A 43,072-nucleotide genomic window follows, 5' to 3' on the forward strand; every position below is an offset into this window, starting at 1 on the left:
GGGTCTCCCGGTTGCCCTCCGCAGCGAGCGACGAACACCAGTGGACGCGGTACGTCGACGTGGCCGGGCCGGTCGGCCAATTCGTGATCAAGAAGACGAACCCGGCGCCGTTGAACACGATGCTCAGGTTCGGGAAGACGTGGTAGGAGAACGTGCCCTGGAATGGCAGATCACCGAGGCCGGGAAATACGCACGGGAACGGTGAGAGCGATTCGCCGTCGATGCCGTCGCGATACGAGACGAGCATCCGGGAATGGCCGTTGCGCAGCAGCTGTATGCCGGTCGCCGACTGCTGAAGTGCGCGCGCGGCCGTGGCGCGGTGCACGTAGTTGACATGGTAGGTCTCGAGATTGGCGTCGACGGGCAGCTTCCAGTTGACCGGGACGTCGCGCACCGTGCGATCCACCAGGTGCAGCCGCCCGTCGAGCTCGGCGAAGTCGCTCAGCTCCTCGCCGACCGGCCCGGCCACGTCGACGTACCGCGTCCACTGGTGTTCGTCGCTCGCTGCGGAGGGCAACCGGGAGACCCACGACGCCTTCATCGCGGTCTTGTCCCAGGTGCTCTTCGAGGACCTCGGCGTCCTGCCCGGCGCCCAGCGGTCGCTGAACGCAGGAGCCCTCGAGTCGCTGCGGCTCGGCTACCACGAGCGGCGGATCTATTATCTGCACGAAGCCATCGACCGGGCCATCGGCATCGAGCGCGTCCCCGAATCTCTTTGTGTATCACAGCTTCTCGGCCCGGACGAGTGAGGTGCATCCCTTCGTCGCGCTGATGCGCCGCTACTGCATCGACTATACGAACTCGCACGACCAATCGGTCTGCGCGGAGATCATGGAGCCCGACTACGTCGTGCACATCAACGGCCTGGCGCTCGTCCGGTCGACCACCTATGCCGACGCCGTTCGCCAAATCTTCGACGCCGCACCGGGTCTGGGCATCGTCGTGCACGAGTTCGTGCTCAACGGCGATCGCCTGTGCATGCACTTCAGTGAGCACGCGGCCATGCCGGCGGGACAGAAGCGCGCTCTCACCTGCTGGCGCGGCGTCGGACTGTACAAGTGGAACGGCACTCGTTTGACGGAAAACTACGTTGAGCAGGACTACTTCGCGATGCGGGCCCAAATCGCCGGCGGCCAAACGCATCCGCTGATCCCGCCGCACATCGATCCATGGATGTCGACCGAGGCGGTGCCCGCCGACCCCGACGCCGAAGCAATCGTGCGCGCGTGGCTGGAAAGGGGAGATCTCGCCGACGCCGACGTCCACGAGATCGACGACGAACGCATCGGCGCCACCCACCAAGCGGTGCTCGATCCGCGCGGCGTCGTGGTCAACGACTTGTTCTCCGCGGGCGACGACGTTCCGTTCCATGTCACGATCCACGGCGCCTACCGGGGTGGCCTGGGTGCCGGCTCCGAACCATTCGTCGGAAAGCCGGCCTCGTTGCACGCCGCCGGGATCGCCCGCGTCGCCGATGGCGCCGTCGCCTCCGTGAAAGCCGTGACCGGACGCGCTCAGACGTTCGCTGAGCTCAGACGTGACGCGCGTTAGGCCGGCGCGAGGAAACCCACCGGGCCCGACGCGACGCACAACGCCAGCGCGGTGGTGTTGGCGCGCACGGTGATCGCATCCCCGGCGCCCGGCAGGCGGGCGAAGACGCGGTTGAGGCCCGGGTGCACGGGCACCTTGGCTTCCGGTCCCTGCGTCAGCGCCAGCGTCATGGTTCCCTCGCTGTTGGCCAGGTAGTTGAGCTCGACGCTCCAGTCGGCCGGCAACAGCGGTCCGTCGAGAACCAGGCGCGCGGGCTTGTCCGGCTGCGCGAAATACCCGCACTGCGGCATGGGTCCCGGAACGATCGTCCGCACCCAGGTCACCCGCGCCTTGACCAGTCGGCCCGAGCTGTCCAGCATCCGCAATTGCGTTGTCGCCGAAGCGAATTCGGGCCTATCCCGGAGCAGGGCGAACAGGTGGCTGGCCAGGTTCTCCGGTGCCGCCACCCGCTGCAGCACCAGCGGATCGACCTCCTGGTCGAGCAGCGGGGCGGTCGAGGCGGCGTGTGCCGCGGCCAGGTCGGCCCGAGCGTTCCGCAGATAGGGCTGGGCCGGGTTGTCGCGCCAGCTGGTCAAAAACGTCGCCGTCGAATACAGGCTGCTGGCCACGAACAACACCGCCAGGCCCAGCGTCACCGCCGCGCGCCTGGGCGAGGCATCGAGCCAGCGCGGCGCGGCGGGCCGGTTCGGCGCGCACAACGCGACGGCGGCCAGCAGCGCGAGCACAAACACGAGATCCGGGAAATACCGCAGGGTTTGGGCGAGTTCGAGTGCGGTCTGCTTCGACGAGCGCATCAGGTAGATCGGCACCTGGCAGGCGACCGCGTAGCCGGCGGCGGTCACCCACACCGGCCCGATGCGCTGCTTGCGCAGCAATGACACCGCGAGGGTGCCCGCCAGCACCAGCCAGCCGAGCGCCATCACCAACGGCGGGGGCGTCGCCCACGGCGAGGCGGGTGCCCAGCGGTCCCAATGCCAGGGCCCGCCGGCCAGCCCCGGCACGATGCCGTGGGTGATCGATCGCGCCAGCAGCTCGGAGGTCATCGCCAGGTCCGAACTCCAGCGCCGCTGGTTCACCACAGCCAGGTACAGCGCGATCCAGCCCGCGGTCAAAGACAGCGTCGGGATCCACAACCGCAGCCCGGCCCGCCACACCGTGAGCAGCGCCGCCCGATCCCCCTGCACGTGGCGCAGCAGCGCGGTCACCGCGAACGCGACGAACGGGATCACCGCGGCCTTCTCGAAGAACAGCAGCCCGCCGAAGTACACCAGCGTCCCGGTCACCGCGTAGCGCCCGTTGCCGGTGCGGACCAGCAGCACGGCGTCGCCGCACACCCAGGCCAGCGCGGCCAGCATCGGCAGCGAGTTCAGCGCCGCCGCCCACCAGGCGAACCCCGGCACCGCCAGCGGGGTGAACAGCGCGAACGTCAGCGGGATCAGCAGCACCGGCCGCCAGCCCAGGATGACGTGCAGGGCCCGCAGCAGCGCCAGCGAGGCCAGCAGCTGCAGCACCAGCAGGCTGATCGCCGGCCCCGTCCAGTTCAGGGGGGCCAGCCGGATGATCGCGCCGCCGACCAGGAAGGCGCCGGGCATGACGTGGCCGTCGTGGTCGTCGAACAGGTATGCCGGCGACAGCAGGTTGTGGGTGCCGGCCTTGCCGATGAGGATCAGGTCGTCCCAGTAGAAGTAGCCCCCGAACGCCAGCGCCGCGCGTATGCCCAGCGCAGCGGCGATCAGCGCGATGGCCACGGCCGCTATGTATGGTGGGCCGGTGCGCGCACTGGTCACCGGAGCAGCCGGATTCATCGGGTCGACGCTAGTCGACCGCCTCCTGGCCGACGGCCACGCGGTCGTGGGGCTGGACAACTTCGCCACCGGCCGTGCGACCAACCTCGAGCACCTGGCCGACAACCCGTCGCACGTCTTCGTCGAGGCCGACATCGTCACCGCCGATCTGCGGGCGATCCTCGACGAGCACCGGCCCGAGGTGGTGTTCCACCTCGCTGCCCAGATCGACGTGCGGCACTCGGTCGCCGACCCACAGTTCGACGCTTCGGTCAACGTCGTCGGGACGGTGCGCCTGGCCGAGGCGGCGCGGCAGACGGGGGTGCGCAAGGTCGTGCACACCTCGTCGGGCGGGTCCATCTACGGCACGCCGCCGGTGTATCCGACCCCCGAATCGGTGCAGCCCGACCCTGCCTCGCCGTACGCCGCGGGCAAGGTGGCCGGCGAGATCTACCTGAACACCTTCCGCCACCTCTACGGCTTGGACTGCTCGCACATCGCGCCGGCCAACGTCTACGGCCCCCGCCAGGACCCGCACGGGGAGGCGGGCGTGGTGGCGATATTCGCCCAGGGGCTGCTGTCGGGCAAGCCCACCAAGGTGTTCGGCGACGGCGGCAACACCCGCGACTATGTGTTCGTCGACGACGTGGTCGACGCCTTCGTCAAGGCCGCCGGCGAGGCGGGCGGCGGTCAGCGCTTCAACGTGGGCACCGGCGTGGAAACCTCGGACCGGCAACTGCACTCGGCGGTGGCCGCCGCCGTCGGCGCGCCCGACGACCCGGAGTTTCACCCGCCGCGGCTGGGCGACCTGAGGCGGTCGTGCCTCGACATCGGTTTGGCCGAGCGGGTTTTGGGGTGGCGGCCGCGGGTGGGGCTCGACGACGGCGTGCGCCGCACGGTCGAGTACTTCCGCAAGACGCGCGCTCTTTGACGTTGCGCCGAGCGTGGGTACAGCTCGGGTGTGCGTTCGCGGCTCGAGTGCACGCGGGCCTGGGGGCTAGACGTTCGACGCGGATTGAGGAGCGTCGGGCTCCTCGGCGCCCTCGAGCGCGACCGCCCGGGCGAGGCGCGCGTAGCGCAGCTCGAGGTCCTTGAACCGCATGTAGGTGCTGAGCGTGGTGAAGCAGAACGCCATGACGAGCGCGTAGAGCATCAGGTCCGTGCCGCGGCGCACCCCGAACCAGTTCGCGACGACCGTGGTGTCGTCGGGCCGCAGCACGGCATAGACGCCGGCCAGCACGAAGACGACGTAGCCGACCTTGACCCAGGCCCGGGACCGCGCGTTCCTGCGGGACCGTAGCAGGTAGACCAGCAGCGCGATGATCGTCCCGATCAGCAGCACCTGGATCCAGTTCATCGTGAAGTCCTCCCTCGCAGGAACCCGTCGAAGATGATGTTCACCCCGTTGAGGAGCGGCTGGCCCTTCGACTTCGAGTAATCGGTGTAGAGCACCTCTACCGGTTGTTCGACCACGCGCCAATGGTTTTCGGCGATCAGCATGATGAACTCGTTGGCGTGGCTCATCCCGCTCATGGTGATGTCGAGCCCGTCGGCGACCTTCTTGTTGAAGACGCGCAGCCCATTGTTGGTGTCGGTCAGGCCAAGTCGGCGACCGCGCCGGCTCAGCCGCGCGGCGGTCTGCAGCACCAGCCGCTTCAGGAACGGCGGCCGGGCGCCGACACGGGCGCCGAACCGCGTCCCGATGACGACGTCGACGTCCTCCGCGCAGAGCCGGTCGACCATCGCGGCCAGATCCTTGACCCGGTGTTGCCCGTCACCGTCGAACGTGGCGAAAACCTGCGCCCCAGGCTGTTTGCGCGCGTACTCGACGCCGGTCTGGATGGCCGCGCCCTGCCCCAGGTTGATCGGGTGGCGCACCAGGTGAGCACCGGCGCGCCTGGCGATGTCGCCCGTGTCGTCGGTGCTGCCGTCGTCCACGCACACGACGTTGTCGAAGACGGAACGCACATCGGCGACCACCTCGCCGATGACGGCGGCTTCGTTGAAGGCCGGGATGACGATCCAGGCGCCCGAGTATTTGGCTTCAGTAACCATCTAGCCCACCAGGTTAGCCAGGATCAGCCGGCTAAGCGGTCGGCGCGCGCCAGCGCCACCAGATGAACGCCGATTCCGACCAGTGGGCCGCACAACAGGCCGACCACGGTGCGCGTCTGCAGCGCCAGCGGCAGGAGCAGCAACAGGCCCGACGCGACCGTCGCGCCCACCCAGCCCAGCGCGTATGCCCGGTGCAGCGCGGCCGCGACGGCGCCCGCACCGGTGAGCGTCAGCATCGCGATCGCCACCGCGGCCGCCGTCAGCCAGGCCAGGAGCGCCCCGCCGGCGTGGTACTGCGGCCCGAACGCGACCCGCAGCAGCCAGGGGCCCACCACCCCGGCGGCCAGCACCCCGACCGCGCCGATGCCCCCGATGATGCCGGCCGGGGCGATCAGGGCGCGGATGCGGTCGCTGCGCGCGTCGACGAAATGCGCGATCAGGTTGCCCTGCATGGCCGTCAGCGGCACCAGCAGCGGCGCCCGCGTCAGCGTCACGGCGAGGATGATCACCCCGCCCTCGGCGCCGAGCTCGTTGCTGGTCAGCTTCAACAACACCGGAAACCCCATCACCAGGATCGCGCTGGCGCCCGCGGCGGTGATCGAATGGGCGGCCCCGCGGAGGAAGGTCTGGGCCCCGCCGGGTGTCAACAACCGGGAGGCCGCCCGGGCCGAGGGCGACGCGACCAGCATGATCAGCCACGCGACCGCGCCCGCGACCGTGGCCCACAGGAAGCCGACCAGGCGCCAGCCGAGCAGGACGGTCGCGGCGGCGACGGCGACCCGGATGACGGCGTCGGTGACCATCAGGGCTCCGTAGCCGGTCCATCGATCGGTGCCGGCCAGCATGCCCAGCAGGGTGGCGTGCACGCAGAACCCGGCCAGCCCGACGCTGAGCAGCCCGACCGACAGCCAGCGTTCCTCGACGAAGACCCGCCCGCTCCACAGCGGCGAGGTGCCGGCGATCACCACGGCCGCGCCCACCCCGACCAGCATGGCGACCCGCAGCGGGTGGGTCCGCGGTTCGTCGGCAACGCGCAGGACATCCGGGAGGTGCCGGGTCGAGCGGACCTCCCGGGTGGTCTCTTGGAGCAGACCGTTCGCGGCGCCGGTGACCAGACCGAAGGCCCCCCAAAACACCCCGAACACCGAGAAGCCGCCCGGCGCCAGGTCGCGGGCGGCGAGGTAGATGACCGCGTACCCGCACAGGGCGGTCAGCGCCGTCGCGGTGGCGACCCGGGCCACGCTGCCGCGCGTGATCGGACCGGCGCCGGTGGACGCTGGGGTACCGCCGACTTCGGGCATCGCCACAATCTGAAAATAGTAAGTCCCGTGGACACGGGTCTGCGGCGGCGACCGCTGTTCGCTATCGTGGGCGGCTGTCGGAAAGGACCTTGGCCGCCTTGCGCATCTTCGGGATCTCGCTGTTGGTCACCGTGGCGGCCCTCGCGGTCGGATATGCCCACGGCGGCCTGAAGGACCTCTTCCTGCTGCTGGTGCTCGCCACCCTCGAGATCTCGCTGTCGTTCGACAACGCCATCATCAACGCCGCGATCCTCAAGCAGATGAGCCCGTTCTGGCGGCAGATGTTCCTGACCGTCGGGATTCTGATCGCGGTGTTCGGGATGCGGCTGCTCTTCCCGCTGTTGATCGTGTGGGCGACCGCGGGCCTCGATCCGGTTCGTGCGATGGAGTTGGCGCTGCATCCGCCGCCGCACGGCGCGCTGGAATTCCCCGACGGCTCACCGAGCTACGAAAAGCTGATCGCCGCCGCGCATCCGCAGATCGCGGCGTTCGGCGGGACCTTCCTGCTGATGCTGTTCCTGGATTTCGTCTTCCACGACCGAGACATCAAGTGGCTCAAGTGGATCGAGATCCCGTTCGCCCGCATCGGGCGGCTGGGCCAGGTGCCGGTGGCGGTGGCCGCTGTCGCGCTGGTCCTGGTGGGAACGGGATTGGCGCATTCCGGTGCGGAGCGGGCGACGGTGCTGACGGCCGGGTTGCTCGGGCTGGTGACGTACCTGGTCGTCAACGGTCTGAGCCGGGCGTTTCGGCCGCCGGACATCGAGGCGGCCTCGGCGGGAAAAGCGGCCGGCAAGGCCGGCCTGACCATGTTTCTCTATCTCGAGGTGCTCGACGCCGCGTTCTCGTTCGACGGGGTCACCGGCGCCTTCGCGATCACCTCGGACCCCGTCGTCATCGCGCTGGGCCTCGGGCTGATCGGGTCGATGTTCGTCCGGTCCATCACCATTTTCCTGGTCAAGCAGGAAGCGCTGGACCGCTACGTCTACCTGGAACACGGCGCGCACTGGGCGATCGGCGTGCTGGCGGTGATCATGCTGCTGTCGATCAACCCGCACTTCGAGGTTCCCGACGCCCTCACCGCTTCCGTGGGCGTGGTGTTCATCGGGGCCGCGCTCGGCTGGAGCGTGTTGCGCAATCGGCGCCAGGCCAGGGCGGCCGCGTCGCCGGCGGCCTAGGCCTCGATCTGGCCCGCGATGCGCCGTTCGATGCTGACCCTCGCGGGGGCGGGCAGCGCGATCAGGCCGTCCAGTTCCTTGCTCGCCCGCACGTAGGCATGCTGTCGCTCCTCGCGGGTGGCGGCGTCGTCCTGCGCGAGGTGCAGCAGGCTCTGGGCCCGCGCCATCCGTTGTTGCTCGTCCGCCGAGAAGTCGCTGCGGCGCCGGCGAATCGCCTCCGCCTCGGCGATCTCGAACGCACTGATGTACTCGTGGACGGCGTCGCGGTATTCGGCCAACGCGTCGCGGTCGCCAAGCAGACCTTCGGGCGGTTCCGGCCGCAGTAGGTCCGCATGCCGCTTCGCCTTGTGAAACGCGACGGTCAGGGGAGCCCGCATATCGGTCATCATCGGGAAGTCCAGCAACCGCGCGATATCGACCTCGTAGTCGAGCCACCGCGCGTCGGTCCGATCATGCGCCTCAACGAGTTTGGCGATCTCTCGTCGGTCGCTGTCCCGGTTCGTCCGCGCCCGCCCGGAGGCCTCGGCCACCGCGATCTTGGCTTGCTGCTTGAGCCGATACCGTTCGAGCCGTCGCTCGGCCCGCCGCTCGTTCGCGGCGGCGACGGCCCGAAGGCCTCCACCGATTGCGCCGCCCAGCGGGAAGACCAGCCACCAGAAGTTGGCCGCGAAATGCAACACCGGGGTCACATCGCCAGGATGCCACCGGAAATCGGTGTGCGGTTACGCCGTGAGCGTCACCGCACGCCGTAAGGCGTCAGTGCCCGTTCGACTTGAACCGCTCCACCGAGCGCTGCACCTCGGCCTCGGCGTCCGCGCGGCCGACCCAGTCGGCGGCCTTGACGAACTTGCCCGGCTCGTTGTCCTTGTAGTGCTCGAAGAAGTGCTTGATGTCGTCCAACTCGTACTGCGGGACGTCGCCGATGTCCTGTACGTGATCCCACCGGTGGTCGCCGGCCGGCACGCACAGCACCTTGTCGTCGCCGCCTTTCTCGTCGACCATGCGGAACATCGCCACCGGCCGCACCTCGATCAGCACACCCGGGAACACCGGCTGGGGCAGCAGCACCAGCGCGTCCAGCGGATCCCCGTCCTCGCCGAGGGTGTCCTCGATGAACCCGTAATCAGCGGGATAGGCCATCGGGGTGTGGAGATAGCGGTCCAAACGCACACGTCCGGTCTCGTGGTCGATCTCGTACTTGTTGCGCTGGCCCTTCGGAATCTCGATGGTCACGTCGAATTGCACTGGGCGCTCCTTAGATCTGGGCGTTTCGCGGTGGTCCGTTTGCGTCGGGGATCACCCTAGTCGAGGCCTGTGCGGCGGATTCGGCAGAATGGGCGGGAGACAGTCAGGAGAGCGATGGGTCCCACTCGCTGGCAAAAATCCACCCATGTGTTCGTCGGGTTGGCCGTGCTGGCGTTTGTCGCCGCGGTGGTCGCGGCGGCAACGTTTTTCACCTCGGCGGGGCACGGCGGCAACAATTCGCACGCCCCGATGCCGCCCCCACACGCGCCGACCGTCAAGCCGGGAATGGTCCCGGTCAGCGACACCGCCGAGACACCGAGCCCCGCCGGGGTGGCGGCCGTGCTGGGGGCCGTGGCCGCCGATCCCAACCTCGGCAGGTTGGGCGCCCGGGTCACCGACGCCCTGACCGGAAAAGAGCTCTGGCAGGTCGCCAACGACATGCCGCTGGTGCCGGCGTCGACGAACAAGGTGCTGACGGCGGCCGCGGCCCTGCTCACGCTGGACCATCAGGCTCGGATCAGCACGCGGGTGGTGGCCGGCAGCCAGAACGCCCAGGGCCCCGTCGTGCTGGTCGGTGCCGGTGACCCGGCGCTGTCGGCCGCGCCGCCCGGCGTCGACACCTGGTACCGCGGATCGGCCCGGATCAGCGACCTCGTCGAGCAGATCCGCCGCAGCGGCGTGACGCCAACCGCGGTGCAGGTGGACACCTCGGCGTTCAGCGGGCCGACGATGGCGCAGGGATGGGACGCGGCCGACGTCGACAACGGCGACATCGCGCCGATCGAGTCGGTGATGATCGACGCCGGGCGCATCCAACCGACCACCGTCAACTCCCGGCGCTCCCGCACCCCGGCGCTGGACGCCGGGCGGGAGCTGGCCAAGGCCCTTGGCCTGGACCCCGCGGCGGTGACGGTCGCGACGGCCCCGTCCGGCGCGCGGCAGCTGGCCGTCGTGCAGTCGGCGCCGTTGGTCCAGCGGCTGTCGGAGATGATGGACCACTCCGACAACGTGATGGCCGAATGCATCGCCCGCGAGGTGGCGGCAGCGATCAACCGGCCGCGCAGCTTCGCCGGCGCCGCCGATGCCGTGTCCAACCGGTTGAGCACCGCGCACGTCGACACCGGCGGCATCACGCTGATGGATTCCAGCGGGCTTTCCGTCGACGACCGGTTGACCGCCAAGACACTCGACGGCGTGCTGCAGGCGGCCGCAGGACCCGACCAGCCGGCGCTGCGGGCGCTGCTGGACCTCCTTCCGATCGCCGCGGGCAGCGGAACGCTGGGCGACCGTTTCACCGATGCGGGCTCCAATCAGGGGCCGGCCGGCTGGTTGCGCGCCAAGACCGGATCGCTGACCGCCGTCAACGCCCTGGCCGGCGTGCTCACCGACCGCAGCGGACGGGTGCTCACGTTCGCCTTCATCTCCAACGCCGCCGGACCCAACGGCCGCAACGCGATGGACGCCCTGGCCACCAAGCTGTGGTCCTGCGGGTGCTCATGAGCCCGCCCTCGGAGCTGACGCTCGGCACCGCGGTGGACTGGGGCTTCGCGGCCACCGTCGGCCAGCGGCTGGCCCGGCCGGGGCCGCCGTCCAGCGACTACACCCGGCGGCAGGTGATCGACGAGCTGACCAACTCGGCCGCAAAGGCCGAACCGCCGGTGCGCGAGGTCACCGGGTTGGTCACCCAGGGCGCCGTGCCTGCCGCCCGCATCGTCGACCGCCCGCAATGGATCGGCGCGGCCGCGGAGTCGATGCGGGTGATGATGAACGGCGCCGAGAAGCCGCGGGGCTTCTTCACCGGCCGCGTCACCGGCGCGCAGACCGGCGCCGTGCTGGCGTTCGTGTCGTCCGGGATCCTCGGCCAGTACGACCCGTTCGCGGCCGCGAAGCAGGGCTGCCTGCTGCTGGTGTATCCGAACGTGATTGCCGTCGAGCGGCAACTGCGGGTCGAGCCCTCCGACTTCCGGCTGTGGGTCTGCCTGCACGAGGTGACGCACCGGGTGCAGTTCACCGCCAACCCGTGGCTCTCCGAGCACATGTCGCAGGCGCTGGCGCTGTTGACCCGGGACGTTGGTGAAGACGTCGGGCAGGTAGCGAGCCGGCTCGCGGATTACGTGCGCAACCGCGGCAACGGGGCGCCGGACAGCCCGTCGGGAATCGTCGGCCTGGTGCGCGCCGTGCAGTCCGAGCCGCAGCGGCAGGCCCTCGACCGGCTGCTGGTTCTCGGCACGCTGCTGGAGGGCCACGCCGACCATGTGATGGACGCCGTCGGGCCAATGGTGGTGCCGTCGGTCACCACCATCCGCCGCCGGTTCGACGAACGCCGCAACCGCAAGCAACCGCCGCTGCAGCGCCTGCTCCGCGCTTTGCTGGGTCTCGACGCCAAGCTCAGCCAGTACACCCGCGGCAAGGCGTTCGTCGACCACGTGGTGGGCAAGGTCGGTATGGAGCGGTTCAACGTCATTTGGACCGGACCCGAGACGCTGCCCCTGCCCGCCGAGATCGAGGACCCCCAGCGATGGATCGACAGGGTGCTGTAGGGCAGCTGCGTGCGGCTGTCGAGGCGTTCGTCAAGGCTCACGTCGCCACCGTCGAGCAGTGGTGTGTGGCGCTGTCCGGCGGCCCCGATTCGCTCGCGCTGACCGCGGTGGCGGCCCAGTTGCGGCCCACCACCGCGGTGATCGTCGATCACGGCCTGCAGCCGGACTCGGCCGGCGTCGCCGAAACCGCCCGGGCGCAAGCCGTCGGTTTGGGATGCGTTGCGGCGCAAGTGGTTCGCGTGCGTGTGGGGAACGAAGGTGGCCCCGAAGCCGCGGCCCGCGCGGCCCGCTATGCCGCGCTGAGCGCGTACCACGACGGGCCGGTGCTGCTGGGACACACGCTCGATGACCAGGCGGAGACCGTGCTGCTGGGGTTGGGTCGCGGGTCGGGTGTGCGGTCGATCGCCGGGATGCGGCCGTACGACCCGCCGTGGGGCCGGCCGTTGTTGGGTGTTCGGCGCGCCGTGACCCACGCAGCGTGCCTCGAGCTGGGTGTGACGCCGTGGCAGGATCCGCACAACTCCGACCGCCGCTTCACGCGGACCCGGCTGCGCCTCGAGGTGCTGCCGCTGCTGGAGGACGTACTGGGCGGCGGGGTGGCCGAGGCGCTGGCCCGCACGGCGACGGCGCTGCGCGAGGACACCGAGCTGATTGACTCCCTCGCTGCCCGGGCGCTGCCCGAGGTGAAGGCCGAGGCTGGGCTGCAGGCGCAGGCCCTGGCCGCGCTTCCCGCCGCGGTGCGGCGCCGGGTGATCCGCGGCTGGCTTCTGGCGGGAGGGGCAACCGGCCTGACGGACAAGCAGATCCGCGGTGTCGACGCCCTCGTCACCGCCTGGCGCGGGCAGGGCGGGGTGGCTGTCGGGTCCGCGTTGCGTGACGAGCGTTTGATCGCGGGGCGGCGCGACGGGGTCCTGACCCTGTGGCGCGAACCCGTCCGGTAACCGCAATACCGGGGTCGCCGTTGGTTATTCGGCCGTTGGCGTGGCACTCTGTGGGCGTGGCCCAGATCTCCTCGGCGATCACCCCCGCGCAGCCCGTGGAGCTGTACCCGGGGGACATCAAGTCGGTCCTGCTCACCGCCGAGCAAATCCAGGCGCGAATCGGCGAACTCGGCGAGGAGATCGGCGGGCACTACCGCGACGTCATGGCCGAGACCGGCCAGGATCTGCTGCTGATCACCGTTCTCAAGGGCGCTGTGATCTTCGTCACCGACTTGGCGCGGGCGATTCCGGTGCCCACCCAGTTCGAGTTCATGGCCGTCAGCTCCTACGGGTCCTCGACGTCGTCGTCCGGTGTGGTGCGGATCCTCAAGGACCTGGACCGCGACATCCAGGGCCGCGACGTGCTGATCGTGGAGGACGTCGTCGACTCGGGCCTGACCCTGTCCTGGCTGCTGCGCAACCTCACCAGCCGCCATCCGCGGTCGCTGCGCGTGTGCACGCTGTTGCGCAAGCCCGACGCGAAGGGCGCCAACGTCGAGATCGCCTATGTGGGCTTCGACATCCCCAACGACTTCGTCGTGGGCTACGGCCTGGACTACGACGAGCGCTATCGCGACCTGTCGTACATCGGCACCCTGGATCCGAGGGTCTACCAGCAGTAGCCCGCCATCGGGCTAGCGGCGATCGTGAGCGCGGCGGAGCCGGGTGAAGCGGGTCGCCGCCATCGGGCTAGCGGCGATCGTGAGCGCGGCGGAGCCGGGTGAAGCGGGTCGCCGCCATCGGATCAGTCCAGCTCCCACACCGCGGTCACCGAGAAGCTCACGGTCTGCTGGCCGGGTTCCAGCGGGACCGCGCTGGGCATGGCCCTCGGCGGCGCGGGCGGTCCACCCGTCGTGGGTTCGGTCGCCTCCGAGATGGACAGCACTCGGCCCAGCCGGAGTCCGGACAGCTGTGCGTACTGCTCGGCGCGGTTCTTGGCGTCGTTGAACGCTCGCGCGCGGGCATCCTTGACCAACTGCGAATCGTCGGTGATGGAGTAGCTCACCGACTTGATTCGGGTGGCGTCGCCACCCGTGCCGACGATGAGGGCCAGCATCCGCGACGCGGAGTCGGGCGGGTGGATCCTGACCGTGATGGCATTGGTGGCGCGGTACCCGGTGATGGTGGCGGTCCCGTTGGGCCCCGGATTGCTGAACTGTGGCTGCAGCGTGACCTCGGTGGTGCTGATGTCCTTGCGGTCGACGCCCGCGCCGGCCAGCGCATTGATGACCGCTTGCTGGCGGTCGTTGGTCTGGTTCATCGCCGAGGTCACGTCGGGCGCGGTGAATTCGATACCGACGTCTGCGGTCAGGGTGTCCGGAACGCCCTGGACCTGCCCCGACCCCAAGACGGTGACCTGACGAGGATTCACGCCGGGCGCGGGCGCCGACGGTGGGGAATCGCAGGCCGACACCGTGGCGGTAGCTAACCCGGCGACGACCAGGGTGATCCACTTGCGGGCAAATCTCGGGGCATTCCTTGCGACCGGCATGCCTGGCACCCTAGCCGTTGACGCAAGCAGAGGCTACGGGTTGCCCGGTACCAGGCGATTCGGGCGGTTCTTATGCGCGAATGTCGCTGTGCACCATTGGTATTGGTGCCAAATCGGTAATGTCGCCGGCATTGTGGCACGCCCAGGCCGCATGCGCCCGTCGCACGGCGGCGTTCGGCCGTCCTCTGCATCCCGCAGGCAAACGTTGACTGCCAATCCAGCAACCACATATAAGCACATATATGACTCTAAACATATTGGTTTGCAATAACTTTCATGCAGAATCCAAATGTTCCAGCACTTCCGGTCAGCTAAGTGAACAGTTACCGACCCGGTCATGAATTGGCAGTCCCAAGGCTGTCCTTCCTGGGCATGCCTCCCCTAACGTGTCCAGGCGTCTGATTCGGTACCCGACAGCTGGTGCTGAAAGTTATTGATTACAAGGTGATTTGAGGAGGGGATATGCCGTTCGTGATGGCGCAGCCGGAAACGATCGAGGCGGCGGCCGGAGAGCTGCATGGCATCAATGCGGCGGTGTGGGAGGGCAATTCGGCCATGGCCGCGCCGACGACCGGGGTGGTTCCGGCCGCCGCGGATGTGGTTTCCATATTGACCGCGGCGCAGTTCTCGTGGCACGCGAGGCTCTTCCAGGCGGTCAGTGGCGAGGCCGCGGCGGTTCGCGAGCAGCTGGCGACGACGCTCGGTATCAGCGCCGGTTCCTATGCCGCCACGGAGATCGTCAACACTGCCGCGGTCGGTTAGGCGGAAGGGCAATGCTGGATTTCGCGCAGCTACCGCCGGAGGTCAACTCCGCGCTGATGTATTCGGGACCCGGCTCGGGGCCGCTGCTGAGTGCCGCGGCGGCGTGGGACGGGCTGGCAGCCGAGTTGCATGCCGCGGCGTCCGCCTATGGCTCGGTGATCGCGGGTCTAGGCGACGGGCCGTGGCAGGGCCCGGCCGCGTCCGCCATGCTGGCGACCGCCGCGACCCAAGTGGCGTGGCTCCGCGGCACGGCCGGGCATGCGGAAGAGGCCGCCGCTCAAGCGATGGCGGCAGCGGGCGCCTACGAGGCGGCGTTCGCCGAAACGGTGCCGCCGCCGGTGATCGCCGCGAATCGGGCCCTCTTGATGGAGCTGCTGGCGACGAACGTCCTCGGTCAGAACACCGCCGCGATCGCGGCCACCGAGTTCCAATACGGCGAGATGTGGGCTCAGGATGCAGCCGCAATGTACGGCTACGCCGGCACGTCGGCTGCGGCGGCGACCTTGCCGCCATTGGAGCCGGCGGCACCCACCACCAATTCGGCCGGGGTCGCGGGTCAGGCCGCGGCGGTGACCCGAGCGGCCGCGAACAGCGGTACGCAGAGACTGGACGCGGTGCCGCAAACGCTGTCGTCACTGGCCGGGTTGCCGAACAACCCTGCGGCTGCCAACCCCACGTTCTCCCTGGGCGGAATCAGTCTGAACCCCGAAGGCGATGGGCTCGTCATCGGCGGCCCGCTGGGCGATTTGTTGGAGGGGCTGACCGGGTCGCAGACCTTGGATGCCAGCACGCCCTTCGACGCGTTCATCCGATTGATCTCACCGACACGGCTATTCACGACCTCGTTCAAGGACATACAGAGCATCGCTCAGGGCATGATGCCCGCCGCGAAGTCCGCCACCGAGGGCGCCGCTAAGGCCGCGGAAGCGGCTCTGCCCGCAGCGGTTTCGGGCGGCGCAGGCCTGGGCTCGATCGGGTCGATAGGCGGTGCCGTGGGTAAGGCTGCGTCAATCGGTGGTTTGTCCGTGCCGGCCGGTTGGGCGAGCGCGGCCCCGGCCGCTTCGCCGGTCACCCTGGCGGTCAACGGATTCCATTCGGCGGGGGCGGTCGAGCCCGCCACGAATGCGGTCGGTGGGGTGCCGATGACGCCGTTCGGTGGGACGGGCCGCAATGCCGCGGGCCAGTTTGTCGCGCCCCGATACGGCTTCAGGCCGACGGTCATCGCTCAACCCCCCGCGGGCGGCTGAGAGTTGAAGCGTTAGAAGCGTGTCAGCTGAAATATGCAGAGCTATCGAACATTTCGCCCTGCGGTGGTTCGTCGAGTGGTTTCGATCGAATGGCGGCCGCGAATGTGAAAGATAAGATTCCGCCAAATGGGTCACCCCTCCCGAGCGTCAGCCTGAGATCGCCTCCCGCCGCGGGTCGAGGCAATAGATGTGCAGTGCAGCGGATTTTCCTTTCAGCGCGTGAAATCCGCGGTCGGCGAGCGTTGCCGGTCGAGTGGCCAGGGAGGCAACGGTCTGGCCGGTGAGAAGGATTGCGTCGCCGGTGGTCTTGGTGAGCTGCTCGACGCGCGCTGCGACGTTGACCGTGTCGCCGATGAGGGTGAACTCCAGCTTTCCCGCGGCGCCGATGGTTCCGGCGATCACCGTACCGGTGTTGATGCCGATGCCGATCCGAAGGTCCGTTTCGAATAGTTCTGTGACGCGGCGTTGAATTCGCACCGCGGTGCTCACCGCGGCGTCCGCGTGATCCGTGAGGTCGTTGGGGGCTCCGAACACCGCCATAGCGCCGTCGCCGAGGAATTTGTTGACATGCCCACCGGCGTCGACGACCGCAGGCACCACGATTTCGAAAAGCGCGTTTAGGCGGGCAACGGTGTCCTCGGCGGTGTTTGCCTCGGCGTACGGCGTGAAGTCGCGCACGTCGACGAACATCACCGTCACCTCACGGCGCTCGCCGGTGAAAACATCGTCACCCTGTTCGAGCAGTCTGGCCGCCAGGGCGGGGTCGACGTAGGTGCCGAATGCTGCCTGAAGTCGTTGTCGCTCAGCCAAACCCGCTTGCATGCGATTGAACGACGCCACCAGCGCGCCGAGGTCATCATCCTGGACCACCGGCAGGCGTTGTCCGTAGTCGCCGGCCCCCACCCGCACCGTTGCATCGGTGAGGTCGCGAATGGGCCGAAATGACGGCGAGAGCATCGCAACGACGGTGATCGGTACCCCGACGACAAGTGTCAAGGCGCCGGCGGTCACAAGGGAGAGCACCGGGACTCCTCTGCCCCGATCCAGCGCTACCGCCACCATCGCGGCCATTGCGGAGAAGGTGAAAATGGAGCCCGCTATCGAGAGGCCCAGCCAGGTGGCGAAGGTCGGACGAGCGCGCGGGAAGTCGTCGCCGATGCCGGTATTTTCGGCAAGGGCTGCCCTGACTGGTCGCGCCGCTCCCTCCCCGAAATTGTGCACACCGATCAGCGCGGTAGCCAATCCTGCGGCGGCACCGACGATCCCGTACTGAATCAGCCGCGTCCCGCTAGCTCCGGCAATCAAACCGACAACCGTCAAGAGCACCACGACCGACGTCGCTATCAACCAAAACGCTCGGATATCGGCCATTCGAACCCAGTCATAGGTACCGGCCAGGGCCTTCGCCCGATCAACCTCACGGCCGGCCGCCCACTGTTGCGCCAGTCGCAACCGTCCAATGCCGGGAACAAGACTTACGAAGCTCATCACCAGCGTTACGACGGTTGCGACGACAGATGCTTCCACGTAGTGACTGGACTTCTCGAATGCGACGACGATCCACGACCAAAGCAGGAAGACCGGCAGAGTCGAGATGAAAACCGCTATCAAAAGCGCCCACCAATACCTCGCCCCGAACCGGTCCCACGCCCACTGCCAGATGCGATCCATGCCGGCAGAGTAAGCCGGCAAGCGAGCACGGCATCCGGTTTCGGGTTCGCGACGTTACGGGCCGAGTCGCAGACCAAACCGTCGGGGTGCGCAACGACGAGATTGGCCGCCGCATTTTCCATGACGGCGGTCGTGAGCGGTGTCGTGGCGGCCAGAGGGGCCGAAAAACAGATGACTGCGGCGAGCTCAGTCGCGCGAGGACTCCGCCGTCGGGTTCGGCATCAGCACGCGCTGTCGGGTCGTCACACGGAACGGATCCGGCGACTGACCGTCGCCCAGGACCGCGTGCACATCCTCGGGCGTGATCAGGCCCAGTTCTATCTGTAGCCAGGTAGCGCTGAGCCCGAACGCGTGCGCGGCGCGCCTGGCCTCTTCGGCATCGGGAAAGTCGTCCGCGTTGGCGCGCCCGCCGGCCCCGTACCAGCGCCCTTTCGTGACGCCACAGGCGTCGCGCAACTGCTCGATGGTGATGTCGCGGTTCAGCGTCGCTTCAAGCAGGCGCTTCAGCCCCCAACCTGCGGCATTCGTTCGTGGCATCCACCCAGAGTAACCCGGTGCCGAAACCCGGGCAAAGTGTCTCCACCTGCGAGTTCGTGACTGAAAAAATGAAAGCATGGCAGAGAGCTAGACAACAATTCCGAATTTATGACATAGTGTCCGCAAGCACGACAACACGAGCCGGATTCCGGCATTGCAGAGGAGAAGACCAGATGTCGTTCCTGACCACGCAGCCCCAGCTGCTGTTAGCCGCGGCGGGCCAGCTGCAGGCAATCGGCTCCGAGCTAACCGCGGCCAACTCGATGGCCGCGTTTGCGATCACGGGCGTGGTCCCGGCGGCCGCCGACGAAGTCTCGGCGATGACCGCGGCCACCTTCGCCGCTTACGGCCAGCAGTATCAGGCGATCAACGCCGAGGCCAGCATGATCCACGAGCAGTTCGTCAGCGCCCTGGGAATCAGCGCCGATTCGTATGCCGGAACCGAAGCCGCCAATGCGACACAAGCCGCGGGCGGCCGCGTCGCACCCGCCATGCCCGTCCATCTGGCTCCGGGCGGACCCGCTCACACGTCGCCTGCCATGCCCAGTCGCGTGGCGCCCGCCGTGCCCAACCGCGTGACCCCCACGGTGCCCGCCCGGCCGGCGACCGCAGGCGCGCCCCCGGCGTCCACGGCCTCGGGCTGGAGCGGCGGCGGGTATGGCGGGCACATTAGTGACCGCGGCTGTACGGAGCCTGGTGGCGGCCGTAATTGGCCGCTCCATAGCCGTTATAGCCGCCGTGCTGCGATGGCATGTGCCCGCCATACCCGCCGCCGCTCCCGCCCAGCACCTTGCGCCTCCCGCACACATGGCGCCCGCCCAGCATGTCGAGCACGTCGCGCCCGCGCACGCGGCGCCCTCCCAGCATGTCGCCCGCGCCGACGTGGCGCCCCAGCACGTCTCACCCGCCGAGCTGGCGCCCCAGCATGTCACCCGCGCGGATATGGCGCCCCAGCACGTCTCACCCGCCGAGCTGGCGCCGACGGCACCGGTCCACCGGGTGTCCCTTGCTGCCGCCATACCCGCCGAGAAGGTGCTGCCCATGCAGCTGCCCGGCGGCACGCCCGGCGAACACGTCGTGCACGCGCACGCCGCAATCAAAGCCGCCGCCGGCCCAAAGCCCTTGCCGGCGCTGGCATAGCGAAAACGACCGTAAGAGAGGAAAGCAGTAATGGATTTCGGTGCGATGCCCCCGGAGATCAACTCGGGCCTGATGTACGCGGGCCCGGGACCAGGTTCGATGCTGGCGGCGGCGATGGCATGGGAGGGGTTGGCCGCGGAGCTGCGGATGGCCGCGACGAGCTACGGGTCGGTGATCCTGAACCTGACCGACGCCGGCTGGCAGGGCCCGTCGTCGGCGGCCATGGCGGCCGCGGCGGCGCCCTACGTGGCTTGGATGCACGCGACCGCCGCGCAGGCCGAGCAGGCCGGCATGCAGGCGACGGCCGCCGCGACCGCGCACGAGACGGCGTTCGCGGCTACCGTGCCGCCACCGTTGATCGCCGCTAACCGCTCGCTGCTGATGATGTTGGTCGCGACCAACTTCCTGGGGATAAACGCCGCGGCGATCGCGGCCACCGAGGCGCAGTACGCCGAGATGTGGGCCCAAGACGCCGCGGCCATGTACGCCTACGCCGGCTCGTCGGCCGCGGCGGCGATGCTGGCACCGATGGCGGTCGCCCCGCCGACCACCAACCCCGGAGGGGCGGCGGCCAGCGCCGTGGCGGCGGGTGAGGCCAGCATGCAGGGCGCCACCCAGGGACTGGCGATGGGCCTGCCGTCCACGCTCAATTCGTCCGCGTCGTCATTGGTGAGCAGCTTCCCTTCGGCCGTCAGCAGTTTCACCGGCTTGCTCGGCACGCCATTCGGAGGACAGGGCGCCGGTACGGCCGCATCGGGATTGGGCGCGACGACGGCGTCGAACGCAGGCCTTGCGACGGCCATGCTCGGACCCGGTGTTGTCTCGCGGGTCGGGATGCCCGGAATGCAGCACCTGGTGCCGGCCGCGCCGTCCATGCGCGCGCCGCAGATGCTGGCGCCCGCGCGGTTGATGCCATCCGCGGCCATGGGCCAGGCGGCTCCTGTTGGAGGTTTGTCGGTGCCGCCGAGTTGGCAAGCCGCGACTCCCGAGGTCGCCGGCCCGACCGCCACCCCGTTGGGCAGTGCCGGCGCACCGATGCTGGCTCCGCGCGGTATCCCGGCGGGTCAGGTTGGCGGCATGGAGATGCGCGGATTCGGCGCTGCGGCACCGACTCGCGCCACTGTACTGCCCCAGCTGGTCGGATGACGGAAGGGAGAGAGGGAACTTCGAGGATTTAGCGACCAAACTTCAGAATTGACAAATACTTTCGAAGGAGAAATGTAATGACAGCACGATTCATGACGGATCCGCACGAGATGCGTGCGATGGCGGGCCGCTTCGAGGTGCACGCCCAGACCGTTGAGGACGAGGCCCGCAAGATGTGGGCGTCGTCGATGAACATCGCCGGCTCGGGCTGGAGCGGCCAGGCGCAGGCGACCTCGTACGACACCATGGGTCAGGTCAACCAGGCCTTCCGCAACATCGTCAACATGCTTCACGGTGTGCGCGACGGGCTCATCCGCGACGCGAACAACTACGAGCAGCAAGAGCAGGCCTCGCAGCAGATCCTGGGCACCTAGCCCACCGACAAACAGGAGACGAGTAACGATGACAATCAACTATCAATTCGGCGATGTCGACGCCCACGGCGCCACCATCCGCGCGCAGGCCGCGTCACTGGAGGCCGAGCACCAGGCCATCGTTCGCGATGTTCTTGCTTCCGGCGACTTTTGGGGCGGCGCGGGGTCCGCGGCGTGCCAGGAGTTCATCATTCAGCTGGGCCGCAACTTCCAGGTGATCTACGAGCAGGCCAACGCGCACGGGCAGAACGTGCAAACCGCCGGCAGCAACATGGCGGGCACCGACAGCGCTGTCGGGTCCAGTTGGGCCTAGGGGCGCGGCGGGTCGACACCAGGGGCCTAAGGGGTGACGAGAACCTTGCAGTGGCGCTCGGGGTCGGCGAGGTCGTCGAAGGCCGCGCCGACCCCGTCCAGCCCGACCTCCCCGGTGATCAGCGGGCTGGCGTCGATGTCGCCCTCGGCCAGTGCACGCAGCGAGTCGGTGAATTCCTCCGGGGTGTAAGCGAGCACGAACTGGACGTTGATCTCTTTGGCGATCGCGAAGAACGGATGCAAGGTGTCGGGCTGCATGCAAACGCCCGCGACCACCAGGCGGGTGCCGGGCCGGGCCCGGAGCAGCACGTCGTCGATGATCCCGGGCACGCCGACCGCTTCGAACACCACGGCTGGTTTGGCGACGTCGAACGGCGAACCCTGCGAAGCGTCCAGCGTTTGATGGGCGCCCATGGCGGTGGCCAGCTCCTGCCTCTTCGGCGAAAAATCTGATGCCACAATGTTTTCCACCCCGCGGGCACGCAGAGCCGCGATGATCGCTATGCCGATCGGACCGCAGCCGATGACCAGGGCCGTCTCTCCGGAGGAGATGTTGGACTTGTTGACGGCGTGCAAGCCCACCGCCAAGGGTTCGGTCAGGGCCGCCTGCCTGAAGTCCAAGCCGTTGGGGACGGCCAGCAGCAGCGGCGCGGACAGCAGCATGCGTTCGGCATAGCCGCCGATTGTGCTGTTGCTGTAGACGATTGGCTCGGCACCCTTGGCCGACAGCAACACCGGGAGCGAGGTTACCAGCGTTCCGGGCGGGAGGGTTTCGGTATCGGGGCCTGCCTCGAGCACCTCGGCGCTGAACTCGTGTCCCATGAAGATGTCGTGGTCGAGGTCGACGTGCATGCCGCTCCGGCCGCCGGCCACCCGATCGGTCATCTCGAGCACCTGCGCGCCGTGCGCGGCGAAATGCAGGTCGGAGCCGCAGATCCCGCATGCCCGCACGCCGACGAGCACCTGCCCTGCCTCCGGCACGGGATCCGGCACATCGTCCCGGTAGACCATTCGGCCGTTTCGCAATACCGCAGCGCGCATCAGCTTTTCACGCCCTTCTGTTCGTCGACGTGCTCGGAGATGGCCTTCACCACTGCCTCACCGGCTCGGCCGATCAGCTGATCGCGATTGCCCTTGGCCCAGTCGTGCGATGACCGCGCCGCTTCGAGCTGCCCTTTGAAATGAGGAATCACCTTGCGCGCCATCAGGTCATAGCAGTGATACGTCGCCTCGGGGGAGGCCCAGTCGTGCCCCAGCATCAGCAACGTGCCGAAGCCACCGGAGCGCTCGAGCAGGTCCTCGATGTGGGCGATGGCATCGTCGGGCGTGCCGATACAGCAATTGCCCTTGGCGGCGTAGTCCTCGACGAACTCGTGGGGTGACTGGGCGCCTTCGACGGAGTTGGCCAACGGTACGAACCCGGCCGCGCCGAAGTAGTTGGCGAAATCCTGCAGGCCGTAGGTGCAGTCGTCGATCGCCTTTTCCCGGCTGTCCGCGATGTGCATGATGCTCAGAACACGCCAGTCGGCCCGGTCCGGCTCGTCCCGGCCGACTTTGGCGGCCTGTTCGCGCACCACGTCCCAGGTGGTTTCCAGGGCGGCGAAGCCGCCCGGCACCGACATCGACAGCGACAGCAACGACGTGCCCAACGCACCCGCCAGCCGCGGTCCGGACGGCGAAATCATTGCCGCGGTCGATATCTCGGGGTAGGGCCAGGTGTAAGGCCGGATGTGCAGTTGCGCCTCGCGCAATGTGAACCAGTCGGTGTGGCGGTCGATCCGCTCCGAGGGGCCGGCCCGGAACAACGCGAGGATCGCCTCGAGCGACTCCTGCATCATGTGCCGTTGATCGACCGGGTCGATGCCCATCATGTAGGCGTCCGACGGCAGCGCGCCGGGGCCGGTGCCGAACATCACCCGGCCGCGGGTGAGGTGGTCGAGCAGCACCCATCGATCGGCCACCATGAGCGGGTGGTGGTAGGGCAGCGAGACCACTCCGGTGCCCAGCCGGATGTGCTTCGTCCGCTCCGCAGCGGCCGCGATGAACACCTCCGGGCAGGCGATCAGTTCGTAGCCGCCGGAGTGGTGTTCGCCGAACCATGCCTCGTCAAAGCCGAGCCGATCCAGCGCGACGACTCGCTCCATGTCGTATTCCAGAGCCACCGTTGGCGATTGGCCGATCGGGTGAAACGGTGTGATGAAGACACCGAACCGCAGGGGGGCACTCATCGCAGCTCCAATCCGTTGAGGAAATCCAATAGGGCCGCGTTGACCTCTTCCGGCCGTTCCTGCTGCAGCCAGTGCCCCGCGTCTTCGAGCATCACCTGTTGGTAGGAGCCGGTGATCAATTGCGATGCGCGGTCGGCGCGGGTGAACGTCAGCACCGGGTCGGCGGTGCCGCCGATAAAGAGTGCAGGGACAGTAATTTTGGCGTCGGCTAGCTCTGGGGTGGTCTCCCAGTTGCGGTCGAAGTTGCGATACCAGTTCAGGCCACCGGTGAATCCGGTGCGGGAGAACTCGCTGATGTAGTGGTCGAGCTCGTCCTGGCTGAGCCAGTCCGGCAGCCGGTCGGGTTCGGGAAGGCGATCGATGAACCCCTCGTCACCGGGCGCCACCATGCGCGCCGCGGCGAGCGGGTCACCCGATGTCCGCAGGCCGCCCAGCATCCTGCGTAGCGTGCGCGCGGGGTCACCGTTGAGTTCCGCGTCGGCGACGCCCGGCTCCTGGAAGTACAGGATGTAAAAGAATTTGTCGCCGAGCATCTTGCGCCACGCCCTCGTCGGCGCCACATGCGAGCGGGGAACGGCCGGGACGCTGAGCCCGGCGACGGCCGCAACCCGATCCGGGTGCAGCAGCGGCGCATTCCACACGACGGCGGCGCCCCAGTCGTGTCCGACCCAGACGGCACGCTCGGCGCCGACGTCGTCGAGCAGGCCGACCAGGTCGGCCGTCAGGTGGTGGATGTCGTAGGCCTCGATCGCCTCGGGGCAAGAGGAGCCGCCGTAGCCACGCTGATCGGGCGCCAGAACGTGATAGCCGGCCTCGGCCAGAACCGGTATCTGGTGGCGCCACGAATAGGCCAATTCGGGAAAGCCATGAGCCAAGATCACCACGGGCGCGCCGCGCTCTCCCGCCTCGACCACCCGCAGCCGTACACCGTTGGTCTCTACTAACCGTTCGGTTGATTTGAGCACCATGTCACCAAAGCACACCCCCTCCGGGGCTGAGAAGTATTCGCGCTGATTGCGAATACCGTTCCAATCACTTTGGTCGCCTGGTAGATATCGCCATGAGGCACTCGCATTTCAGTGGAAGCAGGTGGACCCCGCATGAAGCGGCTCGACCACGTCGTCCTCTGGACGAGAGATCCGCGCGCGTCGATGGATTTCTATACGAGGGTGGTCGGGTTGGCGCCGGTCCGGTTTGCCGAGTTCGAGGCCGGTGACGCTCCGTTCCCGAGTGTTCGGGTGTGTGAGGACGCCATCATCGACCTGTCGCCGATCGCCAGTATCGCTGGCACCGAGGCGCTGACGCGGACGGACGGCAGCGCCGGCCACCCGGTGAATCACGTGTGCCTTGCGCTATCGAAGTCCGAATACGACGCGTTGGACCAGCGTCTGCGAGCGGAGGGCGTGGACACCAGCGCGCGGTTGGGCCCCAACTTCGGCGCCCAGGGCTGGGCGCCGCAGGCTTACTACTTCGCCGATCCGGACGGCAACGTGATCGAGGCTCGCTATTACGAATGACGAAACGCCCGCCGTTCGCCCGGCCGGTCGGGAACCCGCGCGCCACCGCCCGGCTGGTCGGGAACCCGTCGTCGTTGTATCCAGAGAATGGTGGCGACCCGCAGCGCCCCGGCTCTGCCGGGACTCGCGATCGCCACTGTGCAGATGGTGGCGACCCGCAGCCCCCCGGCTCTGCCGGGACTCGCGATCGCCACTGTGCAGATGGTGGCGACCCGCAGCGCCCCGGCTCTGCCGGGACTCGCGATCGCCACTAGCGGTAACCTGGACTTTTCCAGCTGCGTGTATATCGGGGAAGGACCTGGCCAGCAAGGCCGATGATTGATGAACCGGAAAAACGTTATCCGCACCATCACGGCGATTGCCGTCGTGGTGCTCCTCGGTTGGTCGTTCTTCTATTTCAGCGACGACACCCGCGGCTATAAGCCCGTCGACACGTCGGTGGCGGTGGCGCAGATCAACGGCGACAACGTCAAGAGCGCGCAGATCGACGACCGCGAGCAGCAGCTGCGGCTGACCCTGAAAAAGGGCAACAACGACACCGACAATTCCGACAAGGTCATCACCAAATACCCGAGCGGGTACGCCGTCGACCTGTTCAACGCGCTGAGCGCGAAGAACGCGAAGGTCAGCACGGTCGTCAACCAGGGCAGCATCCTGGGCGAGCTGCTCGTCTACGTGTTGCCGCTGCTGTTGCTGGTGGGCCTGTTCGTGATGTTCTCCCGCATGCAGGGCGGTGCCCGAATGGGCTTCGGGTTCGGCAAATCACGGGCGAAGCTGCTCAACAAGGACATGCCCAAGACCACGTTCGCCGACGTCGCTGGCGTCGACGAGGCGGTCGAAGAGCTGTACGAAATCAAGGACTTCCTGCAGAACCCCGGCCGCTATCAGGCGCTGGGCGCCAAGATCCCCAAGGGCGTGTTGCTCTACGGCCCGCCGGGAACCGGTAAGACGCTGCTGGCACGCGCGGTGGCCGGCGAGGCCGGAGTCCCGTTCTTCACCATCTCCGGCTCCGACTTCGTCGAGATGTTCGTCGGCGTCGGCGCATCGCGGGTGCGCGACCTGTTCGAACAGGCCAAGCAGAACAACCCGTGCATCATCTTCGTCGACGAGATCGACGCGGTGGGCCGACAGCGCGGTGCCGGCCTGGGCGGCGGCCACGACGAACGCGAGCAGACGCTGAACCAGCTGCTGGTCGAGATGGACGGTTTCGACCCACGCGCCGGCGTCATCCTCATCGCGGCCACCAACCGGCCCGACATCCTGGACCCCGCGCTGCTGCGGCCCGGCCGCTTCGACCGGCAGATCCCGGTGTCCAACCCGGATCTGGCGGGCCGCAAAGCGGTGCTCGAGGTGCACTCCAAGGGCAAGCCGATCGGCCCCGACGCCGACCTCGCCGGGCTGGCCAAACGCACCGTCGGCATGACCGGCGCCGACCTGGCCAACGTCATCAACGAGGCGGCGCTGCTGACCGCCCGGGAGAACGGCACCGTCATCACCAGCGCCGCGCTCGAAGAGGCGGTGGACCGGGTGATCGGCGGCCCGCGCCGCAAGGGCCGCATCATCAGCGAGCAGGAAAAGAAGATCACCGCCTACCACGAGGGCGGGCACACCCTGGCCGCCTGGGCGATGCCGGACATCGAGCCGATCTACAAGGTGACCATCCTGGCGCGCGGCCGGACCGGCGGCCACGCGGTCGCGGTGCCCGAGGAAGACAAGGGTCTGCGGACCCGCTCGGAGATGATCGCGCAACTGGTGTTCGCGATGGGCGGACGCGCCGCCGAGGAACTGGTGTTCCGGGAGCCGACGACGGGCGCGGTGTCCGACATCGAGCAGGCCACCAAGGTGGCCCGCGCGATGGTCACCGAATTCGGGATGAGTTCCAAGCTGGGCGCGGTCAAGTACGGCACCGAACACGGTGACCCCTTCCTGGGCCGCACCATGGGAACGCAGGCCGACTACTCTCACGAGGTCGCCCGCGACATCGACGACGAGATCCGCAAGCTGATCGAGGCGGCTCACACCGAGGCGTGGGAGATCCTCACCGAATACCGCGACGTGCTCGACACACTGGCCGGCGAGCTCCTGGAAAAGGAGACGCTGCACCGGGCCGAGCTGGAGGGCATCTTCGCCGACGTCGAAAAGCGGCCCCGGCTCACCATGTTCGACGATTTCGGCGGCCGCATCCCGTCGGACAAACCGCCGATCAAGACGCCCGGCGAGCTGGCGATGGAGCGCGGCGAGCCGTGGCCGCCGCCGGTCCCCGAGCCGGCGTTCAAGGCGGCCATCGCGCGCGCCAGCCAGGCCGCCGCGGCCGCGGGGGCGGATGCGGACCGAAACAACAACGGCGGCAATGGTTCTCAGGCATCCGGCCACCGTCCGGGCGCGCCGCATGCACCCACCCAGCCCGACTACGGTGCGCCGGCGGGCTGGCACGCACCGGGATGGCCGCCGCAGGACCAGCAGCCGAATTACTGGTATCCGCCGCCGCAGGCCCCGCAACAGCCGTACTGGCCGCAGCCGGCGGGGCACTACCCGGGTTATCCCGGCCAGCACGGGCACCCGGGCCAGCAGACCCACCCCGGTCAGCAAGGGCAGGCGCAGCCCCCCTACCCGCCGTATCCGCCCTACCCGCCGCCGAGTCTGCCCGACCCGGACGGCGCAAGGTCTCCCGACCAGCAGGACGACGACGTGAGCCGGTCCAATCCGCCGGCTCACGGCTGACGAACGGAGGATTCGATGGCAGTAACCGGTTTGGGCCCGGACACCGCCACCCCCTCAACTCGGGTGTTCGACCAGGAGCGCGCCGAGGCCGCAGTCCGAGAGTTGTTGTACGCCATCGGCGAGGACCCGGACCGGCACGGCCTGCGTGAGACGCCGGCCCGCGTCGCCCGTGCCTACCAAGAGATGTTCGCCGGGCTCTACACCGACCCCGACAGCGTGCTGAACACCATGTTCGACGAGGAGCACGACGAACTGGTGCTGGTCAAGGAGATCCCGCTGTACTCCACCTGCGAACACCATCTTGTGTCGTTCCACGGTGTCGCCCATGTCGGGTACATCCCAGGGGCCGACGGGCGCGTCACCGGGCTGTCCAAAATCGCGCGGCTGGTCGACCTTTACGCGAAGCGCCCGCAGGTGCAGGAACGGCTGACCAGCCAGATCGCCGACGCCCTGATGACGAAGCTCAATCCGCGCGGGGTGATCGTCGTGATCGAGGCCGAGCACCTGTGCATGGCCATGCGCGGCGTTCGCAAGCCCGGCGCCGTTACCACCACCTCGGCGGTGCGCGGGCAGTTCAAATCCAACGCCGCTTCTCGAGCCGAAGCGCTCGACCTCATTTTGCGTAAGTGAGCCGGCGCCTGTGCGGGTGATGGGAGTCCTGAACGTCACTGACGACTCGTTCTCCGATGGCGGCCGCTATCTCGACACCGGCAACGCCGTGGCGCATGGGGTGGCGTTGGCCGCCGAGGGCGCCGACATCGTCGACGTCGGAGGCGAGTCAACTCGGCCCGGCGCCACGCGGATCGACTCCCAGATCGAGACCTCTCGCGTGATTCCCGTCGTCAAAGAGCTTGTGGCAGAGGGAATAACGGTAAGCATAGACACCATGCACGCTGATGTCGCGCGCGCGGCGCTGCAGAACGGCGCGCGGATCGTCAACGACGTGTCGGGCGGGCGTGCCGATCCCGCGATGGCTCCGCTGCTGGCCGAGGCCGGCGTGCCCTGGGTGCTGATGCACTGGCGTTCGGTGTCCGCCGAGCGCCCGCATGCGGCTCCGCACTACGACGACGTGGTTGCCGAAGTGCGCGCCGAGCTGCTCGCCAGCGTCGACGACGCGGTGGCGGCCGGTGTAGACCCCGCCAAGCTGGTGATCGACCCGGGACTCGGGTTCGCCAAGACGGCTCAACACAATTGGGCGCTGCTTCGCGCGTTGCCGCAGTTGGTGGCCACCGGAATCCCCGTGCTGCTGGGTGCATCCCGTAAAAGGTTCCTCGGTACGTTGTTAGCCGGGCCGGATGGCTCGCCGCGACCGCCCGCCGGCCGCGAGACAGCGACAGCGGTGATCTCCGCGTTGGCAGCGCTGTACGGGGCGTGGGGTGTTCGTGTGCACGACGTGCGGGCCACGGCCGATGCCCTCAAGGTGGTCGGGGCCTGGGCGCAGACCGAATCGCAGCAGACCGAGCTGGCTGGAGACGATGGCTGATCGAATCGAATTGCGGGGGTTGACGATTCGTGGGCGACACGGGGTTTTCGAGCACGAGCGCGCCGACGGGCAGGATTTCGTCATCGATATGACCGTGTGGATCGACCTCGCGGACGCCGCCGCCAGCGACGAGCTGGCCGACACCTACGACTACGGCCGGCTGGCCCAGCTGGCGGCCGACATCGTGGCCGGGCCGCCGCGCAACCTGATCGAAGCGGTCGGGGGTGAGATCGCCGATCGGGTGATGCAGGACGACCGCGTGCATGCCGTCGAGGTGGTGGTGCACAAGCCGCAGGCTCCGATCACGCAGCAGTTCGCCGACGTCGCGGTGGTGGTGCGCCGGTCTCGGCGCGGCGGCCGCGGTTCGGTGATCCCGGCGGAGCGGCGCCTATGACTTGGGTGGTCCTCTCCATCGGCTCCAACCTGGGCGACCGCCTGGCCCGGTTGCAGTCCGTCGTCGACGGGCTGGGCGAGACGGTGCTCGCGGTCTCCCCGGTCTACGAGACCGACCCGTGGGGCCGCGTCGACCAGGCGCCGTTTCTCAATGCGGTGCTGATCGCCAACGACCCGGCCTGCGACGGCCAGTGCTGGTTGCGCCGGGCGCAGGAGTTCGAGCGGGCTGCCGGCCGGGTGCGCGGCGAGCGCTGGGGCCCGCGCACCCTCGACGTCGACCTGATCGCTTGCTACGGCGAGGCGGAGGTGATCTCCCGCGAGAACAATCTGACGTTGCCGCACCCATTGGCCCACCTGCGTGCCTTCGTGATGATCCCCTGGCTCGCCATCGACCCCGATGCCCAGCTGACCGTCGCCGGGGACGCTCAGCCCGTCTCGGGCCTGCTGGCCCAGCTGGACCCCGCGGACCGGGAAAGCGTCCGGTTGACCGACCTCAAGCTGCACCGGCCGGGCACGGACCCGGCAGACCGGAGTCCGGAAGGCTGATGGGGCCGACCAGGAAACGTGACCTGACGGCCGCGGTGGTAGCCGCGGCGGTGGTTGGTTATTTGCTGGTCAACGGCCTCTACCGATTGTTTCCGCCGATCACGGTGTGGACCGGTCTGTCGTTGCTGGCCGTCGCCGTCGGCGAAGCCCTGTGGGCGCGCTACGTGCGGACCAAAATCAACGACGGCGAAATCGGGGTCGGCCCCGGCTGGCTGCACCCGCTGGCGGTGGCCCGCAGCCTGATGGTCGCCAAGGCGTCGGCCTGGGTGGGCGCGCTGATGTTGGGCTGGTGGGCCGGGATCCTGGTGTATTTCCTGCCGCGACGATCCTGGTTGCGGGCGGCCGCCGAGGACACCACCGGCGCCGTGGTCGCCGCCGTCAGCGCGCTGGCGCTGCTCCTCGCCGCGCTGTGGCTGCAGCATTGCTGCAAGTCGCCACCGGACCAGACCGAGCACGGCGAGGGTGCCGAAAACTAGCCCCCCTGTGACCCGGGTAACAACAGCGTGAGAATCGCCGGAGTAGGGCGACACGCGGATTGACCTCGCGCAGGTACAGTCAGGCCATGACCGTTCTGTCCCGCGGCGCCCGGGTTCGGCGCGGCGGCCGCAGGCCGGGGTGGGTGCTCTTGACCGCGTTGCTGGTCCTTGCGATGGGGGCCAGTTCCGCTTTGGTTTTCACCAATCGGGTGGAACTCCTCAAGCTCGCTGTAATCCTGGCCCTGTGGGCCGCAGTCGCCGGCGCGTTCGTCTCGGTGCTGTACCGCCGTCAGAGCGATGCGGATCAATCCCGCGTCCGCGACCTGAAGCTGGTGTACGACTTGCAGCTGGATCGGGAGATCTCCGCCCGGCGCGAGTACGAGCTGACCGTCGAGTCCCAGCTGCGTCGCGAGCTGGCATCCGAGCTGCGCGCACAAGCCGCCGACGACCTGGCCGAGCTGCGCGCGGAATTGAGCGCGCTGCGCACCAGCCTGGAGATCCTGTTCGACACCGACCTCGCCCAGCGGCCGGCCCTCGAGACGCCCGAAGCGGAGGCGGCCCCCGAACGCGCGTACAGCGAGTGGGACCGCAACGGCGAGACCCCGCGTGACGCGCCCTACGACTGGGTCGCCAGCGATCGGGTCAGCTCGGTCCCCCAGGACAACCCGGCGGGCCGCGCCGACGAGACGGCGATCATCGACGTGCCCGAGGAACCGCTGTTGCCGCCCCGGCAGCCCCAGAGCCCGCCGCCGCCCCGCCGCGACCGGGTCCCCTACCAGTACGAACCGCCGCAGGAGCCGCCACCGCCGGCCCCACCGCAGCCGTCGTACAGCGCCGCACCGCCCGAGCCCGAGCCGCGCTTCGAACCGCGTCAGCAGCCGCCGGCGCCGCAGCCGGAGCCGCAGGTGCAAGGCTGGCAGCCGGTGGGTGCGTCGGGGCTGTGGTTGCCGCCCGGCGCGCCGGGAAGCAACTGGGCCGGTGCCGATGAGTCCGCCCCGCCGGGCGAGGAGACGTCGGGCCGGCGGCGACGCGCCCGCCACTCCGAGCCGGACCAGGCATGGGCCGCCCCCCGCGACGAGCCGGCGCCGCCGCCGTTCGGCGAGCCGGGTCGCCGGGCGCGGTCGCGCCACTCGGCCGAGTACCGCGACTACGGCGCCCCCGGCTTCGCGCCCCCGAGCGAGCCCGCGTTCGCGTCCGGCCCCATTCCCGCGGCGGCCACGCCCCCGCCTCCAGCGCCGCCGCATTCACCGTCACCCCACACCGACGGGGAGCCACCACCACCGCCGCGGCTCGCCCCGCCGCCACCGCCGGAGCACGCCCCCCGCCATGGCGGCGCGGACCCGCTGGCGCAGGCCCCGGACGGGCCGGGCGAAGGCCCCCCGACCGGCGGTCAGTCGGTTGCGGAGTTGCTGGCGCGGCTGCAGGTCCAGCCGTCCGAGGGCGGCCGGCGGCGGCGCCGCGACGGCTGAGCTGGGAGCTTCCTCACACGGGGCTTTCATTGGTCGGGGCCCGCTGATCGACTAGAGTTTTAGTGACCGAACGGTACCCACGAGGTGGGACCGGAACGAACGAAAGAAATCTGTGAGGTCGTCTGCGATGGTGCAGTTCGACGGTTTGCGCCCGGCCAGGCTCAAGGTGGGAGTCATCTCGGCCGGCCGGGTGGGCACCGCGCTCGGTGTCGCGCTGGAGCGCGCCGACCATGTCGTGGTCGCCTGCAGCGCCATCTCCCACGCGTCGCGCCAGCGGGCGCAGCGTCGACTGCCCGACACCCCGGTGGCGTCGCCGCCGGACGTGGCGGCCGGCGCCGAGCTGCTGTTGCTGGCCGTTCCCGACAGCGAGCTGGCCGGCCTGGTGTCCGGCTTGGCCGCGACGTCGTCGGTGCGGCCGGGCACGATCGTCGCCCACACCTCCGGCGCCAACGGGGTCGGCATTCTCGCGCCGCTGGCCCAGGACGGTTGCATCCCGCTGGCGATTCACCCGGCGATGACGTTCACCGGCTCCGATGAGGACATCAACCGGCTGGCGGACACCTGCTTCGGCATCACCGCCGCCGACGAGGTGGGGTACGCGATCGGGCAGTCGCTCGTCCTCGAGATGGGCGGCGAGCCGTTCTCCGTGCCTGAGGAAGCGCGGGTGCTCTACCACGCCGCGCTGGCGCACGCGAGCAACCACCTGGTGACGGTCCTCGCCGACGCGCTCGAGGCGCTGCGGGCCGCGCTGCGTGGCAGCGAACTGCTCGGGCAACAGTCCGTCGACGACCAGCCGGGCGGCATCGCCGAACGCATCGTCGGGCCGCTGGCGCGGGCGGCGCTGGAGAACACCCTGCAACGCGGGCAGGCCGCGCTCACCGGCCCGGTCGCACGCGGTGACGCGGCCGCGGTCGCCGGGCACCTGGCCGCGTTGAACCAGGCCGACCCGGAACTCGCGCAGGCGTACCGGGTGAACGCCCTGCGGACCGCCCGGCGCGCCCACGCTCCCGCCGACGTCCTCGAGGTGCTGGCGGGATGAGAGCGGGCAAACCGCCCGCCTTCAAGGCCGGCGAACTCAACGTTTACTCGCGCCCGCGCGACGTCACCGACGTCTCCCGCGCGCTGCGCCACACCGGCCGCCGGGTGATGCTGGTGCCCACCATGGGCGCCCTGCACGACGGCCACCTCGCTTTGGTGCGCGCCGCCAAGCGGGTGCCCGGCTCGGTGGTCGCGGTGTCGATCTTCGTCAACCCGCTCCAGTTCGGCGCCGGGGAAGACCTGGACGCCTACCCCCGGACCCTCGACGACGACGTGGCGCTCCTGCGGGGCGAAGGCGTCGAAATCGTGTTCGCGCCAACGGCCGCTGAGATGTACCCCGACGGCCTGCGCACCACCGTGCAGCCCGGTCCGCTGGCCGCCGACCTCGAAGGTGGCCAGCGACCGACCCACTTCGCCGGCGTACTGACAGTCGTGTGCAAGCTGCTGCAGATCGTGCGCCCCGATCGAGTGTTCTTCGGCGAGAAGGACTATCAGCAGCTGGTGCTCATCCGGCAGATGGTCACCGACCTGAACATCGACGTCGCCGTGGTGGGCGTGCCGACCATCCGCGAGGCCGACGGGCTGGCCATGTCGTCACGTAACCGCTACCTCGATCCGGTGCAACGCGAGGCGGCCGTGGCGGTGTCGGCGGCATTGACCGCGGGGGCCCATGCCGCGGACGCCGGACCGCAGGCCGCGCTGGACGCGGCACGCGCGGTGCTCGAGGCGGTGCCCGAGCTCACGGTCGACTACCTCGAGTTGCGTGATCCGGAGCTGGGCCCGTTGCGGGCCAACCGATCCGGGCGGCTGCTCGTGGCCGTCCGGCTGGGCAGCACCCGGCTGCTGGACAACATCGCGATCGAGATCGAAACTTCGCCGGCACCCGTTGGGCCGGACGGATATCGGGACCCCCGTGAATCATCTTGGAGGAATTGATGTTACGGACCATGCTCAAGTCGAAGATTCACCGCGCCACCGTGACGCAGGCCGATTTGCACTACGTCGGCTCGGTGACCATCGACGCCGATCTGATGGACGCCGCTGATCTGCTGGAGGGCGAGCAGGTGACCATCGTGGACATCGACAACGGCGCCCGCCTGGTCACCTATGCGATCACCGGCGAGCGCGGCAGTGGAGTGATCGGGATCAACGGCGCCGCCGCCCATCTCGTGCACCCGGGTGATCTGGTGATCCTGATCGCGTACGGGACGATGGAAGACGCGGAGGCGCGCTCCTACCAGCCGCGAATCGTGTTCGTCGACGCGGACAACAGGCCCATCGACCTGGGACACGATCCGGCGTTCGTTCCCGCGGATGCGGCCGAGCTTCTCGACCCCCGAATCACTGTGCGGTAGCCGTGCTGCTGGCGATCGACGTCCGTAACACCCACACCGTCGTGGGGCTGATCTCCGGATCCAAAGAGCACGCAAAGGTCGTGCAGCAGTGGCGGATCCGCACCGAGTCCGAGGTCACCGCGGACGAGCTGGCCCTGACCATCGACGGCCTGATCGGCGACGACTCCGAGCGACTCACCGGCGCCGCCGCCCTGTCCACCGTGCCGTCGGTGCTGCACGAGGTTCGGATCATGCTGGACCAGTACTGGCCGTCGGTGCCGCACGTGCTGATCGAGCCCGGCGTGCGCACCGGCATCCCGCTCTTGGTCGACAACCCGAAAGAAGTGGGTGCCGACCGAATCGTCAACTGCCTGGCGGCCTTTCACCGGTTTCAAAGCGCCGCGATCGTCATCGACTTCGGCTCCTCGATCTGTGTGGACGTCGTGTCGGCCAAGGGCGAATTCCTCGGCGGCGCGATCGCGCCCGGCGTGCAGGTCTCCTCGGATGCGGCGGCGGCCCGCTCCGCCGCGCTGCGCCGGGTGGAGCTGTCCCGTCCCCGTTCGGTGGTGGGCAAGAACACCGTCGAATGCATGCAGGCCGGAGCGGTATTCGGCTTCGCCGGGCTGGTCGACGGCCTGGTCGGACGGATTCGCGAGGACGTCGAGGGCTTCGCCGGTGACGACGTCGCGGTGGTGGCGACGGGGCACACGGCTCCGCTGCTGCTGCCCGAACTGCAGACGCCCAGCCATTACGACCAGCATCTGACCCTGCACGGGCTGCGGCTGGTCTTCGAACGCAACCGGGACGCCCAGCGGGGCCGGCTGAAGACCGCGCGCTGAGTATCCCCGGCGACGAGATTGCCCCAGTGGTCGTGGTCGCGACCGGAACAACGACCGTGACGGCAATCTCGGCGGGCCGCCGGTAAGAGCCGCCCCGCGAGGTCATTTAAGCTGGCACGTCGTGAGTGACGCCAGCGAGGATGCAGCAGCAGACCTGCCCGAGCAGTTCCGCATCCGCCGGGACAAGCGCGCTCGCTTGTTGGCGGAGGGCCGGGAGCCCTATCCGGTCGCCATCGAACGCACCCACACCCTGGCGCAGGTGCGCGCCGACCATCCCGACCTGCCGGTCGATACCGCTACCGACGACGTCGTCGGCATCGCGGGCCGGGTGATCTTCGCGCGCAACTCGGGGAAATTGTGCTTCGCGACGCTCCAGGAGGGTGACGGCACCACGCTCCAGGTGATGCTCAGCCTCGACAAGGTGGGCTCCGAATCCCTGGACGCGTGGAAGGCCGACGTCGACCTCGGCGACATCGTCTACGTGCACGGCAATGTGATCAGCTCACGGCGCGGCGAATTGTCCGTGCTCGCCGATTCCTGGCAGATGGCGGCCAAGTCGTTGCGGCCGCTGCCGGTGGCCCATAAGGAGATGAGCGAAGAGGCGCGGGTGCGGCAGCGCTACGTCGACCTGATCGTCCGCCCCCAGGCCCGCACGGTGGCGCGGCAGCGAATCGCCGTGGTCCGCGCGATCCGCAACTCGCTCGAACGGCGCGGGTTTCTCGAAGTCGAGACGCCTATGTTGCAGACGCTGGCGGGCGGCGCGGCGGCGCGGCCGTTCGTGACGCATTCCAATGCTCTGGACATCGATCTGTACCTGCGGATCGCACCGGAACTGTTCCTCAAGCGCTGCATCGTCGGTGGTTTCGACAAGGTCTTCGAAGTAAATCGAGTGTTCCGAAACGAGGGCGCGGATTCGACGCATTCTCCCGAATTCTCGATGCTCGAGACCTACCAGGCCTACGGAACCTATGACGATTCGGCAGTCGTCACGCGCGAGCTTATTCAAGAGGTCGCTGATGAGGCGATCGGAACCCGACAACTGCCGCTGCCCGACGGGAGTGTCTACGACATAGACGGCGAATGGGCGTCGATTCAAATGTACCCGTCGCTGTCCGCGGCGCTCGGCGAGGAGATCACCCCCGAGACCCCGGCGGAGCGGTTGTGGGCCATCGCGGATCGGCTGGGGGTCGAGATTCCCCGAGACCGGGGCTACGGGCACGGCAAGCTCGTCGAGGAACTCTGGGAGCACTCGGTCGGAAACACGCTGACGGCGCCCACCTTCGTGCGGGACTTCCCCGTGGAGACAACGCCTTTGACGCGTCAGCACCGCAGCATCCCCGGTGTGACCGAGAAGTGGGACCTCTACGTGCGCGGGGTCGAATTGGCCACCGGGTATTCCGAGCTGAACGACCCCGTCATTCAGCGGGAAAGATTCGCCGCCCAAGCCCGCGCGGCCGCGGCGGGCGACGACGAGGCCATGGTGCTAGACGAAGACTTTCTTGCCGCCCTCGAGTATGCGATGCCGCCGTGCACGGGAACGGGAATGGGTATCGATCGGTTGTTGATGACTTTGACTGGGCTGTCAATTCGCGAGACAGTTTTGTTCCCGATTGTTCGGCCGCACTCCACATGAAAAACGCAACTGTGCGCCTTGCGGCCGGATTGAGTATGCTGCCTTGTTATGGCAGATTGGTGACCCGGGGAGGCTCACCCAAACTGCTCAGCAACTGCTCAGGACGAAATGCGAGGATAAGCTAATGGCGAAAAAAGTGACCGTCACCTTGGTCGATGATTTCGACGGTGCCGGCGCAGCCGACGAAACGGTCGAATTCGGCCTTGACGGGGTGACCTATGAGATTGACCTTTCGTCCAAGAATGCGGCAAAACTCCGCAACGACCTGAAGCAGTGGGTGGAAGCCGGACGCCGGGTCGGCGGTCGACGGCGTGGGCGGTCCAGCTCGGGTCGCGGCCGCGGCGCGATCGACCGCGAGCAGAGCGCGGCGATCCGTGAGTGGGCCCGCCGCAACGGCCACAACGTCTCGACGCGCGGCCGCATCCCGGCCGACGTCATCGACGCGTTTCACGCGGCAACCTGACAAACCTCTTAACCGGCGCCCCGGACCGCAGCGGCCCGGGCGCCGGTTTGTCATTTCGCTGGCGGCGAAAGAATCGTCCGAGAGTGCGGGAAACGAATTGGCACCCGGCCACGTTGGTTCGGTTACGGCGCTGTAATGACAGGGGAGTTCGCCCGATACGGGCCCGGCGGGTCTTGAACAGCAAGGAACCGCAAGGTTATGCCCCCTGGCAGGCCGACCATTACAGTGGATGGCAGGTATGAGATTCCGGCCCCGACGGGGACCGGGTGGGCCACACAGAGGCCAAGTACCGATGGTGAGGGAGAGCAGGTAACCACCGATGTTTGAACGATTTACCGACCGTGCCCGCAGGGTCGTCGTCCTGGCGCAAGAAGAGGCCCGGATGCTCAACCACAACTACATCGGCACCGAGCACATCCTGTTGGGTCTGATTCACGAGGGCGAGGGCGTCGCGGCGAAGTCGCTGGAGTCGCTCGGGATCTCGCTGGAAGGCGTTCGCAGCCAGGTCGAGGAGATCATCGGCCAGGGCCAGCAGGCGCCGTCGGGGCACATCCCGTTCACCCCGCGCGCCAAGAAGGTTCTCGAGCTGAGCCTGCGGGAGGCGCTGCAGCTCGGCCACAACTACATCGGTACCGAGCACATCCTCCTCGGACTCATCCGCGAGGGTGAGGGCGTCGCCGCCCAGGTGTTGGTCAAGCTGGGCGCCGAGCTGACGCGGGTGCGCCAGCAGGTCATCCAGCTGCTCAGTGGCTACCAGGGCAAGGAGGCCGCGGAGGCCGGCACCGGCGGCCGTGGCGGCGAGTCGGGCAGCCCGTCCACCTCGTTGGTGCTCGACCAGTTCGGGCGCAACCTGACGGCCGCCGCGATGGAGGGCAAGCTCGACCCGGTCATCGGCCGCGAGAAGGAAATCGAGCGCGTCATGCAGGTCCTGAGCCGGCGCACCAAGAACAACCCGGTGCTGATCGGCGAGCCCGGCGTCGGCAAGACCGCCGTCGTCGAGGGCCTCGCGCAGGCCATCGTGCACGGCCAGGTTCCCGAGACGCTGAAGGACAAGCAGCTCTACACCCTGGACCTCGGTTCGTTGGTGGCCGGCTCGCGCTACCGCGGTGACTTCGAGGAGCGGCTGAAGAAGGTGCTCAAGGAGATCAACACCCGCGGCGACATCATCCTGTTCATCGACGAGCTGCACACGCTCGTTGGCGCGGGCGCGGCCGAGGGTGCGATCGATGCGGCCAGCATCCTGAAGCCCAAGCTGGCCCGCGGTGAGCTGCAGACGATCGGTGCAACGACTCTCGACGAGTACCGCAAGTACATCGAGAAGGACGCCGCCCTGGAGCGCCGCTTCCAGCCCGTGCAGGTGGGGGAGCCGACGGTGGAGCACACCATCGAGATCCTCAAGGGCCTGCGCGACCGCTACGAGGCGCACCACCGGGTCTCGATCACCGACTCCGCGCTGGTGGCCGCCGCCACCCTGGCCGACCGCTACATCAACGACCGGTTCCTGCCGGACAAGGCGATCGACCTGATCGACGAGGCGGGCGCCCGGATGCGGATCCGCCGGATGACCGCGCCGCCAGACCTGCGCGAGTTCGACGAGAAGATCGCCGACGCCCGCCGCGAGAAGGAATCGGCGATCGACGCCCAGGACTTCGAGAAGGCCGCCAGCCTGCGCGACCGGGAGAAGCAGTTGGTCGCCCAGCGGGCCGAGCGCGAAAAGCAGTGGCGCTCAGGCGATCTCGACGTGGTCGCCGAGGTCGACGACGAGCAGATCGCGGAGGTGTTGGGCAACTGGACCGGCATCCCGGTGTTCAAGCTCACCGAGGCCGAGACCACCCGCCTGCTGCGCATGGAGGACGAGCTGCACAAGCGGATCATCGGCCAGGAAGACGCCGTGAAGGCCGTCTCGAAGGCCATCCGCCGCACGCGCGCCGGGTTGAAGGACCCCAAGCGCCCGTCGGGTTCGTTCATCTTCGCCGGCCCGTCCGGTGTCGGTAAGACCGAGCTGTCCAAGGCGCTGGCCAACTTCCTGTTCGGCGACGACGACGCGCTCATCCAGATCGACATGGGCGAGTTCCACGACCGGTTCACCGCGTCGCGGCTCTTCGGTGCCCCGCCGGGATACGTCGGCTACGAAGAGGGCGGCCAGCTCACCGAGAAGGTGCGGCGCAAGCCGTTCTCGGTGGTGCTGTTCGACGAGATTGAGAAGGCGCACCAGGAGATCTACAACAGCCTGTTGCAGGTCCTCGAGGACGGCCGGCTCACCGACGGTCAGGGCCGCACGGTCGACTTCAAGAACACCGTGCTGATCTTCACCTCGAACCTCGGTACGTCCGACATCAGCAAGCCGGTCGGCCTGGGCTTCACCCAGGGTGGCGGTGAGAACAACTACGAGCGGATGAAGCAGAAGGTCAACGACGAGCTGAAGAAGCACTTCCGCCCGGAGTTCCTCAACCGCATCGACGACATCATCGTGTTCCACCAGCTGACCAAGGACGAGATCATCCGCATGGTCGACCTGATGATCGAGCGGGTCAGCAAGCAGCTCAAGGCCAAGGACATGGCGATGGAGTTGACCGACAAGGCCAAGGCCTTGCTGGCCAAGCGGGGCTTCGACCCGGTGCTGGGTGCCCGCCCGTTGCGGCGCACCATCCAGCGCGAGATCGAGGACCAGCTGTCCGAGAAGATCCTGTTCGAGGAAGTCGGACCGGGACAGATCGTCACGGTCGACGTGGACAACTGGGACGGCGAGAGCGCCGGCGAGGACGCGGTGTTCACCTTCACCGGCACCCGCAAGCCGCCGGCCGAGCCGGACCTGGCGAAGGCCGGGGCGCACGCGGCGCCGGAAACGCCCTAGCGATTACCGGAAACGGGCGGTTAGTCTCACGGGACTGACCGCCCGTTTTCGCTGTGACCAGGAGGCAAGCCAGTGCTGATCGTCACCACCAACGACCTGCCCGGCTGGGAGATCCAGCGGGTCTGCGGCGAAGTGTTCGGGCTGACCGTCCGTTCGCGAAACGCCTTCTCCCAGATGGGCGCGGGATTCAAGGCGATGTTCGGCGGCGAGCTGGCCGGCATGACCAAGAACCTGGCCGAGAGCCGGAACGAGGCGATGGGGCGGCTGATCACCGAGGCGCGCAATCGCGGCGGCAACGCGATCGTGGCGATGCGGTTCGATACGACCGAAATCGGCGACGTGTGGACCGAGATCTGCGCCTACGGCACGGCGGTCCAGGCGACACCGCTGACCGAGGCCGCGAAATACACGGCCAGCCAGCTGGGTTATGGCTCCCCGCCTCCACAGCAGTGAGCGGCGGTTTAGACTGACTCTCGTCCTGACGGGCAACGGAATCTGGTGAAATTCCAGAACGGTCGCGCCACTGTCGATAGTCAGACCCATGGCCCGTCGTCACCAGAGGGGACGCGGTTATCCCCCGGAAGGAGAGTCGATCGTGCCGAACCTTGAGACGACCCGGACCCGATCGGTTGATTTGTCGGCCGCCGGCGCCGCGGCCTGGTTGGCGGCAACCGCCTTCCTGGCCCTGTTGGCGCTGTACTTCGTCGGCGTGGACCAGGGCGCGGTGTCGCTGTTCGGCAGCGATTCGCACGTGCACGAGTTCGTGCACGACGCGCGGCACCTGCTCGGCTTCCCCTGCCACTGATCGCGTGGAGAAGCGTCTGATCGGGCGCGGCTTGCTGGCCGGTGCAATCGGCGCGGTGCTGGCGTTCGCCTTCGCCCGCCTGTGCGCCGAGCCGGTGATCGGCCGCGCGATCGCCTTCGAGGACGGCCTGGCCGACGCGGAGAACGCTCATGGTGTGCACGAGCACGGCGCCGAGTTGTTCAGCCGCGGGGTGCAGTCCAACGCCGGGCTGGGCTTCGGATTGCTCATCTTCGGCGTCGCGCTGGGCGCGCTGTTCAGCGTGCTGTTCTGTGTGATCGCCGCGCGTGTGACAAGCGTTGGGCCACGCGCGCTTTCGCTGCTTTTGGCGGCGGCCGCCTTCGTCGCGGTCTACCTGGTGCCGTTCGTGAAGTATCCGCCCAACCCGCCGGCGGTGGGCCAGGCGGACACGATCGGGGAGCGCACCGGCTGGTACCTGGTCATGGTGGTGGCCTCGGTGGTGCTGACCATCGCGGCCGTGTGGCTGGCGCGGTTCCTGACCGCCCGCCTCGGCGCGTGGAACGGGCGGCTGCTCGCCGCGGGCGGCTACGTCGCGGCGGTCGCGGTGCTGGCGATGTCGTTGCCGGACATAGACGAGACCCCCGGGCCGCTGCGCGACGCGTCGGGCACGATCGTCTATCCGGGCTTTCCCGCCGACGTCCTCTACGACTTCAGGCTGCTCTCGTTGTCCGCGCAGTTGGTGCTGTGGGTGACCGTCGGCGTGGTGTTCGCGACGCTCGCCGGGCGGTTGCTCGAGGAGCGCGCGCCGAGCATCAACGCGTGACCGGTGTCCTGCGGCTGACGATGGTGTCACACGCGATGACCGACGCCATGGCGTCCGCGCGATTTCCGCTCGACGAACCGCTCAGCGACGTCGGACGTGGGCAGGTGAAAAAGGTTGGCTTCAAAGCCAAGACGCACCTCGCCGCGCCCGAGCGGCGCGCCTGTGAAACCGCGGAGCTGCTGGGCCTGGCGGCCAGCGTCGAGCCCCGGTTGGCCGACATCGATTGCGGGACATGGCGCGGGCAAGCGCGGGAGACAATCGACCCGCGGGACCTCGAGGCGTGGCTGACCGACCCGGGCCGGGCGCCGCACGGTGGCGAGTCGATCGTCGCCCTGGTCGAACGGGTGGCGGGATGGCTGAAGTCGGTGAACCAGCCGACCGTGGCGGTGACGCATCCCGCGGTCATCCGGGCGGCGATCCTGGTCGCCCTGGCGGCACCGCCGGAATCGTTCTGGCGCATCGACATTGCGACCGTCAGTCGTACCGTCATGCACCTGCGCGACGGCCGTTGGACGCTGCGGCTGTGAGCGGGGATCGGGTTTTCGAAACTTGTCGTACCGCGCTGCGATGATGGGTTCATGTCTTCGACCGCATCGTCCGACTCCGTGGTGGTGAGCCCCAAAGACCGTCTCGGGGTGCTGTTCGAGGAGCTGGCGGAGTTGGCCGGTCAGCGCAACGCCATCGATGGGCGCATCGTGGATTTGGTCGCCGAGATCGACCGCGAGGAGCTGTGCGGCATGACCGGCGCACGCTCGGTGCCGGCGTTGGTGGCCTGGAAGCTGGGGTTGTCCTCGACCACCGCGCACACGATCGCCACCGTCGCGCGCCGGGTCGAGGAGTTCCCCCGCTGCGCCCAAGGAATGCGGGAGGGCCGGCTGTCGCTGGATCAGGTCGGCGTCATCGCGGCACGCGCGGGTGCGGGCTCCGATGCGCACTATGCGGAGTTGGCGCGGGTGGCCACGGTGCACCAGTTGCGCACCGCGATCAGCCTGGAACCGCGACCCGAGCGCGATCCTGGACCCGGACCCCGGCCATCGATCACCAAGACCTCCGATGAGGAGCTCGCCTCTTGGCGGATCACTCTTGACCATTTGGACGCCGCCACGTTCGACGCCGCCTTGCAGTCCCATCGTGACGCGCTGATCGCCGAATGGAAGCACGACCGCGCCGAGGGAGCGTC

Annotated in this window: 47 protein-coding genes and 1 pseudogene; 35 read left to right on the forward strand and 13 right to left on the reverse strand. The window is 68.5% G+C overall.

All coding sequences use genetic code 11. The features are described 5' to 3' along the window. The coding region (locus A5704_RS28455; RefSeq protein WP_255396414.1) for an SRPBCC family protein at positions 1 to 541 on the reverse strand (541 nt) is incomplete at its 3' end. Positions 542 to 548: 7 nt separating this feature from the next. Here A5704_RS28455 and A5704_RS19035 point away from each other — a divergent pair. Further along, a complete protein-coding gene (locus A5704_RS19035; protein ID WP_156737707.1) occupies positions 549 to 749 on the forward strand; it encodes a hypothetical protein in 201 nt (66 codons plus the stop codon). 1 nt (position 750) lies between these two features. Continuing rightward, positions 751 to 1,551: a hypothetical protein gene (locus A5704_RS19040; RefSeq protein ID WP_067890496.1), complete on the forward strand. Its 801-nt coding sequence runs from the start codon at positions 751 to 753 to the stop codon at positions 1,549 to 1,551. On the opposite strand, the gene A5704_RS19045 is transcribed toward A5704_RS19040, so the two are convergent. Beyond that, a complete protein-coding gene (locus A5704_RS19045; RefSeq protein ID WP_197508508.1) occupies positions 1,548 to 3,356 on the reverse strand; it encodes a hypothetical protein in 1,809 nt (602 codons plus the stop codon). The genes A5704_RS19040 and A5704_RS19045 overlap by 4 nt on opposite strands. Here A5704_RS19045 and A5704_RS19050 point away from each other — a divergent pair. After that, on the forward strand, positions 3,322 to 4,266 hold the full coding sequence (locus A5704_RS19050; protein WP_156670205.1) for an NAD-dependent epimerase/dehydratase family protein: 945 nt from the start codon (positions 3,322 to 3,324) through the stop codon (positions 4,264 to 4,266). The genes A5704_RS19045 and A5704_RS19050 overlap by 35 nt on opposite strands. Before the next feature lie 66 nt (positions 4,267 to 4,332). Here A5704_RS19050 and A5704_RS19055 read toward each other — a convergent pair whose 3' ends face one another. From A5704_RS19055 to A5704_RS19065, 3 genes are read right to left on the reverse strand one after another with little or no spacing between them, the layout of a single operon-like run. Further along, a complete protein-coding gene (locus A5704_RS19055) occupies positions 4,333 to 4,692 on the reverse strand; it encodes a DUF2304 domain-containing protein (protein ID WP_067758790.1) in 360 nt (119 codons plus the stop codon). Beyond that, complete coding sequence (locus A5704_RS19060) at positions 4,689 to 5,390, reverse strand: glycosyltransferase family 2 protein (RefSeq protein ID WP_067780387.1); 702 nt, start codon at positions 5,388 to 5,390, stop codon at positions 4,689 to 4,691. The genes A5704_RS19055 and A5704_RS19060 overlap by 4 nt, the downstream gene beginning before the upstream one ends. 23 nt (positions 5,391 to 5,413) lie before the next feature. Further along, entirely contained in the window at positions 5,414 to 6,691 is a 1,278-nt protein-coding gene (locus tag A5704_RS19065; RefSeq protein ID WP_067890499.1) for a hypothetical protein, read from the reverse strand. Positions 6,692 to 6,780: 89 nt separating this feature from the next. Between A5704_RS19065 and A5704_RS19070 the strand changes: the two genes are divergently transcribed. Further along, a complete protein-coding gene (locus A5704_RS19070; protein WP_067758783.1) occupies positions 6,781 to 7,866 on the forward strand; it encodes a DUF475 domain-containing protein in 1,086 nt (361 codons plus the stop codon). On the opposite strand, the gene A5704_RS19075 is transcribed toward A5704_RS19070, so the two are convergent. Both A5704_RS19075 and A5704_RS19080 read right to left on the reverse strand, forming a co-directional pair. After that, positions 7,863 to 8,555 carry a hypothetical protein gene (locus tag A5704_RS19075; protein ID WP_067890502.1) on the reverse strand — a complete coding sequence of 231 codons (693 nt, stop codon included), beginning with the start codon at positions 8,553 to 8,555 and terminating at the stop codon, positions 7,863 to 7,865. The genes A5704_RS19070 and A5704_RS19075 overlap by 4 nt on opposite strands. Before the next feature lie 67 nt (positions 8,556 to 8,622). Beyond that, positions 8,623 to 9,111 carry an inorganic diphosphatase gene (locus A5704_RS19080; RefSeq protein WP_067758773.1) on the reverse strand — a complete coding sequence of 163 codons (489 nt, stop codon included), beginning with the start codon at positions 9,109 to 9,111 and terminating at the stop codon, positions 8,623 to 8,625. Between the two features lie 114 nt (positions 9,112 to 9,225). Here A5704_RS19080 and dacB point away from each other — a divergent pair, with 114 nt between their 5' ends. The 4 genes from dacB to hpt are packed head-to-tail and all read left to right on the forward strand — an operon-like array spanning position 9,226 to position 13,254. Beyond that, positions 9,226 to 10,611, forward strand: coding sequence for a D-alanyl-D-alanine carboxypeptidase/D-alanyl-D-alanine-endopeptidase (gene dacB, locus A5704_RS19085; protein WP_156670204.1), 1,386 nt, complete (start codon positions 9,226 to 9,228; stop codon positions 10,609 to 10,611). After that, positions 10,608 to 11,651 carry a zinc-dependent metalloprotease gene (locus A5704_RS19090; protein WP_067890523.1) on the forward strand — a complete coding sequence of 348 codons (1,044 nt, stop codon included), beginning with the start codon at positions 10,608 to 10,610 and terminating at the stop codon, positions 11,649 to 11,651. Before dacB ends, A5704_RS19090 begins: the two co-directional genes overlap by 4 nt. Next, complete coding sequence (gene tilS / locus A5704_RS19095; RefSeq protein WP_067781692.1) at positions 11,630 to 12,592, forward strand: tRNA lysidine(34) synthetase TilS; 963 nt, start codon at positions 11,630 to 11,632, stop codon at positions 12,590 to 12,592. Before A5704_RS19090 ends, tilS begins: the two co-directional genes overlap by 22 nt. Before the next feature lie 50 nt (positions 12,593 to 12,642). Further along, complete coding sequence (hpt, locus tag A5704_RS19100; protein WP_067758765.1) at positions 12,643 to 13,254, forward strand: hypoxanthine phosphoribosyltransferase; 612 nt, start codon at positions 12,643 to 12,645, stop codon at positions 13,252 to 13,254. 122 nt (positions 13,255 to 13,376) lie between these two features. Here the strand turns inward: hpt and A5704_RS19105 are convergent, their stop codons facing one another. Then, a complete protein-coding gene (locus A5704_RS19105) occupies positions 13,377 to 14,123 on the reverse strand; it encodes an SIMPL domain-containing protein (protein WP_067758763.1) in 747 nt (248 codons plus the stop codon). 462 nt (positions 14,124 to 14,585) lie between these two features. Here A5704_RS19105 and A5704_RS19110 point away from each other — a divergent pair, with 462 nt between their 5' ends. Both A5704_RS19110 and A5704_RS19115 read left to right on the forward strand, forming a co-directional pair. Further along, positions 14,586 to 14,885, forward strand: coding sequence for a PE family protein (locus A5704_RS19110; protein ID WP_067890505.1), 300 nt, complete (start codon positions 14,586 to 14,588; stop codon positions 14,883 to 14,885). Between the two features lie 11 nt (positions 14,886 to 14,896). Then, positions 14,897 to 16,132, forward strand: coding sequence for a PPE family protein (locus A5704_RS19115; protein ID WP_067890508.1), 1,236 nt, complete (start codon positions 14,897 to 14,899; stop codon positions 16,130 to 16,132). A gap of 147 nt (positions 16,133 to 16,279) precedes the next feature. Here the strand turns inward: A5704_RS19115 and A5704_RS19120 are convergent, their stop codons facing one another. Next, positions 16,280 to 17,803, reverse strand: a complete 1,524-nt coding sequence (locus A5704_RS19120) for an adenylate/guanylate cyclase domain-containing protein (RefSeq protein ID WP_067781687.1) — start codon at positions 17,801 to 17,803, stop codon at positions 16,280 to 16,282. Between the two features lie 186 nt (positions 17,804 to 17,989). Further along, the gene (locus tag A5704_RS19125) at positions 17,990 to 18,340 is read right to left on the reverse strand and encodes a hypothetical protein (protein WP_067781684.1); all 351 of its coding nucleotides are present in this window, start codon (positions 18,338 to 18,340) and stop codon (positions 17,990 to 17,992) included. 173 nt (positions 18,341 to 18,513) lie between these two features. Here A5704_RS19125 and A5704_RS27870 point away from each other — a divergent pair. The 5 genes and pseudogenes from A5704_RS27870 to A5704_RS19150 form a co-directional block, all read left to right on the forward strand. After that, positions 18,514 to 18,807, forward strand: a pseudogene (locus A5704_RS27870) (PE family protein); the annotation flags it as partial. Positions 18,808 to 19,093: 286 nt separating this feature from the next. Next, positions 19,094 to 19,480, forward strand: coding sequence for a hypothetical protein (locus A5704_RS19135; RefSeq protein ID WP_197508509.1), 387 nt, complete (start codon positions 19,094 to 19,096; stop codon positions 19,478 to 19,480). 30 nt (positions 19,481 to 19,510) lie between these two features. Beyond that, complete coding sequence (locus A5704_RS19140) at positions 19,511 to 20,626, forward strand: PPE family protein (RefSeq protein ID WP_067781675.1); 1,116 nt, start codon at positions 19,511 to 19,513, stop codon at positions 20,624 to 20,626. 77 nt (positions 20,627 to 20,703) lie between these two features. Beyond that, complete coding sequence (locus A5704_RS19145) at positions 20,704 to 21,000, forward strand: WXG100 family type VII secretion target (protein WP_067890511.1); 297 nt, start codon at positions 20,704 to 20,706, stop codon at positions 20,998 to 21,000. Positions 21,001 to 21,028: 28 nt separating this feature from the next. Continuing rightward, the gene (locus tag A5704_RS19150) at positions 21,029 to 21,313 is read left to right on the forward strand and encodes a WXG100 family type VII secretion target (protein WP_067758743.1); all 285 of its coding nucleotides are present in this window, start codon (positions 21,029 to 21,031) and stop codon (positions 21,311 to 21,313) included. 26 nt (positions 21,314 to 21,339) lie between these two features. Here the strand turns inward: A5704_RS19150 and A5704_RS19155 are convergent, their stop codons facing one another. From A5704_RS19155 to A5704_RS19165, 3 genes are read right to left on the reverse strand one after another with little or no spacing between them, the layout of a single operon-like run. After that, entirely contained in the window at positions 21,340 to 22,353 is a 1,014-nt protein-coding gene (locus A5704_RS19155) for a zinc-binding dehydrogenase (RefSeq protein WP_067758740.1), read from the reverse strand. Continuing rightward, a complete protein-coding gene (locus tag A5704_RS19160) occupies positions 22,353 to 23,540 on the reverse strand; it encodes an LLM class flavin-dependent oxidoreductase (RefSeq protein ID WP_067758737.1) in 1,188 nt (395 codons plus the stop codon). The genes A5704_RS19155 and A5704_RS19160 overlap by 1 nt, the downstream gene beginning before the upstream one ends. Then, a complete protein-coding gene (locus A5704_RS19165) occupies positions 23,537 to 24,508 on the reverse strand; it encodes an alpha/beta fold hydrolase (protein ID WP_067758732.1) in 972 nt (323 codons plus the stop codon). Before A5704_RS19165 ends, A5704_RS19160 begins: the two co-directional genes overlap by 4 nt. A 132-nt stretch (positions 24,509 to 24,640) precedes the next feature. On the opposite strand from A5704_RS19165, the gene A5704_RS19170 reads away from it, so the two are divergent. The 20 genes from A5704_RS19170 to A5704_RS19270 form a co-directional block, all read left to right on the forward strand. Then, the gene (locus A5704_RS19170; protein WP_067781670.1) at positions 24,641 to 25,057 is read left to right on the forward strand and encodes a VOC family protein; all 417 of its coding nucleotides are present in this window, start codon (positions 24,641 to 24,643) and stop codon (positions 25,055 to 25,057) included. A 321-nt stretch (positions 25,058 to 25,378) separates the two neighbouring features. After that, positions 25,379 to 27,778, forward strand: a complete 2,400-nt coding sequence (ftsH, locus tag A5704_RS19180) for an ATP-dependent zinc metalloprotease FtsH (RefSeq protein WP_067781667.1) — start codon at positions 25,379 to 25,381, stop codon at positions 27,776 to 27,778. A gap of 15 nt (positions 27,779 to 27,793) precedes the next feature. After that, on the forward strand, positions 27,794 to 28,408 hold the full coding sequence (gene folE, locus A5704_RS19185) for a GTP cyclohydrolase I FolE (RefSeq protein WP_067758715.1): 615 nt from the start codon (positions 27,794 to 27,796) through the stop codon (positions 28,406 to 28,408). Positions 28,409 to 28,427: 19 nt separating this feature from the next. Then, the gene (gene folP / locus A5704_RS19190) at positions 28,428 to 29,261 is read left to right on the forward strand and encodes a dihydropteroate synthase (RefSeq protein WP_067758818.1); all 834 of its coding nucleotides are present in this window, start codon (positions 28,428 to 28,430) and stop codon (positions 29,259 to 29,261) included. After that, positions 29,254 to 29,655, forward strand: coding sequence for a dihydroneopterin aldolase (folB, locus tag A5704_RS19195; RefSeq protein ID WP_067758713.1), 402 nt, complete (start codon positions 29,254 to 29,256; stop codon positions 29,653 to 29,655). Before folP ends, folB begins: the two co-directional genes overlap by 8 nt. Further along, the gene (folK, locus tag A5704_RS19200; protein WP_067758711.1) at positions 29,652 to 30,200 is read left to right on the forward strand and encodes a 2-amino-4-hydroxy-6-hydroxymethyldihydropteridine diphosphokinase; all 549 of its coding nucleotides are present in this window, start codon (positions 29,652 to 29,654) and stop codon (positions 30,198 to 30,200) included. Before folB ends, folK begins: the two co-directional genes overlap by 4 nt. Next, positions 30,200 to 30,676, forward strand: a complete 477-nt coding sequence (locus A5704_RS19205) for a DUF3180 domain-containing protein (protein ID WP_067890514.1) — start codon at positions 30,200 to 30,202, stop codon at positions 30,674 to 30,676. Before folK ends, A5704_RS19205 begins: the two co-directional genes overlap by 1 nt. 86 nt (positions 30,677 to 30,762) lie before the next feature. Further along, positions 30,763 to 32,145 (forward strand): DUF6779 domain-containing protein, encoded by a 1,383-nt coding sequence (locus A5704_RS19210; RefSeq protein ID WP_067781661.1) that lies wholly within the window; start codon positions 30,763 to 30,765, stop codon positions 32,143 to 32,145. 127 nt (positions 32,146 to 32,272) lie between these two features. Then, positions 32,273 to 33,184 (forward strand): Rossmann-like and DUF2520 domain-containing protein, encoded by a 912-nt coding sequence (locus tag A5704_RS19215; protein ID WP_067758702.1) that lies wholly within the window; start codon positions 32,273 to 32,275, stop codon positions 33,182 to 33,184. Then, positions 33,181 to 34,119: a pantoate--beta-alanine ligase gene (panC, locus tag A5704_RS19220; RefSeq protein ID WP_067758699.1), complete on the forward strand. Its 939-nt coding sequence runs from the start codon at positions 33,181 to 33,183 to the stop codon at positions 34,117 to 34,119. Before A5704_RS19215 ends, panC begins: the two co-directional genes overlap by 4 nt. Beyond that, on the forward strand, positions 34,119 to 34,538 hold the full coding sequence (panD, locus tag A5704_RS19225; RefSeq protein WP_067758696.1) for an aspartate 1-decarboxylase: 420 nt from the start codon (positions 34,119 to 34,121) through the stop codon (positions 34,536 to 34,538). The genes panC and panD overlap by 1 nt, the downstream gene beginning before the upstream one ends. 2 nt (positions 34,539 to 34,540) lie before the next feature. Beyond that, positions 34,541 to 35,356, forward strand: a complete 816-nt coding sequence (locus A5704_RS19230) for a type III pantothenate kinase (RefSeq protein ID WP_067781658.1) — start codon at positions 34,541 to 34,543, stop codon at positions 35,354 to 35,356. 121 nt (positions 35,357 to 35,477) lie between these two features. Beyond that, a complete protein-coding gene (lysS, locus tag A5704_RS19235; RefSeq protein WP_067781656.1) occupies positions 35,478 to 36,989 on the forward strand; it encodes a lysine--tRNA ligase in 1,512 nt (503 codons plus the stop codon). A gap of 124 nt (positions 36,990 to 37,113) precedes the next feature. Beyond that, on the forward strand, positions 37,114 to 37,452 hold the full coding sequence (gene lsr2 / locus A5704_RS19240; protein ID WP_067754209.1) for a histone-like nucleoid-structuring protein Lsr2: 339 nt from the start codon (positions 37,114 to 37,116) through the stop codon (positions 37,450 to 37,452). A 319-nt stretch (positions 37,453 to 37,771) separates the two neighbouring features. Next, the gene (gene clpC1 / locus A5704_RS19245) at positions 37,772 to 40,306 is read left to right on the forward strand and encodes an ATP-dependent protease ATP-binding subunit ClpC (protein ID WP_067754212.1); all 2,535 of its coding nucleotides are present in this window, start codon (positions 37,772 to 37,774) and stop codon (positions 40,304 to 40,306) included. Positions 40,307 to 40,378: 72 nt separating this feature from the next. Beyond that, entirely contained in the window at positions 40,379 to 40,759 is a 381-nt protein-coding gene (locus A5704_RS19250; protein WP_067758483.1) for a YbjQ family protein, read from the forward strand. A 142-nt stretch (positions 40,760 to 40,901) separates the two neighbouring features. Next, positions 40,902 to 41,111 (forward strand): CbtB-domain containing protein, encoded by a 210-nt coding sequence (locus tag A5704_RS19255; protein ID WP_067781653.1) that lies wholly within the window; start codon positions 40,902 to 40,904, stop codon positions 41,109 to 41,111. A 4-nt stretch (positions 41,112 to 41,115) separates the two neighbouring features. After that, positions 41,116 to 41,892 carry a CbtA family protein gene (locus A5704_RS19260; RefSeq protein ID WP_067890517.1) on the forward strand — a complete coding sequence of 259 codons (777 nt, stop codon included), beginning with the start codon at positions 41,116 to 41,118 and terminating at the stop codon, positions 41,890 to 41,892. After that, on the forward strand, positions 41,889 to 42,419 hold the full coding sequence (locus tag A5704_RS19265; protein ID WP_067758489.1) for a histidine phosphatase family protein: 531 nt from the start codon (positions 41,889 to 41,891) through the stop codon (positions 42,417 to 42,419). The genes A5704_RS19260 and A5704_RS19265 overlap by 4 nt, the downstream gene beginning before the upstream one ends. 51 nt (positions 42,420 to 42,470) lie before the next feature. Next, the coding region (locus tag A5704_RS19270) for a DUF222 domain-containing protein (protein WP_156737709.1) at positions 42,471 to 43,072 on the forward strand (602 nt) is incomplete at its 3' end.

It is taken from the genome of Mycobacterium sp. E735, from assembly GCF_001666955.1.
Classification (GTDB): domain Bacteria; phylum Actinomycetota; class Actinomycetes; order Mycobacteriales; family Mycobacteriaceae; genus Mycobacterium.

Excerpts from the sequence above, each read along its gene's own strand:
- A5704_RS19045 (WP_197508508.1), bottom strand. The coding sequence starts at position 3,356 with ATGAATCCGGCTGCTCCGGTGACCAGTGCGCGCACCGGCCCACCATAC.
- A5704_RS19055 (WP_067758790.1), bottom strand. The coding sequence starts at position 4,692 with ATGAACTGGATCCAGGTGCTGCTGATCGGGACGATCATCGCGCTGCTG.
- A5704_RS19060 (WP_067780387.1), bottom strand. The coding sequence starts at position 5,390 with ATGGTTACTGAAGCCAAATACTCGGGCGCCTGGATCGTCATCCCGGCC.
- A5704_RS19065 (WP_067890499.1), bottom strand. The coding sequence starts at position 6,691 with ATGCCCGAAGTCGGCGGTACCCCAGCGTCCACCGGCGCCGGTCCGATC.
- dacB (WP_156670204.1), top strand. The coding sequence starts at position 9,226 with ATGGGTCCCACTCGCTGGCAAAAATCCACCCATGTGTTCGTCGGGTTG.
- A5704_RS19090 (WP_067890523.1), top strand. The coding sequence starts at position 10,608 with ATGAGCCCGCCCTCGGAGCTGACGCTCGGCACCGCGGTGGACTGGGGC.
- tilS (WP_067781692.1), top strand. The coding sequence starts at position 11,630 with ATGGATCGACAGGGTGCTGTAGGGCAGCTGCGTGCGGCTGTCGAGGCG.
- A5704_RS19105 (WP_067758763.1), bottom strand. The coding sequence starts at position 14,123 with ATGCCGGTCGCAAGGAATGCCCCGAGATTTGCCCGCAAGTGGATCACC.
- A5704_RS19110 (WP_067890505.1), top strand. The coding sequence starts at position 14,586 with ATGCCGTTCGTGATGGCGCAGCCGGAAACGATCGAGGCGGCGGCCGGA.
- A5704_RS19115 (WP_067890508.1), top strand. The coding sequence starts at position 14,897 with ATGCTGGATTTCGCGCAGCTACCGCCGGAGGTCAACTCCGCGCTGATG.
- A5704_RS19120 (WP_067781687.1), bottom strand. The coding sequence starts at position 17,803 with ATGGATCGCATCTGGCAGTGGGCGTGGGACCGGTTCGGGGCGAGGTAT.
- A5704_RS19125 (WP_067781684.1), bottom strand. The coding sequence starts at position 18,340 with ATGCCACGAACGAATGCCGCAGGTTGGGGGCTGAAGCGCCTGCTTGAA.
- A5704_RS19140 (WP_067781675.1), top strand. The coding sequence starts at position 19,511 with ATGGATTTCGGTGCGATGCCCCCGGAGATCAACTCGGGCCTGATGTAC.
- A5704_RS19145 (WP_067890511.1), top strand. The coding sequence starts at position 20,704 with ATGACAGCACGATTCATGACGGATCCGCACGAGATGCGTGCGATGGCG.
- A5704_RS19150 (WP_067758743.1), top strand. The coding sequence starts at position 21,029 with ATGACAATCAACTATCAATTCGGCGATGTCGACGCCCACGGCGCCACC.
- A5704_RS19155 (WP_067758740.1), bottom strand. The coding sequence starts at position 22,353 with ATGCGCGCTGCGGTATTGCGAAACGGCCGAATGGTCTACCGGGACGAT.
- A5704_RS19160 (WP_067758737.1), bottom strand. The coding sequence starts at position 23,540 with ATGAGTGCCCCCCTGCGGTTCGGTGTCTTCATCACACCGTTTCACCCG.
- A5704_RS19165 (WP_067758732.1), bottom strand. The coding sequence starts at position 24,508 with ATGGTGCTCAAATCAACCGAACGGTTAGTAGAGACCAACGGTGTACGG.
- A5704_RS19170 (WP_067781670.1), top strand. The coding sequence starts at position 24,641 with ATGAAGCGGCTCGACCACGTCGTCCTCTGGACGAGAGATCCGCGCGCG.
- ftsH (WP_067781667.1), top strand. The coding sequence starts at position 25,379 with ATGAACCGGAAAAACGTTATCCGCACCATCACGGCGATTGCCGTCGTG.
- folE (WP_067758715.1), top strand. The coding sequence starts at position 27,794 with ATGGCAGTAACCGGTTTGGGCCCGGACACCGCCACCCCCTCAACTCGG.
- folP (WP_067758818.1), top strand. The coding sequence starts at position 28,428 with ATGGGAGTCCTGAACGTCACTGACGACTCGTTCTCCGATGGCGGCCGC.
- folB (WP_067758713.1), top strand. The coding sequence starts at position 29,254 with ATGGCTGATCGAATCGAATTGCGGGGGTTGACGATTCGTGGGCGACAC.
- folK (WP_067758711.1), top strand. The coding sequence starts at position 29,652 with ATGACTTGGGTGGTCCTCTCCATCGGCTCCAACCTGGGCGACCGCCTG.
- A5704_RS19205 (WP_067890514.1), top strand. The coding sequence starts at position 30,200 with ATGGGGCCGACCAGGAAACGTGACCTGACGGCCGCGGTGGTAGCCGCG.
- A5704_RS19210 (WP_067781661.1), top strand. The coding sequence starts at position 30,763 with ATGACCGTTCTGTCCCGCGGCGCCCGGGTTCGGCGCGGCGGCCGCAGG.
- A5704_RS19215 (WP_067758702.1), top strand. The coding sequence starts at position 32,273 with ATGGTGCAGTTCGACGGTTTGCGCCCGGCCAGGCTCAAGGTGGGAGTC.
- panC (WP_067758699.1), top strand. The coding sequence starts at position 33,181 with ATGAGAGCGGGCAAACCGCCCGCCTTCAAGGCCGGCGAACTCAACGTT.
- panD (WP_067758696.1), top strand. The coding sequence starts at position 34,119 with ATGTTACGGACCATGCTCAAGTCGAAGATTCACCGCGCCACCGTGACG.
- lsr2 (WP_067754209.1), top strand. The coding sequence starts at position 37,114 with ATGGCGAAAAAAGTGACCGTCACCTTGGTCGATGATTTCGACGGTGCC.
- clpC1 (WP_067754212.1), top strand. The coding sequence starts at position 37,772 with ATGTTTGAACGATTTACCGACCGTGCCCGCAGGGTCGTCGTCCTGGCG.